The organism is Thermodesulfobacteriota bacterium (assembly GCA_040756475.1).
Taxonomy (GTDB): domain Bacteria; phylum Desulfobacterota; class Deferrisomatia; order Deferrisomatales; family JACRMM01; genus JBFLZB01.
Genome location: JBFLZB010000017.1, coordinates 1 through 42,255 on the forward strand (window position 1 = coordinate 1; position 42,255 = coordinate 42,255).

Below are 42,255 nucleotides of genomic sequence, written 5' to 3' on the forward strand. Positions count from 1 at the left end.
CGATGAACTTCATGTCACGTCCCTCGTGGGGAGGAAAACCCCACGCTCAAACGAATCCTGCGGCGGGGTACCGGGCGGGGGTAGCGGAGTGGAGCGCGGCGACCGCCAGCAGCCGCAATTTCGCATCGCGCGGAGCGCAGTCGCCCCCGCCCGGTGCCCCGCCGCACCACGGACGCCACGGGCCGCCGCTTCCGCCCTGACGCACGACGGCCCGGAGGGCTTCGCGCCGCGTCCGGGCCGGGTCGTGTGGGGGGAACCGGGGAGCTGCGCGTCCTAGGCCGCACCCTCCGGAGCAGGAACCACGCTGGCCACCTTCTTGAGCCGCTTGCCCCCGCGCCCCTGGGTCTCGTACTTCACCACCCCGTCCACCAGGGCAAACAGGGTGAAATCCTTGCCGAGCCCCACGTTGGCGCCGGGATGGATCTTGGTTCCGAGCTGCCGCACCAGGATGTTGCCGGCCCGAACCACCTGTCCGCCGAACCGCTTCACGCCCCGGCGCTGGCCGCGGCTGTCGCGCCCGTTCCGGGAACTGCCCCCTGCCTTCTTGTGTGCCATGGGTCCTTCTCCTCCGAATCCGGAACGGCCGGATCCTCAAGCCTCGATGGCGCTCACCTTGACGCCGGTGTACCACTGCCGGTGCCCCTGCTTGCGGCGGTACCCCTTGCGGCGCTTCATCTTGAAGACGATGATCTTCTTCTCGCGGCCCTGCTCCACGATCGTGCCCTTGACCCGGGCGCCTTCCACCACGGGCCTGCCCAGGGTCAGCTCCCCGTCCTTCGAGACGAGCAGCACCTGGTCGAAGACGATCTCCTCGCCCACGGCCCCGGGGCACTTCTCCACCTTGAAGAAGGTGCCCTCGCCGACCGTGTACTGCTTTCCTCCGGTCTTCACCACTGCGTACATGGGTCCTCCAGAAAAGCCCCCGGGGGGGCCGCCGGGATACGGGGAAAACGGGAGGATAGTGAACCGGGGGGGCGGGTGTCAACCGGAAAACGGCGCCAGGAACCACCACCTGGGTAGCAAGCTGGGTCCGGGAGCCCTTGCGCTCCGCCCCGCAATCCGCGATGTCCTGAGGCCGCGGATCCGAGGGAGCCGGTGCGCCGAGCCTCACTGATTTCGGCCGAGCTGCCGCCGTTCGGTCGAGGGGGCACGGGGCTGCGCTCCAGGACTCCCGGACCCCGCCCCAAGAATTTGGTGGTGGATACTGGAGCGGCGGCAGCGGGCATCGCCCCCTGCGCCCCCTATCTCCCCAGGAGCCTTCGCAACCCCTCCTGGAGCTGCCCCTTCTCCTCCTCTCCCACGGGCAGCTTGTCCAGCACCTTCTCCTCCAGGACCCTTTCGACCTTTCCCCCCACAGCCCGGGCCGCCGCCTCCCTGAGCCCCTCGGCGTCGAGGCCGTAGGAAGGCGCGTCCACAGTGCCCCGCAGGCGCAGGGGGAGCCGCGACCAACCCTGGGCGTCCGTCACGGCCGCCAGGGTATTGGGCTCCCGCACCAGCCGGGCCGCGAGCTCCCGGGGCAGGGCCACGGCCAGGCGCAGATCCAGGGCCCGGTCGGTCAGCCCCACGGTGCCGGTGGCCGTGGCCTGGAGGTTGGGGCCGCTCAACACGAGGGACTTCACCTGCCCCACCCCCTCCGCGGTCTCCACGTCCGCCCGGAGGCTGTAGAAGTTCAAGGTCTCCAGCTCCTTCACCTGGAAGAGGGCCGCCAGGTTCTGGGCGAGGGGGTGGTTGAGGATCTTCCCGTCCTTGGCCTCGGCCTGGGTCTGGGAGCGCAGCGTGGCGAGATCGCCCCCCAGGCCCTGTGCCCGCAGGGCGAGCCCCAGAGTGCCGGTCAGGGTATCCTTGAAGGCCGGCGCAAACGCGGTCAGGAGTGGGGTGAGTTGGGTGCCGGCGAGGTCCACCCCCGCAGCGAAGGGGGGCCCCGGGTTCTCCAACTCGGCCCGGGCGGTGAGTCGCAGGGTTCCGCCGTAGAGCTGCGCGCCGGCGGGCTCCACCACGAGGACGCCCTTCTCCAGGGCGACCCGGGCCTCCAGGGCCTCGATCGCGGCTCCGCCGACGAGCACCCTTCCGATCCGCACGTCGCCGAAGGCGTCCACCGGAACCGGCGCCGGTTCGGCGGCCCCGGGGGCGGACGCCCCTTGCGCCCCCTGAGTTGCCCCGGGGGAGGCTGGATCGGCCGGGGGAAGCAGAGCCAGGAGCGGGTCCACCCGAAGCTCCTCGGAGGCAAGCACGAAGTCGACCCGCGGGCGCGTGTGGAGGCCCTGGACCTTGGCCTGGGCGCGAACCGTCTGATCCCCAGCCTGCAGATCCAGGCGCCGGACCTCCGCGGTCCCCCCTGCCAGGTCCGCTGCGGCGTCCAGATCGAGCACCACGTCGGTCGCCGGCCCCGCCTCCGCGCCGGAAGACAGCGCCAACCTCGCCACCCGGGCAGATCCCTGTACCGCTGCGTGAGCCCCGCCCGAGAGGGTCACGTCCAGGTCGAGTCCGAAGGTCCCCCCCGCAAACCGCATCCCGTCTCCCATCAGGGGGTTGAGCCCCGGAAGGTCGAACGCCGTCACCGCCACCTTGGCCGCGGTGTCGCCGGTGGCGGGATGGACCGTACCCGCCAGGGAGAAGCGTCCGGCCTCGGCCAGGGGCAGGCGGGCCGAGAGCTCGAAACGCGTCGGCCGGTCCAGGGCGAAGTCGAAGAGGCGCGAGTCGATGGCGTCCAGGACGTACACGCCCGCCGGTTCCCGCTTCTGGTCCTCGAAGGTGATCCGGCCGTTCTCCAGGGAGAAGAGCGCCACCGCGAGCCCCACGGCGCTGCCCTGTGGCGTGGGCTGTCTACCCGGCTCCGCGGCCGGCTCGGCGGGGACCTCCTGGAGCCTGTCCTCACCGCGGGTCAGGAGGTCGTCGATGTCCAGGGTTCCGTCGGCGAGGCGCACCACCCGGATGCGGGGCTCCACCAGGCGCACCTCGTCGATCTGCACCGTCCCCCGCAGCAGCGCCCACAGATTCCAGCGCACTCGGATCAAACCGGCGGAGACCAGGGGCTCGACCGCCCCTTCGGAACGCACGTCGAGCCCCGCGAGCCGGATGCCCGTGAAGCCGGCCCCCGCGTCCGCAATCACGACCCTTCGCCCGAGTTGCGCCTCCAGGGGCGGAACGACCCACGCCAGGATGCGGTCCTTTGTCAGGTAGAGCTTGAGCCCCACCAGCGCCAGGGCCAGAACCAGAACCAGGCAGCCTACCCCCCAGACGAGGATCCTTGCGGGTCGATTCATCGCTATGCTCCTATCTACTTGTTCGCGGACGCGCTTGGCTGCTTGGCGGCCCAGCCGCCTCGCTGCATAGCTGTCCGGCGGCCTGGCTGGCTGGCCGCCAGAATCCACCACCAAAATCTTTGGAGCGGGGTCCGGGAGCCCCGGAGCGCAGCCCCGTGCCACCTCGACCGATCCGCGGCAGCCCGACCGAAACCGGTGCGGCTCGGCGCACCGTCTCCCTTGGAGATGCTCGTTTCGAACGCCGCGGATTGCGGGGCGGAGCGCAGGGGCTCCCGGACCCCGCTTGCCACTCAGGCGGTGGATCGCGGGCCGCCTGGCAGCTTGCATTCCTCGAAGCCCTGTGCTTTACTGGCGCGCCTATTCGGGCGAGTAGCTCAGCTGGATAGAGCGCAGGTCTCCGGAACCTGAGGCCGTGGGTTCGAATCCCGCCTCGCCCACCATTTACCCATCCGGGGCAGTACAGCGAAGGCCGGCGACCCGCTGGAGTAGGGGGTCTTCGGCCTTTTCTGCGTCTGACCGGTTCCGCCCTGCCGCCCGCCCCGCGGCGTTGCCGGAGCCAGGGTGACGCGGGGCAAGGATACAGCCCCGAGGACTTCCCGCAAGCAGGACGAGAGGACGGACCGGACCCCGTGGGCACACGGTCCGAATCGAAATCGACCCCGACGCCGACCGCGATTTCGACTCCGATTTCGATCTTGTCGCGGATCGCGCGGCGCAGCGTAGGGGTTCTCCGAACCCGCTCTCCGCCCAGGCGGTACATCCTGGCCGGCCAACCCCCTGGACCTCTCGACCCGAGTTGAGGGAGACTCGGGCCCGCGGACTCGCAGGGACCTGCCGGCTCCGCCCCCTCCCACACCGCGCCGGAGAACGACCCCCATGCCCGACCGCCCCGCTCCGCAGAAGACCATCCAGGAGATCAACGAGAAGATCCGCTCCGGCAAGGCGGTGGTCGTCACCGCCGAAGAGATGGTGGGCGTGGTGCAAAGCGAGGGGGCCAAAGCCGCCGCGAAGCGGGTGGACGTGGTGACCACCGGGACCTTCGGCACCATGTGCTCGTCCGGGGCATTCCTGAACTTTGGACACACCAGACCCAAGATGAAGGCGTCGAAGGTCTGGCTGAACGAGGTCGAGGCGTACGCCGGCGTGGCGGCCGTGGACTGTTACGTGGGCGCGACCCAGGTGCGGGAGGACGACCCCCTGAACCGGGTGCACCCGGGCCGTTTCGCCTATGGGGGGGGACACGTGATCGAGGATCTGGTGGCGGGGCACAAGGTCACTTTGCGGGCGAGCTCCTACGGCACCGACTGCTACCCCCTGCGGGAGCACCGGGCAGAGATGCGCCTGGCGGACTTTTGGGATGCCCTCCTGGTCAATCCCCGCAACGCCTACCAGAATTACAACTGCGCCGTGAACCTCTCGGACCGCACCATCTACACGTACATGGGAGTGCTCCGGCCCCGCATGGCCAACGCCACCTTCTCTTCGGCCGGAGAGCTCTCGCCCCTGCTCAACGACCCCTACTACTGGACCCTGGGAACGGGCACGCGGATCTTCCTCGGGGGGGCGCCCGGGGTCGTCTCCTGGGCCGGCACCCAGCACGCGCCGGCTGCTCCCCGCAACGCCCGGGGCCTCCCCCGGGGCGGCGCCGGGACCCTCATGGTGACCGGCGACCTCAAGCAGATGGACCCCCGGTTCCTCCGGGGGGCTAGCCTCGTGGGCTACGGCACGAGCCTCATGGTGGGTCTCGGGGTCCCCATCCCCGTGCTCCACGAGGAGCTCGCCTGGCTCACCGGGGTCTCGAATCGGGACATCACCTGCCCCGTGGTCGACTACGGCCGCGACTACCCCCAGGGGGAGGGAGAGCCTCTGGGGGAGGTGACCTACGCGGCCCTCCAGGCCGGCACGATCTCGTTGCGCGGCAGGGACGTGCCGTCCTCGCCCCTGTCGAGCATCCCCATGGCTCGAGAGATCGCAGGAGCCCTGAAGGACTGGATCGCCTCGGGGCACTTTACCCTGGGCGAACCCCAGGTGCCCCTGCCCAGCGTCCCGTGGGGGGGCTTGGGGCATAGGGCATAGGGCGTGGGACATAGGGCAAGCTTGGGTGTCATGGGTCCCATGCCCCCGCCTCCCCGCGCCCTCGGCAACACCGAACGAACCTATCGGCGTTTCGCCGCTGACGGCGTCACCCGGATCCCCTTCCAGGCCCGGGTCGGCACCACAGACCTGTACCTGCTTGCCGATCGGGACCTCACCCGGGCGGCCCGGGAGGCTGCACGCCGATTTCGGACGGAGGTGGAGGTTCACATCGCGGCAGAGCCCGCCTTTGCCACCGCCTTGAAGCCCCTGGAGCCCCCCACCGGGCCCCTGCCGCCCGTCGTAGCTTCCATGTACGCGGCGGCCCGGTCGGCGGGGGTAGGCCCCATGGCCGCCGTGGCCGGGGCCATCGCGGGCGCCGTGGGTCGGGAACTGCGGCTGCATTCCCGGGAGGTGCTGGTGGAAAACGGCGGAGACCTGTTCCTCGATCTGGCGCAGGACGCCGTGGTCGGGATCTTTGCCGGAGGCTCGCCCTTCACCGGGCAGATCGCCCTGCGGGTGCGGGCCCAGAACTCGCCCCTGGGGATCTGCACCTCCTCGGGCACCGTGGGACCGAGCCTGAGCTACGGCCGAGCCGACGCGGCCACGGCGATGGCCCCCGATCCGGCCCTGGCGGACGCCGTCGCCACGGCCCTGGGAAACCGAATCCACGGGCCGGAGGACTTGCAGGCTGCCGTGGAGTGGGCTCGATCCGTTCCCGGAGTCCGGGGAGCCCTGGCCATCCTCGGCGACCGCCTCGCCGCGGCGGGCGAGGTGGAGCTCGTGGAATTGGCTGTTGGCGATTCGCTGTTGGCAGTTGGAAGCCGGGGGGGGTCGTTCCTTACCCAATGGCCAACAGCGAACGGCCAATAGCCCCTTTTCAAGGAGTTTCCATGGAGATCTCGAAAAACGTGCTGCTGGTCTTTCGGCCAGAGGTGATGTACCAGCCGGTGATCTACCGGCTCGCCCGGGAGTTCGACCTCCTCTTCAATATTTTGGAGGCCAAGATCTTTCCTCGGCTGGAAGGACGCCTGATCCTGGAGCTCCGGGGGGATCCCGAGGGAGTGGCCCGGGGCGTGGCCTACCTGGAAGAGGCGGGGGTGGAGGTCACGTCCATCGCGGAGAACATCAGCCGCGACGATGACCGGTGCGTTCACTGCGGCGCCTGCACCGGCGTGTGCCGCACCGGCGCCCTGGCGGTGGAGCGGGGTTCCATGCAGGTGCGTTTTTCTCCGGAGAAGTGCGCCGCCTGCGGCCAGTGCGAGCTCGCCTGCCCCGTCCGGGCCCTGGCCGGCATCAACATCGAGCGCCTGGGGGGAACGGGCATAGAGCAGAGGACGTAGACCAGAGGGCATGGGGCATGGGGCATGGGGCATGGGGCACGGGGCATGGGACTCGACCCACGGCTGCGGGTTCCGGCTGGATCACCCGTTACCCGCAACCCGTCACGCGCCACCCGCAGCCCGCCACGGCATGTTCCGGAGAACACCTCATGAAGCGACGCCACACCGGCATCTTCCTTCTTCTCCTCCTGGCCATTCTCACTGCCAAGCCGACCGCCGCACAGGACGAGGGCGGGCTGACCTTGGACCAGGCGGTTTCCCTGGCATTGGCGGGAAACCACGAGGTGCTCCGGGCCCGGGAGCGCTTGTTCCGCCAGGAGGGACAGATCCAGGAGGTGAAGAGCCAGATCTATCCGCAGGTCGGCCTGGAAGGCAGCTACCGCCGAAGCTACGACGAGAGCTTGCGGGACAGCGGTATCGGCGCCTTCGTGGACCCCGAGGTCGCGGACAGCTGGGTCGCCAGGACGACCCTGCGCCAGCTCCTCTTCAGCTGGGGAAAGGCCTCCACGGCCGTGGAGATCGCCGAAGCCCTCCTGCGGCAGGCGGGCCAGGACGTGGCCAGCTCCGAGCGCGCCGTGGTGCTCCGGGTGCACGAAGCCTTTTACGACCTCCTCCTCACCCAGCGCTTGGTGGAGGTGGCCGAGGAGCGCCTGGCCCAGCGCGAGCGCGTGCTCGACGTGGCGCAGAAGCGGTTCTCGGCGGGGGTCGTCAATGAGTTCGAGGTGATTCGCGCCCGGGTGGACGTGGCCAACGCCCGAACCCCGGTGATCCAGGCCCGCAACCGGGTGCGCCAGGCCAAGGCCGCCCTCAACAACCTGCTGGCGAGAGAGCAGACCGAGCCCGTGGAGGCCCGGGGCGAGCTCACCCATGTTCCCCTCGAGCCCCTGACCCTCGAACAGGTCGTGGAGCGGGCCGTGGCCCGGCGCCCCGAGCTCGCCTCGCTGCGGGTCGCCCGGGAGATCGCCGAGAAGAACCTCGCCATCGCCCGGGCCGAGGACAAGCCCCAGGTGAATCTGGACGCGGAGTACGGCTTCGCGACCCAGCACTTCGAGCACCTGGGCCCCAACCGGGAACGCTGGGGCGCAGGGGTGAGCCTGAGCTTCCCCCTCTTCGACGGCTGGCGCACCCGCGGCTTGGTGGCCCAGGCCCGCAGCCAGGCCCGCGACGCGGACCTGGCTGCCGCCCAACTGCGCCAGGTCATCACCCTGGAGGCGAAGGTGGCCCTCGACGACCTGGGGGAGGCCGAGGAGATCATCCGGGCGTCCAGCCTCAACATCGAGCAGGCCCAAAAGGCCCTCGAGCTCGCGGAGACCTCGTACCGCTACGGAGTGGCCATCCTGCTCGACGTCTCCGACGCCCAGCTCGCCCTGACGGCAGCCCGGACCGACCACGCCCGGGCGCTTCGGGACTACATGCTGGCCAAGGCACGGGTGCTCTCGGTCATGTACCAGCTCTGACGCGCCGGGGGGGCGCAGGTGGGCAGGGGCCCCGGGCACCGGCCGCGCGGCGAGAGTTCCCTCTTTACACCCCGGAAACCCGCTGCTATAGTTCCGCCCTTCGCCCGGGTCCGCAGCAGAAAGTGGGTAGCACGCCCACTTTTTTCATTTGGTGTCCGAGCAACGAGCGGTCTGTGGGCGCCCCGCCCGGGGGGATTCCCGGCACCCGGTTCGCCATGGAACGAGAAAAGACCGTCGAGGCGATCGAAGAGCTCCTGCGCCCTCCCGTGGAGGGCCTCGGGTACGAGCTCGTGGCCGTGCAGCTGCGGCCCGAGCAGGGGCGCCTGGTGCTGCGGCTCCTGGTGGACCGGCCCGGGGGCATTACCCTGGGGGAGTGCGTGGGGATCAGCCGCGAAGTGGGCCCCCACCTGGACGTGGCCGATCTGATCCGGTCGCGCTACGCCCTCGAGGTCTCCTCGCCCGGCATCCTGCGCCCGCTCCGGCGGGCGCAGGACTACGAGCGGTTTCGGGGAGAGCGGGTGGTCGTACGAACCCGGGCGGCCGTGGACGGCCGCAAGACCTTTCGCGGCATCAACCGGGGCCTGGACGAGGAAGGGCTCCTGATGGTGGACGACCGGGACACCGGGCGCCGGCACGCGATTCCTTTGGGCGAGGTGCGGGAGGCGCACCTGGACCCTGACCTCCCGTTCTGAGACACGCAAACCCGGGGGTCTTCCCCCGACGGTGACGGACAGCGAATCATGAAAGACCTCAACCGAGTCATCGAGCAAGTCGTACGCGAAAAGGGCATCGACAGGGAAATTCTGATCGACGCCCTCGAGCAGGCCATGGCCACGGCCGCCCGCAAGAAGCTGGGCAACCGAAACCTCGAGGCCCAATACGACGAAGAAGCGGGTCGGATCAATGTGTTCGAGTACATGACGGTGGTGGAGGAGGTCGAGGACTCCTACACCCAGATCGGCATCGAGGAGGCGCGAGAGAAGTACGATCCCGCCTGTGAGATCGGCGACGAGCTCGGCATTCCCGTGGAGCTCGGGGATCTGAGCCGGATCATCGCCCAGGTGGCCAAGCAGGTGATCATCCAGAAGGTGCGGGAAGCGGAGCGGGACATCACCTACAGCGAGTTCATCGATCGCCGCGGCGAGGTCATCAACGGCATCGTCCAGCGCATGGAGAAGGGCGACCTGATCGTGAACCTGGGGCGCACCGACGCCGTGCTGCCCCACGGCGAGCAGATCCGCAGCGAGCACTACCGCCAGGGCGACCGCATTCGCGCGCTGCTCCTGAAGGTGCAAAAGGAGACCCGAGGGCCCCAGCTCATCCTCTCGCGCACCCACCCGGACTTCGTCAAGAAGCTCTTCGAGCTGGAGGTGCCAGAGGTGCGGGAAGGCGTGGTGGAGATCAAGGCCTGCGCCCGAGAGCCCGGGGAGCGGGCCAAGATCGCGGTCGTCTCCCACGACTCGGACGTGGACCCGGTGGGCGCCTGCATCGGCATGCGCGGGAGCCGGGTCCGGGGGGTGGTGCAGGAGCTCCGGGGCGAGCGGGTCGACATCGTGGTCTGGCACGAAGACCCGGCCATGTACGCGGTCAACGCCCTCTCGCCGGCCCAGATCTCCCGGGTTCTGATGGACGAGGCGCAGCACGCCATGAGCGTGATCGTTCCCGAAGAGCAGCTGAGCCTCGCCATCGGGCGCCGCGGCCAGAACGTGAAGCTCGGCGCCAAGCTGATGGGGTGGAAGCTCGACATCATCAGCGAGGAGGAGAGCCGGCGCCGCGAGGAGGAGAAGGGCAAGCTCCTGCGCCTCCCGGGCATGGATCCCCTCAAGGTCTCTCGCCTGGCCCGGGTCGACGTCCACTCCCTGGAGGGGCTGACCAACGCCTCTCCTGCGCAGATCGCAGAGGTGCTCGGTACCGAGCCAGAAGAGGCCGAACGGCTGCAGGCGGCGGCTCGGGCCGCGTTCGAGGCCGAGGTGATGGCCGCCACCGGCGGGGAAGACCTGGGAGACCTCAAGGAAACGCCGGAGGAAGCGCCGGTCGAGGTTTCCGCGGAGAACGGGGAAGTCGCAGACTCGAGCGAACCGACCTCGGGGGACGCCGACCCGGAAGAACCGGCGGCGACCAGTGAGAAGGCGTAGGGAACCCGTGCAGGCCGCAGGGTAGCGGCCGCGGCCGACGGGTCCCACCGGGCGGGCTCGCGGGACATCGAGAGACATCATCCAGGAAGAAGGGCATGTCAAAGGTTCGCGTATTCGAAGCAGCCAAGGAAAGCGGCCACGAGGTCCAGGATCTCCTGGCCGCGCTCACCAAGCTGGGCGTCAAGGTACGGAGCCACCTGAGCCCCGTCGACGAAGTTGACATCCAGAAGGCGGTCGAGAGCCTGGGCGGAGCCGCGAAGGCTGCCCGCAGGGCCGCCGAACCCACCCAACCTGCCGAGGCGGCGGCCAAGCCCAAGCCCGTGGTCCGGCGCCGCCGCAAGGCCGCCGAGGCGGAAGAAGGGGCGGTGGAGCCGGAGGCTGTCGCCGAGCTCGCGGCGCCCGCGGAGTTCGAAGGACCGCCGGCCCCCGCGGTTCCCGTGGAAGAAACGGCTCCAGAGGGCGAGAAGCCCGTCGCCGAGGCAGCCCCCGGGGAAGCCGAGCCCGTCGCCGAGGCAGCGCCCGAGGAGGCCAAGGAGCCGACCGAGCCCGCCAAGGACGAGTTCGGTCTCAAGGTGGTGCGCTTCATACACCCGCCCCCGGAAGACAAAGCGGCCGCGGCTGCGCCCGTCTACCACATGAACAAGCAGGAGCGCGAAGCCTCGCGGGCTGCGCGAAAGTCCAAGAAGAAGAAGGGCCGGCGGGAAGCGCCCACCGCCAGGCCCGAGCTCCTTCGGGCTCCCCAGCGCACCCAGATCACAGTGCCCAAGGCCAGCAAGCGCCGCATCCGCATCACCGAGGTGATCGGGCTCTCCGACCTCTCCCAGCGGATGGGGGTCAAGGCTACCGAGCTCATCAAGAAGCTCATGTCGCTCGGAGTCCTGGCCACCATCAACCAGACCGTGGACTCCGACACCGCCGCGTTGGTCGCCGCGGAGTTCGGATACGAAGTGGAAAACGTCGCGGTGGCCGAGGAGGAGTTCCTGACCCGGAAGGAGGACCTCCCGGAGGATCTCGAGCACCGGCCCCCGGTGGTCACGGTCATGGGACACGTGGACCACGGAAAGACCTCACTGCTCGATGCCATTCGCAAGACGCGCGTCGCCTCGGGCGAGGCCGGCGGCATTACCCAGCACATCGGGGCCTATGCGGTGGAGACCTCCCGCGGTCCCCTGGTCTTCCTCGACACGCCGGGCCACGAGGCCTTTACCGCGCTGCGGGCCCGGGGCGCCAAGCTCACCGACATCACGGTGCTGGTGGTGGCGGCCGACGACGGCATCATGCCCCAGACCGTGGAGGCCATCGACCACTCCAAGGCCGCCAAGGTGCCCATCATCGTAGCCGTGAACAAGATGGACAAGCCCGAGGCCGATCCGGATCGGGTGAAGCGGGGGCTCACCGAGCACGGCCTGGTGCCGGAGGACTGGGGCGGAGACATCATCTGCGTGCCCGTCTCGGCCAAGAAGGGCACGGGCTTGGACCAGCTCCTGGAGATGATCGCCCTCCAGGCCGAGATCATGGAGCTCACCGCCAATCCCAAGCGTCCGGCGCGTGGAACGGTGATCGAGGCCCGCATCGACCGGGGCCGCGGGCCCGTGGCCACGGTGCTCGTGCAGGAGGGAACCCTGAAGCTGGGCGACATCCTCCTGGCCGGTGCCAACTCCGGGCGCATCCGCTCCCTCACCAACGACCAGGGCAAGCGGGTGAAGGAAGCCGGGCCGAGCATGCCCGTGGAGGTGACGGGGCTCGACGGGGTGCCGACGGCCGGAGAGGCCTTCCTGGTGGTGGACAGCGAGCGCGCCGCCCGCGAAGTGGCCGGGAGGCGGGCCGAGAAGAGCCGGGACGAGGAGATGGCCAAGGCCCGCAAGGTCACCCTGGCCGACCTGCACACCCGCATTGCCGAGGGAGAGATCAAGGAGCTCCCGGTCATCGTCAAGGCCGACGTGCAGGGCTCGGTGGAGGCGCTCACCCAGGCGCTGGAGAAGATCGCCACTTCCGAGGTCAAGATCCGCGTCATCCACGGCGCCGTCGGCGGCATCACCGAAAACGACGTGAACCTCGCCAGCGCCTCCGACGCCATCATCGTGGGCTTCAACGTGCGGCCCGAGGCCAAGGCCGCGGGCCTGGCGGACCAGTCCAACGTGGACGTGCGGCTCTACAACGTCATCTACGACGCCACCGACGACCTGCGCAAGGCGCTGGCGGGGCTGCTGGCCCCCACCCAGCAGGAGCGCGTGCTGGGGCGCGCCGAGGTGCGGCAGACCTTCAAGATCCCCAAGGCAGGCACCGTGGCGGGGTGCTACGTCACCCAGGGCCTGGTCCAGCGCAATGCGAGGCTGCGCCTCCTGCGGGACAACGTGGTGATCTACACGGGCGAGTTGGCGAGCCTCAAACGCTTCAAGGACGACGTGCGCGAGGTGCGCGAGGGGTTCGAGTGCGGCCTCTCCGTCCAGAACTACAACGACGTAAAGGAAGGCGACGTGCTGGAGTTCTTCGTGGTGGAGGAGATCGAGCGAACCCTGTAACCCGGATTCGGAAAGCGGAACCATGGTCGTAGGCCTCGCCACCATCGACCTCTACCTCGCGGGGGTCCAGGGCCTCAAGGAAAAGAGGGGCGTGGTGCGGCGGGTGCTCGAGCGCACCCGGAACCGCTTCCCGGTGAGCGCGGCCGAGGTGGACAACCTCGACCTGCACCAGAAGGCCACCATCGGCTTCGCCGTGGTGAGCAACGACGCGCGGGTGGCGGACTCCATCCTGAATCAGGTGATGGACTACGTGGAGGAGCTCCACCTCGCCGAGGTCACCCGGGCCGACCTGGAGATCCTCCACGTGTAGGGGGAGGGCGCGTTGCATGTTGCGGGATGCGCGTTGGAAGCGAGTCCATCGGGCACGCCGGGACCCGCCTCGACCCCCGACGCGCCACGCGCGACATGCAAGCACCGGCAAAAGGAGCACCACAGGCCATGCAAACCAGGCGCGCGCAGCGGGTCGCCGACAGCTTGCTCCACGAGGTAGCCCAGATCCTGCAAAAAGACGTCAAGGATCCTCGGATCGGCTTCGTCACGCTGACCGGCGCGAAGGTCTCACCCGACCTGCGGGTGGCCACGGTGTACTACACCGTTCTCGGGGAAGAGGAAAACCGGAAGGCCAGCGCCCAGGGCCTCGCCAGCGCCCAGGCGTTCATCCGCCGCGAGGTGGGCCAGCGCCTCAAGCTGCGGCTCGTACCCGACGTGCGGTTCCTGTATGACGACACCATGGCGCAGACCCTGCATGTGCAGGAGCTGCTCGAGGGCCTCTCCCATGCCCCGGAAGAACCCGATCGCTGAGGTCCGGCACGCCCTGCTCTCGGGCAGCCGCTTCCTGATCGTCTCCCATCACAATCCCGACGGCGACGCCATCGGCTCGAGCCTGGCCCTGGCGGCAGGCCTCGGCGCGCTGGGCAAGCACTGCGACCTCCTCAACGCCGACGGCGTCCCGGCCAACCTCTCGTGGCTGCCCCTGGCCGAGAGGGTGCACCTGATGCCGGATCCGGGGGAAATCTACGACCGGGTGGTCCTTCTGGACTGCGGCAGCCCCGACCGGACCGGTTTCGGCGACGAGGTCTTCGGGCACGGCCGGCTCGTGGTCAACATCGACCACCACCCGGGCAACGGGCACTTCGGCGCCGCCAACCTGGTGGACCCGGAGGCCTGCGCCACCACCGAGCTCGTGTACGACGTCTTGCAGGCCCTGCCTGCCCCCATCGGATACGGCGCCGCCACCGCGATCTACACCGGCATCCTCACCGACACGGGGTGTTTCCGGTTCTCCAACACCAACGCCCGGGCCTTCGAGATCGCCTCCCACATGGTAGCCAAAGGGGTAGACGCCGCCGCGGTCTCCCAACTGGTCTTCGACCAGCAGCCCGTGGCCCGTCTGCGCCTCCTGAGCCGGGTCCTGGAGACCCTCACCCTCTCCCCCCGAGACAAGGCGGCGTGCGTCGTGGCCACGCGGAGCATGATGCGGGAGACCCACACCGGGGTGGAGGACGTGGAGGGGTTCGTCAACTACCCCCGCTCCATCTGCGGGGTGGAGGTGGGCCTGCTCTTTCGCGAAGAGGCGCCGGGGCGCTACCGGCTGGCCCTGCGATCCAAGGGGCGGGTGGACGTGTCCGTCATTGCCCGAGAGCTGGGCGGCGGCGGGCACCGAAACGCGTCCGGGGCCACGGTGGAGGGGAGCCTCGACGAGCTCAAGCGGCGGCTCTTCGAGCGCATCGAGCAGGCGCTCGACGAGGAGCTCCTCTGCTGGCGCCGGACCGGTTGACGAGCGGTGTACCCCGAGCCCTGGGGCCTCCTGGTCCTGGACAAGCCGGAGGGCCTCACCTCGCACACGGCGGTGCAGCGCGTGCGTCGCTCCCTGGGGGCTTCCCGGGCCGGACACGCCGGGACCCTCGACCCCCTCGCCACCGGGGTCCTCCTGGTGGGCCTGGGGCGTGCCACGAGGCTCCTGGAGTACCTGGTGGGGCACGACAAGGAGTACCGCGCCCGCATCCGGCTCGGAGAGCGCAGAGACACCCTCGACCGGGAAGGAAGGCTCTTGGAGACCCTGCCGGTCCCCTCCCTGAGCCCCCGCCTGATCGAGGAGGCCCTGGCACGGTTTCGGGGGGCCTTCGTCCAGATTCCCCCCGTATACAGCGCCGTCAAGGTGCAGGGGGTGTCCCTCCACCGAAGGGCCCGGCGGGGAGAGGCCGTGGAGCCCCCCCCCCGCACCGTGGAGATCCACGAGCTCGAGCTCGTGGGCATCGAAGGGCCCGACGTCCTCTTGCGGATCGCGTGCTCCTCGGGAACCTACGTGCGCTCCCTGGCCCGGGACCTGGGGTCGGCCCTGGGGACCGCCGCGGCCCTCTGGGAGCTGACCCGCATCCGCTCGGGCCCCTTTGGGCTGGGGGACGCCCGGTCCCTGGCGGAGGTCGTGGCGGCCGGCCCGGAGGCCTGGCCCTGGGTGCTCCCTGCCGAGCGGATGGCCGACGGTCTCCCCGCGTGCGCGATTTCTGCCGAAGAAGCCCGTGAGATCGCCCAGGGCAGAGCGCTGCACCGCGTCCCGGAGGGCGAAGGGGGGCCCATCGCCCTGTTCGGCCCGGGAGGCACCCTGGTGGCAGTCGCCCGACCCCAGGGGGGCTGCCTCCAGCCGGTGAAGGTGTTTGACGGCGCGGGTTAGAGACCTCCGCGGACCCAAGAGCTGGCGAGGCTGTGCCCCAAACCGCTGAGGCGTGACAGCACCTTTGCCCTTGCCCGATCGAAATCGAAGTCGCGATCGGGGTCGAAATCGATATCGATATCGATGTGGACGGTGCGACGGGTCGATCCCCCCTGCTCTCGGCACATCGCTCGAACCGTCCTTCGCTCCTTTACGGCAGACCCCTGCCTGTGTTAGAAAAGCCGATCATTTGGCGGTTCGCGGGCTGTGCGACGCCGCCTCGACAAACGGAAGAGAGAAGCGAGGAGGATAGAGGACATGGTGATGACCCCGGAAAAGAAGCAGGAAGTGATCGACCAGTACCGGATCCACGAGAACGACACCGGTTCTCCGGAGGTCCAGATCGCGCTCCTGAGCGAGCGGATCAGCTACCTGACCGAGCACTTCAAGCTCCACAAGAAGGACCACTCCTCCCGCCGAGGTCTGCTGAAACTGGTCGGCCAGCGCCGCCGCCTGCTCGACTACCTGAAGAGCAGCGACGTCGAGCGCTACCGCAACGTGATCGACCGGCTCGGCATCCGCAAGTAGACGAACTCCATCCGGCCCGAAAACCCATTCCACAACCCGAGACGGGAGAGTGCTGCATTGTTCGATGTGAAGACCGCCACACTGGAAGTGGGGGGTAGAACCCTCACGATCGAGACCGGCCGACTGGCGCGACAGGCCCACGGCGCCGTGCTGGTAACCTACGGCGAGACCGCCGTCCTCGTAACGGCCGTGGCCGAGGCCGAAGGCCGCGAGGGGATCGACTTCTTCCCCCTCACCGTGAACTTTCAGACCAAGACCTTCGCCGCGGGCAAGATCCCCGGCGGGTTCTTCAAGCGGGAGGGGCGTCCGCCCGACTCCGACACCCTCACCTCCCGGCTCATCGACCGGCCGATCCGGCCCCTGTTCCCCAAGGGCTTCACGAGCGAGACCCAGGTCATCGCCACGGTGCTCTCCCACGACACGGAGAACAACCCCGACATCGTGGGCCTCATCGGGGCGTCGGCGGCCCTGGCCATCTCCGACATCCCCTTCCAGGGGCCCATTGCCGGGGTGCGCATCGGCCACGTCGACGGGAAGCTCGTGGTCAACCCCACCCTGCAGCAGCTCGAGACGAGCCGCCTGAACCTCATCATCGCAGGCACCAAGGACGCCGTGACCATGGTGGAGAGCGGCTCCAAGATGCTCAGCGAAGAGGAGATGCTCGCCGCCATCGAGCTCGGGCACGCCGAGATCCAGCGGCTGGTCGCCCTCCAGGAAGAGCTCGCCCGGGCCGTCGGCAAGCCCAAGCGCACGCTCCCGCCGGCACCCCAAGCAGACCCGGCCGTGGCCGAGAAGGCCGCCGCGTGCTTCGCCGAGCTGGGTGTCGCCGCCTACCAGGAGCGGGACAAGAAGGCCCGCTCCGCCGCCGTACGGGCCGCCAAGGCCGCCCTCGTGGCGTCCCTGGGAGAGGCGGAGAAGCTCAAGGAGAAGGAGTTCAAGGCCGCCTTCGAGGAGGTCGCCAAGAAGCACGTGCGCCGCATGATCCTGGAAAACGGCCGCCGCATCGACGGCCGCGGGCTCGAGGACATCCGGCCCATCGACTGCCAGGTGGGAATCCTGCCCCGCACCCACGGCTCGGCCCTCTTCACCCGGGGCGAGACCCAGGCGCTGGTCGTCCCCACGCTGGGCACCTCCAGCGACGAGCAGCTCATCGACGCCATCGAGGGGTCCTACTACAAGAAGTTCCTCCTCCACTACAACTTCCCGCCCTTCTCCGTGGGCGAGGCCCGTTTCCTGCGGGGCCCCGGCCGCCGGGAGATCGGGCACGGGGCGCTCGCCGAGCGCGCCCTGGAGGCGGTGCTGCCCGCCCACGAGGATTTCCCCTACACCATCCGCCTGGTCTCCGAGGTTCTGGAGAGCAACGGCTCCTCCTCCATGGCCACGATCTGCGGTGGGAGCCTGGCCCTCATGGACGCGGGCGTCCCCGTCTCCGCTCCGGTGGCGGGCATCGCCATGGGCCTCATCCTCGAGGGCGCCCGCTTCGCGGTGCTCTCCGACATCCTGGGAGACGAAGACCACCTGGGCGACATGGACTTCAAGGTGGGCGGCACCCGGGAGGGCATCACGGCCCTCCAGATGGACATCAAGGTCCAGGGCATCACGGTGGAGATCATGCGCACCGCCCTGGAGCAGGCCCGCCGGGGGCGCCTCCACATCCTGGACTGCATGGACAAGGCGCTCACCTCGGCTCGGCCGAGCCTCTCGCCGCTCGCCCCGCGCATCACCGTGATCCACGTGAGCACGGAGAAGATCAAGGACGTCATCGGCCCCGGCGGAAAGAACATCCGCAACATCATCGCCGTGACCCAGACCAGCGTCGACATCGAGGACGACGGGTCGATCCGGATCGCGAGCACCAACGAGGCCCAGACCCAGCAGGCGATCAAGATGATCCGCGACCTCACCCAGGAGGCGGAGGTCGGCAAGGTCTACGACGGGATTGTCCGCAAGATCATGGACTTCGGAGCCTTCGTAGAGATCTTCCCCGGCACCGACGGCCTGCTGCACATCAGCGAGATCGACAAGGAGCGGGTCGCCAACGTGACCGACTTCCTCAAGGAAGGCGACACCGTACCGGTGAAGGTCATCAACGTGGAGGCCAACGGCCGCATCAAGCTCTCCCGCCGGGCAGCCCTCTACCCGGACGAGCCGGGAAGCGCCCCCCGCGAGGGCCGCAGCCCGCCCCCCCAGCGCCGGGGAGACCGGGACCGGCGCCGGAGCTGAGCCAAGAAGCCAGCCGGCAATGCGCAAAGGGCGCGGCGAGAGCCGCGCCCTTTCTCTTTTTGCGCAACCGGGGCCGTGGACGGGATGACAGGATGGGCAGGATGGCGACCGGGCCTTCGGCAACGGCGTCGTCACGGCGCCGCGAGCGCAAACGCGGCTGCGCCTCTGACCGACCGGTCATGTCAGCCCCGATTGCCTTGCCCGATCGGTATCGGTATCGGCATCGGCATGGAGGTCGGGATCGGAATCGGTATCGGGATCGGGGGCGGGATCGATTTCGATTTCGATCTGGACTCTACATCCTGCCCATCCTGTCGTCCTGTCCAGGAGCTACTCGGCACCCGCCTCATGGGCCGAACCCGCGCAGCGGGTGCACCCGTCGCCCACCTCCAGGGGCTGCTCCGGGAGGGAGCCGTAGCGGTAGAGGGTCACGCCCTTGAGCCCCAGGGCGTGGGCCTGGCGAAAGATCCCGGCCACGGTCTCCCGGGGGCTCTCCGCCGGGAGGTTGATGGTCTTGGAGACCGCGTTGTGGGTGTGGGCCTGGAAGGCGGCCTGCATCGCCAGGTGGTCTCCCGGGGCGAGCTCGAAGGCCGTGACGAAGACGCGCCGCACGGCCTCCGGGACCGCCGGGAGGTGACCTACCCTGCCCTCGGCGCGCACCCGGGCTTCCACCCGCTCCAGGGGAGCCCCGCAGGCCGCCAGCGCCGGCCCGAGCAGGGGGTGGAGCCCAAAACTCACGGGACGCCCCTGGATGCGCCGGGTATACGCCAGGCTGAAGAAGGGCTCGATGGAACCGGAGACCCCCGCCAGCACCGCGATGGAGCCCGTGGGCGCCACGGTCGTCACCGTGGCGTTGCGCATGGCCCGAAACCCCCGCTGCTCCCAGCGGCTTCCCGGGAACGCCTCGAAGCTTCCCCGGCGCTCCCCCAGGGCTCGGGACGCCGCGACCCCGGCGGCCTCGATGCGGGCCATGACCTCCCGCCCCAGGGCCCGGGCCTCCGGGGAGGCGTAGGGGATGCCCAGGGCCGCCAGGAGGTCGGCAAACCCCATGACGCCAAGGCCCACCTTGCGGGTGCGCCGGTTGGCCCGCCGGATGGCTTCCACCGGGGGTACCGAGACCTCGATGCAGTCGTCCAGGAACTCCACGGCCAGGCCCGCCGCCGCCTCCAGGGCTCCCCAGTCCAGGGTGCCGCTGCGCAGGAACCGGGGGAGCACCAGCGACCCCAAGGTGCAGGACTCGTAAGGCAGGAGCGGCTGCTCGCCGCAGGGGTTGGTGGCCTCCATGGGCCCGAGGCGCGGAACCGGGTTTTCGCGGTTGACCGCGTCCAGGAAGACCGCCCCCGGGTCCCCGGTGGCCCAGGCCCCCTCCACCAGGGCGTCGAAGATCTCCGCCGCCGGCACGCGACCCCAGACGGCTCCGCCCCGTGGATTGACCAGCTCCACGTCGCCCCCCCGGGCCTGGGCCTGGAAGAACGCATCCGTAACCCCCGCCGAGAGGTTGAAGTTGGCGAACCGCCCCGAGAGCTTGGCCCGGCAGAAGGCCAGGATGTCGGGGTGGTCGATGCGCAGCACCGCCATGTTCGCGCCCCGGCGCCGGCCTCCCTGGCGGATGACCCGGGTCGAGGTGTCGAAGAGCTCCAGGAACGAGAGCGGGCCCGACGCCTGCCCGCCCGTGCTCGCCACGACGTCGCCCTCGGGGCGCAGGCGCGAGAAGGCAAATCCGGTGCCCCCGCCGCTCTTGTGGATGAGGGCCATGTGCTTGAGGGAATCGTAGATGGACTCGATGGAGTCCTCCAGGGGCAGCACGAAACACGCGGCGAGCTGTCCCGAAGGCAGCCCCGCGTTCATGAGGGCCGGGGAGTTGGGGAGGAAGCGCAGGCTGCGCAGCAGGTCGTGGTACTGGTCGGCCCTGGGCTCGGGGCACCCCCCGAACCGCGCCTGGGCTGCCGCCACTCCCGCGGCCACCCTGCGGAAGAAGCCCTCCTCGTCCTCGCAGAGGTCGCCGTCTGGCCCCCGCCTCAGATAGCGAAGGGCCAGGAGCTCCTTTGCCTGGGGAGTCAGCACGGGATAGGTCAAGTCATCCCTCCCGGGCGAGAAGACACGCTGTCTCGATGGGCGGTGCCCACCCTACGGCTCGACCCACCGGCCGCCGCACAACGCTTGGGGGGAGCGGGCCGGGGGTCTCCCCGGAGGCGGCGCAGGCGGCTTTGGGGATGCCCTTGCGGACACGAGATGCCCTTCCCCTCCCGCGCTGGAAGGCCTCGGACCATCCAAGAGCTCACGGGATCCTGCGCCGCCGCAGGGGAGGCCCCCGGCCCGCCCATGGCTCGACGGTCCGAGGCGGGGCCTCGTTAGAACTCGATCCCCTTCTGGGCCTTCACTCCCTTGCGGAAGGCGTGTTTGACCTCCCGCATCTCGGTGACCAGATCGGCGGCCTCGATCACCTCGGGCCGGGCGTCGCGACCGGTGAGCACCAGGTGCACCTGGGGCGGCTTTTCGCGGATGAGCCCGAGCACGCTCTCCACGTCCAGGAGCCCGTAGGCCACCGCGTAGTTCGCCTCGTCGAGGATCACCATGTCGTAGGCGCCGGAGAGCACCTTCTCCCGCGCCGCGGCGAAGGTCTCCCGGGCCAGGGCAACGTCTTCGGGATGGGGCTCCTTCCCCCCCAGGGCCACGAAGCCCCTGCCCATGGGGCGAATCTCGAAGCCCGGGAGGAACTCGGGAGCACGAAGCTCCCCGTACTTCCACGACCCCTTGATGAACTGGACCATGGAAACCTTCAGGCCCTGCCCCACGGCCCGCAGGGCCAGACCCAGGGCCGCCGTCGTCTTTCCCTTGCCGTTGCCCGTGTGAACGATCACCAACCCCTGTCGCGCCATGGCCGCTCCCTCGGTTCTTCCCGAATCAAGCCCATCCGGCGGATCCGACCGATCCGACGAAGCCACCGTCACCCGTCACCGGCCTCCCTCAGAACAGCCCCGGAAGGTTGAGCCCCATGCCGCCAGCGATCTTGCCCATCTCCGAGGCCACCATTTCCTGGCTCTTCTTCACCCCTTCGTTCACGGCGGCCAGGACCAGGTCCTGAAGCATCTCCACGTCTTCCGGATCCACGACCTCCCGGTCGATGGTGAGGGAGAGCAGCTCCTGCTTGCCGCTCACCACGCAGCGCACCATTCCCCCCCCGGCGCTGGCCTCCACGCTGCGGGAGGCCAGCTCCTCCTGGATCTGCGCCATCTTCTTTTGCATCTGCTGCGCCTGGCGCATCATGTTTCCGAGTCCCTTCACGGCCGCACCTCCTCTGGCTGGTTTCTGTGCCGCGCAGGTCAGGGCTTGAGCACCCGGACCTCCTCCACGTCTGCCTCGAAGATCTCCATGGCTTCGCGCACCAACGGGTGCTCGAGGGTCTCCCGCTTGGCGCTCCGCGCCCAATCCGTCTCCCGCCCCCCGTCGCGCCCCCGGGCCGGTCGCTGGTCGAACCGCAGCTCGAGTCGGGCCCCCGGGCCTGCCGCCTCGGTGAGCACCCGGGTCAGGAGGTCCGCCTTGGACCGCACGAAGAACTCGTGACCCGGGTCGTCCAGGGCCACCGCAGCCACCCGGGTTTCTGGGTCCCAGGAGGCCAGGCTGCCGTGGGCCTTGAGCACGTTCCAGAAGGGGCGGTTTCCGGTCTCCGCACCCCGGAGCAGCGCCTCCCACACCGCTGCCCCGTCCCGGGGCCCGGTCTCCGGCCCGAAAGGCGCCGCAGGTGCCGCCGGCTCGGGGGAACCCGCCGCCGCCCCAACCTCGGCGGCCCCCTGCTCCGCGTGGGCCCGAACGACCGCTCCCGGGGCCACCGGGCCCTGGGAGCTCTCCGTCGGGCGAGCCCCCCCAGCTTCGGGCCCCGGAGCGCGTGACGGAGCCCCAGGGGAACCCGGGGCGAGCCGGCCTGGGCGTCCCTCGGGCCCACGGGAAGGGGGCGACACGGCCCCCTCCCCTTCCCCCATGCGCTCCCGCACCCGCGAGAGTACCTCGGCCAGGGGAAGAACCGGGGGGAGCTTCGCCATCTTGAGCAGCGTCATCTCCAGGAGGGGTCCCGGCCGAGAGGCGCTGCGCAGGCCGTCGAGACCCCGCCCCAGCATGTCGAAGAGGGCGTGGAGCTCCTCCCAGGAGGCTTCGCCCAGGAACTCGCCCGCGCAGGCCGTCTCCTCGGGGGAGAGGTCCACCAGGTCGGCTCCGTCCGGCAGCGCCCGCAGCACCGCCAGATCCCGAAACACGTCCAGGAGGTCGTAGCCGAACCGGCGCACGTCGTAGCCGAACCGCTCGGCCTCGGACAGGGACTCCACCACCCTGCGGGGATCCCGCTCCACCACTGCCTGGGCCACCCCCAAAAGGAGGTCTCGGTCCACCACCCCCAGCACGTCGCGCACGTCCTCGTAGGTCACGGTCTGGCCGCAGTAGGAGATGACCTGGTCGAGCAGGCTCTGGCCGTCGCGCACGCTGCCCTCGGCCTCCCGCGCCAGGGCGCCCAGGCTCTTGTCGTCGATGGCGATCCCCTCCGCCGCCGCCACGTCGCGCAGGAGGGACGTCATCTCCCGCAGGGAGAGCCTCTTGAAGTCGAACTGCTGGCACCTGCTGAGGATCGTGACGGGGATCTTGTGGGGATCGGTGGTGGCCAGCACGAACACCACGTGGGCGGGAGGCTCCTCCAGGGTCTTCAACAGGGCGTTGAAGGCCGCCGTGGAGAGCATGTGGACCTCGTCCACGATGTACACGCGGTAGGGTCCGCGCACCGCCGGGTAGCGCACCGCCTCCCGGAGCCGGCGCACGTCGTCCACCCCCGTGTTGGAAGCCCCGTCGATCTCCAGGACGTCGCCGGAGCGTCCGTCGGTGATCTCCACGCAGGAGGCACACGTGTTGCAGGGAGTAGGAGTGGGACCGTCGACGCAGTTGAGCGCCTTGGCCAGCACCCGGGCCGCGGAGGTCTTCCCGACCCCCCGGATCCCCGTGAAGAGGTAGGCGTGGGCGATGCGGCCCGAAGTGATGGCGTTTCGCAGGGCGCGCACGATGTGGTCCTGGCCCCGGATCTGCTCGAAGCTCTGGGGGCGCCACTTGCGTGCCAGGACGAGGTAGGACATGGCCGGACTCGCGGGAGGGCGGTGGGAGGCGGGTTCGAGGGATGGCTAGGCTGCCTGCGGCGCCCACAGGACATGGCTGCCGCTGCTTCCTTCCGGACCTGACGGGGTTCACCGCGCCTGCGTCGCGCAGGGCCCAGCCATCCCTACAACCCACCTCTTCTCAGGTTCTCAAGGAGCTCTGGCAAGCCCGGGGGCCGGGCGTGAAACCCGGCCCCCGGGAAACCGTGCACCAGCCCGGCGCCGACCGGCCTTCCGGTTCAAAGGATGGCGGAGAGGGAGGGATTCGAACCCCCGGTACCCGTAAAGGTACAACAGATTTCGAGTCTGCCGCCTTCGACCACTCGGCCACCTCTCCGCAAACGATCAGTCTTCGGGCCCCTCGACACCCCGCCTCCCCCGGAAGAAGCGGCGCAGGAGCTCGGCCGCCTCCTCCTCCCGCACCCCGCGCACCACCTGGATCCTGTGGTTGAGCCTCGGGTCGTCCGAGAGGTCGTAGAGGGTACCCGCCGCCCCCGCCTTGGGGTCCGGCGCCCCGTATACCAGGCGCGGGATGCGCGCCTGGAGCAGGGCACCCATGCACATGGGGCAGGGTTCCAGGGTCACCACCAGGGTGGCCTCGGACAGCCGCCACCGCCCGAGGCGCCGCGCGGCCTCGGCGATGACCAGGCACTCGGCGTGGGCCAGGGGGTCTGCGCGGGTCTCCCGGAGGTTGTGAGCCCGGGCCAACACCCGGTCGCCCCAGAACAGCACCGCCCCCACCGGCACTTCCCCCCGCACGAGGGCTTCCTCGGCCTCGGCTAAGGCAAACCCCATCCCCTCGCCGATAAGAGGGGCGCGAAGATAGCACGGGGTTTCCTCGGTTGCAACGGCGCGGGTCATCACCGACCCACTCTAGCACCGGGCCCCGACCGCGGACAACCGCGCCGCCTCGCGGACGCGGCGCGAACCGCCCCTGGCCCCCAGCCCCGGGAGGAGCAGCGATGCACCCCATGTCTACCCCGCCCGCAGCCCCCGACCTCTCGGCCCTCCTGGCCGACGGCGCCTCCCCCGGGAGAACCGTCCCCCTCGACCTCCAACGCCGGTTCGAGGCCCGCTGGAGCGCCCTGTGCGACCTGGGGTTCGACCTGGAGGTGCGCCGGGACTCCCTGCGCGTATCCCACCGGGACAAGAGGTTCGAGACGGTCATCGAGCTCTCGGGCGACGACGACCTGGGGGAAAAGCGCGAGCTCTTCCGCGCCCTGCGCGCGACCTTCGGAAACACCGCGGAGCGGTGGTTCCCCACGCTCGTCCAGTGCAGCCCTGCGGTCACGGCTCCCTACCTGGCCCTCAAAGAGGTGCTCGACGTGTGCCAGGCCCTGAGACGGAGCCGCCGCGGGCGGGCAGCCTGAAGCCGGCCGGGGGGTCGGCACGGCCGGGCGAGGCCAGGAGAGGCTTTCCCCGGGGCGGACCCGTGGAGTAGACTTCCGTTCTCCTCCTGCCGGCGGCTCCCATGAAGAGCACCACCGAACGCAGACTCCTCTTCGCGCTCCTCATGTCGTCCCTCGTCCCCGTCGTGACCCTGGGGTTCCTCGCCGCGGCGGCGGTACATCGCCTGGGCGAGGCCGTGGAACGGGAGGCTGAGGAAGCGGGCCACGCCCGCGACCGGGAGGCCCTGGGCACCCTGTGCCGGGAGGCAGCGGACCGGGTGGGGGTCTTTCTGCGGCGCCGGGAGGCAGACCTGCGCGCCCTCACCCTCATCCCACGAACGCCTTCGGCCTATGACGCGTTTCGGCGCACGAGCCTCGGCCCCCTGCGCATCGAGTCGGACACCGGCGAGAAGACCCAGGCCTGGTTGCCGCTCTACACCCTGGTGTCCTTCACGCCCGCCTCCGGGGGCGACCCCGTGGAGGCCTCGGAGCGAAGAGGACCTCCGGCGTCCGACGCCGACGCCCCCCCGGAGGCAGACTTCCTCCCCAAGACCCTCTCCCTGGCGCCGGACGAAGTCTCCCTCACGCCCGCGCCGCAACACGGCAGGGGGGCGATGCGGCTCGCCCTGGCGGTGCGCTCGCCGGGCGGCGAAGCGCAGGGCGTCGCCAGCCTGGTGCTCGACCCCCTACAACTGGCGGGCCAACTGCCGCCGCCCGGGGGGAACGTCTTTTCGCACCCGGAAGTCCGGGATGCCCAGCTCCTGTTCTTCTTCCACAACCGCGCCGCTACCGTCATCGGCCCCCCCGGCCCCCTGCCTGCGCCCCTGGAACAGTGCCTGGCCGAGTCCCTGCCGGAGGCCGCCGCCGCCGTGCGGGCCGGTGAGACCGCGGTGCTCGCTCCTTCCGCCTCGGTCGAGCACTGGCGAGCCTTTGCGCCCTTGCGCCGCGACGGCAGCGGCGACGACCCGGCGCCGGAGATCGTGGGGGGCGTTCTCACGTGCTCGCAGCGGTTCTCAGGATCTCCGGCAGCAGCGCGCACGCTGGCCAACCGGGCCGAGACCCGGATCGGGGTCCTGACGCTGGCGGCGACCTTCGGGGTGGCCCTGGCGGCGCTGCTGGTCGCCCGGCGGATGTCCGGACCCTGGGTTCGCCTACGGGAGAAGGCCCGATCCGTGAGCACCGGCGCCGGGGAAGAGGAGGATCGGGACGAGCTCGACGAGATCTCCCGCTCCTTCGACTCCCTGGCTTCCCGCGTGGCGGCAAGCGACGGCCTGGTGCGCGCCAGCGAGGCGCGGCTGCGAGAGTTTGTCGAGATGAGCCCCGACGGCATCGCCGTGGTCGACCCCCACGGCCGCTTTCTCCACTTCAACCGGGCCCTGTGCCAGATCCTGCGCCGGGCGCCGTCCCAGCTCGCCCGGTTGGACAGCGCCGAGCTCTGGGCCCGCCCGGGGGACCGGGAAAGGATGCTCAGGCAACTCCGAGAGAACGGACGGCTGCGCAACTACGAAGTGGAGCTCGTCCGGGGAGACGGCAGGGCGTTCGCGGCGCTCCTGAGCGTGCGCCTCGGGAGCTCGGGCGACGGCGAGTGCCTGGACGTGATCCTCCGGGACGTCTCGGACTGGAAGGAGGCCCAGCGCCGGGACCGGGAGCAGACCGAGGCCCTCGTCCGGGTACACGGCGAGCTCAACCAGGCCCATCGGGCCCTGCGTCGCGCGTACGCGGAGGTGGAAGAGCAGGTGCGCCGCCAGACCTCGGAGCTGCGCACCGCCTACGAGGCCCTCCAGACCTCGGACCGGGTCAAGACCGAGTTCCTCATGAAGATGAGTCACGAGCTGCGCACCCCGCTCAACTGCATCATCGGGTACTCGGAGGCCATGGGCGACGGCCTGGACGGCCCGGTGACGCCCGACCAGAACCGCAGCCTGGAGCGGATCGCCCAGAGCGGGCGCCGACTGCTGCGGATGATCGAGGATCTCCTGGACCTCTCGCGGCTGGAGGCAGGCCGGCTCGACATCGCCTGTGCGGAGCTGCGGTTGGAGGACGTCCTGGAGGATCTGCTCCACCAGGCGCGCAGTCTCGTGGGAGACAGGCCGCTGCGGCTGGAGCTCGCCGTGGAGGAGCCCCTTCCCCCGGTGTGGGCCGACGCCGATCGAGTGCGTCAGGTGCTCTTCAACCTCCTGGGCAATGCCCTGAAGTTCACGACCGAAGGGTGGGTGCGCATCGAAGCGCGGCGCCGGGACGCAGCGTCGGTCGAGGTGTGCGTGCGCGACACCGGGCGCGGAATCCCCCCCGAGTTCCTCGACAGCGTGTTCGAGAAGTTCACCCAGATCCCCGGAGCCGACCGCACCGGCGCCGGCCTGGGGCTCGCCATCAGCCGCGAAATCGTGGAGGGGATGGGCGGACGCATCTGGGTCGAGAGCGACCTGCACCGCGGGAGCTGCTTCGGGTTCACGCTGCCCGTGCGCAGCGGCGCGGGGCAACTGGCGCTGCCGCTGGAAGGCGTCGGGCCCCCCGCCTTCCCTACCCCAGCAGGGCCAGCCCCGACTGCACCCCCCCCACCAGCGCCCCGAGCACGCCGCCCCACCAGGTGATGCTGCGCAGCTCCCGGCGGGCCACTGAGAGGATCACGGCTTCCACCTCTTCCGGGGAAAACCCCAGAATCTCCCGCTCGATGAGCCCCTGCACGTCCACGATGGCGAGGATGGCGGGCACCTGAGCCGAGATGACCGGCATCAGATGGTCCAGGGCGAGGTCCGTCACCTCCGCCACCAAAGGGCCGGGCAGGTACCGCGCGGGACAGCCCACGGGTGCCCGCAAGAGCAAGCCGATCAGCCCGGGAGCCTCTCGGCCGGCCAGTGCCCCCAGCCCCCCCCCGGACGCCCGTTCCGCGAGCTGCACCGCCCAGCGGCGGGACACTCCTTCGGGAGCGCCCGCCGCCCGCACCAGATCCACCAGGGGGGTCCGGCACAAGGACTCGAACTCCCGCTCGACGACGTCGGTGAGGGCGGCGGCCACCGGCGCCCGCCGAAGCTGCGCGCACGCCCAGGATGCGGCCTGGTCGTGCAGGCGGTCCAGGGTCTCCGGCGGAAGCGAGGCGAGCAACTGGGCGGGGGTGTGGGCCAGCACCTGGTCCAGGGCCTCCGCCACGCCGTCTTCGAGCCGCGCCCGGTTCTCCTCCTGGTACACCAGCTCCCCGAGGCGATGGAGGTTCGCGTCCACGAGCTCGTCGGCCTCCCGGAAGATCCGATTCCTCCCGACCAGGGCCGCCTGACGGACGACGTTCCTGACGAAGCCCCCCTCGGTCTCCAGGAGGTAGGCCTCGATGCCCGAGCGCACCGCGGCCTTGATCTTCTCCACGTTGGAGGCGGAGAGGAGGGCCTCCTCGAAGCGCCGCAGCAGGGCCGGCACCGCCGACCGCACGGCCGCCATCCCCGCCGACCGCACCCCCTCCGGCAGCAGATCCCCCAACGGGGCCGGGGAGCTGGCCAGGGCAACCAGGGCCCGCGCCACCGCCGGCCGCACCTTGGCCTCCAGGTCCGGATCGGCCAGGAACTGCGCCACCTTCCCCACGGCCACCTGGATCGCCAACCGTTCCTCTCCCCGCAGCAGATCCGCGGGGCTGCGCTCCAGGGCGGTCCCCAGGAGGTGCTCCAGAAACCCCACGCCCTCCGGGGTCTGGAGCCACCGCTCCGCCGCGTCCCCCACCCGGCACGCCAGGTGGACGAGCTCCCTCTCCACGGCCCGCGCCCGCTCCGGCCCCAGTACGTGGAGCAGGCTTCCGTACTCCCGGCCCAGGTAGCGCTCCAGGAGCTCCAGGACCAGCCGCCGCAGGGCGCTGCGAACCTCCGGTCCTCCCAGCCGGCGGGCCACGCTCTGCTCCTTGAGCAGCTCCGAGACCACGGTGCGGGAGACCGTGGCCGCGATGTCCGCTTTCCGGCGGGGAATCATGCCGTGGAAGCGAAGTCCCAGGACCCGGACCTCTCGATAGGGCCGAAAGAGCATCCGGATGGCCAGGGCATTGGTGGCAAAACCGATGAGAAAACCGAAAGCGGGGGGAAGCGCGAGGCGCACGAAGTCCATGGTCGGCTCCCGAAAACAGACGCGCCGAGGCGGGCGCCAGAAACGGACGCTCCCCCGGCCGCGGCCGGGGGAGCCTCGATTCTGCGGTAGTGCCGTTACGGGCCGTTTACCGTCGTGCCCAGGACCTTCGAGGGCACCCCTCGCTGCAGTGGGCGACCCGGGGGATCATGAAGCGCTTCATCAGGGCTCACCTCCTCTCCGAGAAATTCGGTTTTCACCACGACGCTCAGGTTAAGCAGCCCCCCCTACCCTGTCAAGCCGACCCGTGCCGACGGTAGCCCCGCGATCGGTTCGATTGCGGCTTGATGCTCCGGGGGGTCCAGGGTATATAGGCTGCTTGCCGCGTGCTGCCCGCGCCCGACTCGGGCCCGCAGCAGCCCCAGCAGAGGAGGTGGTCATGGCAGGCCAACCGAGCGCCTTCGAAAGGCTCCCGAGCGACGACACCCTGGCCCGTTGGGTGCGCGAGCAGCAGGTTCTCCTCCAGGCCGAGCTCCTCCGGGCGGGGGCCCAGTGGGAGGAGAGCCTGTCTCTGCTGCGAGAGATGGTCGGCCACCGGCGGCCGTTTCCCGCCGCAACCGAGGCACTGGCGTGGTACCGAAATCCGTACCACCCCCCGACCTGAGCCCTTCCCGCCGGCCCGAGCCCCGAGCGCTCTCCGAGGCGGGAGCCGCGGCACGAGGGGGACAATCCGGCCCGTTTTAGCGAAACTAAACTTCTTTATTATTGCTAAAGAAGGGGCCGGGTGCTAAAAGCCGGTACCCTGTCCCGGTGCGCCGCCCTCCCGGGTGCCGCCGCGCGAACGCCGTCCGCCAGACCGATCTTCCCACACCCCACGTCTCGAACGAGGAGGAGCACGATGTCCACCCGCCGCCAGATCACCATCGAAGGCAATGAGGCCGTAGCCTCTGTGGCCCACCGCTTGAGCGAGGTGATCGCCATCTACCCCATCACGCCGTCGTCGGGCATGGGGGAGTTCTCAGACGAGTGGTCTGCGAAGGGCTCGAAAAACGTCTGGGGTACCGTGCCCCAGGTGACCGAGATGCAGTCCGAGGGGGGCGCCGCCGGGGCGGTGCACGGCGCGCTCCAGGCCGGCGCGCTCACCACGACCTTCACGGCCAGCCAGGGGCTGCTCCTGAAGATTCCCAACATGTTCAAGATCGCGGGCGAGCTGACCTCGTTCACCATGCACGTCTCGGCCCGGACCCTGGCCAGCCAGGCGCTCTCCATCTTCGGCGATCACTCCGACGTGATGGCCGCCCGCCAGGCCGGGTTCGCCATGCTCGCTTCCGGTTCGGTGCAGGAGGCCCATGATCTGGCGTGCGTCGCCCACAGCGCCACCCTCCAGGCCCGGGTGCCGTTCCTCCATTTCTTCGACGGCTTCCGCACTTCCCACGAGGTGGCGAAGATCGAGGAGCTCACCGACGCCGACCTCCTGGCCATGATGGACGAGGAGCTCATCGGCGCCCACCGGGAGCGGGCGCTCTCCCCGGACCGGCCCAAGATCCGCGGCACGGCCCAAAATCCCGACACGTTCTTCCAATCTCGAGAGGCCTGCAACCCCTTCTACGCAGCCTGTCCCGGCGTGGTCCAGGAGACCATGGACCGGTTCGCGAAGCTCACGGGCCGCAGGTACAAGCTCTTCGATTACGTTGGAGACCCCAAGGCCGAGCGGGTGGTCGTGATGATGGGCTCGGGGGCCGACGTGGCCCATGAGACCGTGGAGTACCTCGCGGGCAAGGGCGAGAAGGTGGGGTTGTTGAAGGTGCGCCTCTTCCGGCCGTTCTCGGTCAAGCACCTGAGCGCGGCACTCCCGAAGTCGGCGCGGGCGATCGCCGTGCTCGACCGCACCAAGGAGCCCGGCGCCACCGGCGAGCCCCTGTACCAGGACGTGGTGACGGCGCTCGTGGAGGCCGGTAGGGCCGGCGACCTGCGGATCATCGGCGGCCGCTATGGCCTCTCCTCCAAGGACTTCAGCCCCGCCATGGTCAAGGCTGTGTTCGACGAGCTCAAGAAGAAGAAGGCCAAGAACCACTTCACCGTGGGCATCACCGACGACGTTTCGAACACCAGCCTCTCCTTCGATCCCGACTTCGCCATCGAGCCCAAGGACGTGGTGCGTTGCGTCTTCTGGGGACTCGGGGCCGACGGCACCGTCGGCGCGAACAAGAACTCGATCAAGATCATCGGCGAGGAGACCGACAACTTCGCCCAGGGCTACTTCGTCTACGACTCCAAGAAGTCCGGCGGCGTCACCGTGTCGCACCTGCGCTTCGGGCCCCGCCAGATCCGCTCGAGCTACCTTGTCAAGCAGGCGAGCTTCGTCGCCTGCCACGCCTACAGCTTCCTCGAGAAGTACGACGTGCTGGGCTTCGCCGCGCCGGGCGCGACCTTCCTTCTCAACGCCCCCATGGGCGCCGAGGCCGCCTGGGACCACCTGCCCTGCGAGGTGCAGGAACAGATCATCGCCAAGAAGCTCAATCTGTACGTGATCGACGCCTACGACGTAGCCAAGAAGACCGGCATGGGCACCCGCATCAACACGATCATGCAGACCTGCTTCTTTGCCATCTCGGGCGTACTGCCCCGGGGCGAGGCGATCGCCAAGATCAAGGAGTCGATCGAGAAGACTTACGGCAAGAAGGGCGAGGCCGTGGTTCAGAAGAACTTCGAGGCGGTGGACGAGACCTTGGCGAACCTCCACGAGATCAAGGTCCCCAAGAAGACCACCTCCACCTGCTACCGGCCGCCGATCATCTCGGCCAAGGCCCCGGAGTTCGTGCGCAAGGTCGAAGGCGCCATGATGGCGCTCAAGGCCGACGACCTGCCGGTGAGCGCCTTCCCGGTGGACGGCACCTGGCCGGTGGGCACCACCCGGTGGGAGAAGCGCAACATCGCGCTCGACATCCCGGTGTGGGAGCCGGGGATCTGCATCCAGTGCGGCAAGTGCTCCTTCGTCTGCCCGAGCGGCACCATCCGGCCCAAGGTGTACGACGCGGCGCTGCTGGCCGAGGCCCCGGCGACCTTCAAGAGCGCCGACGCCAAGGCCAAGGACCACAAGGGCCTGAAGTGGACGATCCAGGTGGCCCCCGAGGACTGCACCGGGTGCAGGGTATGCGTCATGACCTGTCCGGCCAAGGACAAGGCCAACCCCAGCCGCAAGGCCATCAACATGGAACCCCAGCTCCCGCTGCGGGAGACGGAGAGGGAGAACTGGGCGTTCTTCCTGACCCTGCCCCACGTGGACCGGACTACGGTCAAGACCGACGTCAAGGGCACGCAACTGCTGGAACCGCTCTTTGAGTTCTCGGGCTGCTGCGCGGGCTGCGGGGAGACGCCCTACATCAAGCTCATGACGCAGCTCTTCGGCGACCGGATGATGATCGCCAACGCCACGGGCTGCTCGTCGATCTACGGCGGCAACCTGCCCACCACCCCTTACACGTCCAACGCCGAAGGCCGTGGGCCCACCTGGTCGAACTCGCTCTTCGAGGACAACGCCGAGTTCGGCTTTGGCATGCGCCTGGCGGTGGACAAGCACCACGAGCAGGCGGCGGAGCTCCTTCGGGCCCTGGCCCGCAAGGTCGGCGACGAGCTGGTGCAGGCGCTTCTCACCGCCGACCAGACCGACGAGGCCGGCATCGCGGCCCAGCGGGCGCGGGTGGCCGAGCTCCAGGCCAAGCTCAAGAAGCTCCGGTCGGCCGAGGCCAAGCGGCTGCTGGACCTCTCCGAATACCTGGTGAAGAAGAGCGTCTGGGTGCTCGGGGGCGACGGCTGGGCCTACGACATCGGGTACGGGGGCCTCGACCACGTGCTGGCCATGGGACGGGACGTGAACATCCTGGTCATGGACACCGAGGTGTACTCCAACACCGGCGGACAGATGTCCAAGTCGACCCCCATGGGCGCGGCGGCCAAGTTCGCGGCTGCCGGCAAGGGGATGTACAAGAAGGACCTGGGCCTCATGGCCATGACCTACGGCCACGTCTACGTGGCGAAGGTGGCCTTCGGCGCCAAGGATCAGCAGACGGTGAAGGCCTTCGCCGAGGCCGAGAGTTACCCCGGCACCTCTCTCATCATCGCCTACAGCCCGTGCATCGCCCACGGCTATGACCTGGCCCAGGGGCCCGAGCAGCAGAAGCTCGCGGTGGACTCGGGGCACTGGCCGCTCTACCGTTTCGACCCGCGGCTGCGGCTCCAGGGCAAGAATCCCTTGCAGCTCGACTCGGGGGCCCCAAAGATCGACCTCGAGGACTACATCTACAACGAAACCCGCTACCGGATGCTGCGGGACCTGGATCCGGAGCGGGCCAAGGCGCTGCTGGGCTGCGCCCAGGCGGGGGTGACGAGCCAGTGGAACCTGTACGAACAGCTCGCCAAGCTCCACGTGGGCCAAAGCACCGGGGGAGCGTAGCCCCCCTTGCCTTCCCTTCGCCGGGTCCCGATCGACAAAGGAGTGCGCCGATGGATCTGTCCACCACCTATCTGGGGCTGAAGCTCTCCAACCCGCTCATCCCCGGGGCCTCGCCCCTGACCGACGATCTGGGCACCGCCAAGCGCCTCGAAGATGCCGGAGCACCGGCGCTTGTGCTCCCCAGCCTCTTCGAGGAGCAGATCGAGAACGAGCAGTTTCGGGAAGTGCAGGACGTTGAGGCCGCGGAGGGCACCTTTGCAGAGGCCCTCACCTACTTCCCCCGGCGCGACGAGTACCGTGTGATCGGTCCCGACCGGTACCTGGAAATCGTCCGCAAGGTGAAGGAGGCGGCGGGAGTACCCGTGATCGCTTCCCTCAACGGCGTCTCCGACGGCACATGGGTCGACTACGCACGCCTGTGCCAGGAGGCCGGGGCGGACGCCCTGGAGCTCAACGTCTACCTCGTCGCAGCCGATCCCGACGTCGCGGGATCAACGGTGGAGGACCGGATCGTCCGGGCGGCCAGGGCCGTGAAGACCGCGGTGCGCATCCCGGTGGCCGTGAAGCTCTCACCCTACTTCTCGTCACTGCCCCACATGGCGAAGCGGCTCGAAGAGACGGGCGCCGACGGCCTGGTGCTCTTCAACCGCTTCTATCAACCCGAGATCGACCCGGAAGCCCTCGAAGTGGTTCCGAAGCTTCGGCTCTCCGACTCATCGGAGCTCCTCCTGAGGCTTCGGTGGCTCGCGATCCTCTCGGGCCGCGTGAATCTGAGCCTGGGGGCCACCGGCGGGGCTCACACCGCCGCCGACGCGGTCAAGGCCATCATGGCGGGCGCCCACGGGGTCCAGATGGTCTCGGCCCTACTCAGGAACGGCCCCGCCCACCTGACGAAGGTCCGCGACGAGCTCTCCGCGTGGATGGAGGCCCACGGGTACGAGTCCGTGGCCCAGATGCGGGGTTGCATGAACCTCTCCAGGAGCCCCAACCCCGCCGCCTTCGAGCGGGCGAACTACATCAAGGTGCTGCAAGGGGGGGTGAAGCGGGTGTAGGGGCCCCCATGCAGGGGTGTCATGGGACCGATGGGACGCATGGGTAGAGAGAGCACCGTCGGAGCTCCTTCGGTGCCTCTTCCACCCTTTCGTCCCTTGGGTCCTTTGGGTCCTTTGAGGACCAGGGTCGCCCTCCTGGTCCTCCTCGCCCTCCTCCTCGCTCCGGCCGCCTCCGCAGCCTCCCCGACCCTTCTCGTGGACGACTTCGAGGAGGGCCTGCGGCGGGGGTGGAAGGAGCGGTCCTTCCACGGCCACACCCGCTACGAGGTGGTGCCGGACAACGGCAACCGGGTCCTCCGGGCCGAGAGCGAGGGAACCGCCTCGGGGCTCGTCTACGAGGTGGCTTTCGACCCCCGGGAGTACCCGGTCCTCGCCTGGCGCTGGAAGGTCGAAGGCCTCGTCGCGGCCAGCGACCCCACCCGCAGGAGCGGCGACGACTACCCCGCCCGGGTCTACGTGGTCTTCCCCCACTGGTTCTTCCCCCGCACCCGGAGCCTGGTCTACATCTGGGCCACGGACGTTCCCCTGGATGAGCCCGTGGCCAATCCCTTCACGGGCAACGCCGTGATGATCGCGGTCCGGTCCGGCCCCGAGGACGTGGGCCGATGGGTGGAGGAGCGCCGCAACCTGGTGGAGGACTTCCGCGCCGCCTTCGGCGAGGACCCGCCCCGGGCCGGGGCCGTGGCCCTCATGACCGACACCGACCAGACGGGGGAACGGGCCGTGGCCTACTACGACGACCTGCGGCTCCTGGGGCAGTGAGGGCCCGGCTCCCGGCCCTTCCGTCGGATCGCGGGCGGCGGTTCGGCGGGGCATCCTCACCCGATCGTGCTTATGTTTCCATCGTGATGATCGGGAAAGGAGGCGGCGATGAGACATGCAACGATGCGGATTTGGAAGACCGTTGGGGTCCTTCTCTTCCTTTGGGGCGCAGCGTCGGCCGGGGCGGAAGGCCGGACGGGCCCGGCGGGCATCGAGGCATTGCGCCAGGCAGCCGAGGCCGGAGGGGCGCAGGAGCAGTGCGACTACGCCGTTGCCTGTGAGCTGGAGGGCGACTCCACGGAGGCCTTCCGGTGGTTTCTCCGGGCCGCGGACCAGGGGCTCGCCGAGGCACAGTACCAGGTGGGTCTGGCCTACTCCGAGGGGCTCGGGGTGGAGGCGGATCCGCGCAAGGCGGTGATCTGGCTCGCCCGGGCAGCCGCGCAGGGGTACGCCGCGGCACACTTCGACCTGGGGGTGGCCTACGCGACCGGCAGCGGCGTGGAAGCCGACCCACGCAAGGCCGTGGAGTGGTTCCAGCGAGGGGCCGCCCAGGGCCATGCCCTCTCCGAGTGCGGGCTGGGGTGGATGTACCTGGACGGTACCGGGGTCCCCCAGAACTTCGAGGAGGCCTACTTCTGGCTCAACCTGGGCGCCTCGGTTCTCCAGGACGACGAGGCGGACCTGTGCCTGGACAAGCGCGAGGAGGCCCTCGAGCGCATCACCCCCGAACAGCTCACGGCGGCACAGCGCCGGGCCCTGAGCCACCGGCGAGGCGACCCCCAGGCCGCCCTCGGGGCAACAGAGCCCCACCGGCTGGCGTCCTCGGCCGAAGACCCGGAGGAAGCCGAGCACCGGCGCGAGATGGAGCTGGAGCAGATGCGCTTCCAGAACCAGATGCGACTCCAGGCCCACCAACTGCGCCAGCTCCGCAAGATCGAGGACGCGCGCACCCGCGCCATCCGCCGCCGCCTGCGGCATCGATAGCCCCAGCAGCAGCCGTCCCCCGGGGGGGGGGCCCTCCTCGAGGGGTCCATCTCGCCCTGCCTCCCTCGCGGCCCCGCCTCGACGTATCGTGCGTTTCTTCCCACAATCCCCGTTAAGTTGCGGCTCGTTGTGCCGATCTATTCCCGTGCCCTCCGGGCAACGGCGGCCGCGAGACCTCCCGGTGCCGGGCTGGGTGGACAGGGGAGAGGGGAATGGGAAGGCAACGCGTGCCGGCGGCAGAGCCCGGGGCGACATGAAGCTCAGCGGGACCATCGCGCCGGCCTTGTCGGGACACGTCTCGGGGTTCGACCTGTTCGACGTGACCCAGCTGCTGTGCCTGAGCGGCCGGAGCCGCATCCTGCGGGTGAGCTTCGGCGACCGCCGGGGCACCCTGGTCTTCGAGCAGGGCGCCCTCACCCACGCCTCGACCCCGAGCGCGGGGGGGCAGGATGCGTTCTTCGAAATCGCCCAGTGGACGGGGGGAAGCTTCGAGAGCGTGGACGCGGCGGAGGCAGGAACGTTCCCGCCCAACATTCACGTGCCCACCATGCACCTGCTCATGGAGTCGGCCCGCCGGAAGGACGAGGGCGAGGGCGCCCCTCCCGCGTTGCCGCCGGAGGAGGCGGAGGAGCCCGCGGAAGTGCCGGCCGAGGGAGCCCTCGCCTGGGACAGCCCCGCACACGACCGGCTGTGGGACGAGCTGGCCACGATCCAGCAGGAAGTGGCCGAGGAGCTCGCTGCCGGCGTCGCGGCACCGGTTCCGGCGCGGGAGGTGCCTTCGGGAACCTCCGAGCAGGCCCCTGCGCCGGCAGCGGCGGAGCCCGTGCCGGATGGGGGTCCGCCCGGGGAGGAGCCCTGGTGGCGTCAGGTCACCGCCCGCTGGGGCGAGGCCGTGCAGGTCGTAGTGGCCTGGCCCCCCGAGGCAGGCTGGGACCAGGCCGCCGCCGAGGTACGACGCCTCGCGAAGGTGGCGGGGGCCAAGCCGCCTGCCGACCTCCTTTCGGCCACCGGCCCCTCCTTTGTGCGCATCTACCCCGAGGCGGGGGGCATCCTCTCCCTGGTCTTCCTGGGCATCTCCAAGCGGCACCGCTTTCTCTTCGAGACGCTGGTGCGCTCCGCCCACGCGGCCCTGGTTCCCCGGGAGTGCGCCGGCAGCGAGACCCAGCACTGGATGGGCGCCCTCCCGGCCACGCTCGACTGGTGTGTCGTGGCTCCCGATTCCGACGGCTGCTGGGGCTTTTCCGATCGGCTCCGGGAGCTCGCAGGGAATGCGTCGTGACCTACGCGAAGAACCCACCCCGCGTGAGGGCTCTGATCGAGACCCCGTAACCCGTTCCACCCGCACGACCAAAGGAGCAGACCCATGGCGACCCGAGCCGAACAAATGCAGCAGGTGATGCGCACCCTGGTGACCAACACCCCCGACCTGGAAGGGGCGGCCATGGTGAGCACCGACGGCCTGGTCCTGTCTTCCGTGCTCCCGGCCGGAACCGACGAGGACCGGGTCTCCGCCATGGCGGCGGCCCTCCTCTCCCTGGGGGAGCGCACCGCCCAGGAGCTCCAGCGGGGAACCCTGGAGCAGGTGTACGTGAAGGGGAACGCCGGCTACATCATCCTGATGCAGGCGGGTCCCGAGGCGGTGCTCGAAGCCATCGCCGGGGCCAACGCCAAGCTGGGCATGGTGCTGCTCGACATGAAGCGCGCCGCCCAAGAGCTCACGAGGCTCGTCTAGCCATGTTCGCCCAGCGGGCCCGACAACTCCACGAGGTCCTCATGGCGGTCCTGGTCCGGGTCCGCGACATCCGCGGCCTCGTCCTGGTGGACCCCGACGGCCTGGTCCTGGTCTCCACCCTCGACTCCCGGGCGCTGGAGGAGTCCCTCGGCGCCTTCGCGGCCGCGGTGCTCCCCGCGCTGCACCGGGCGCGGCAGGACTTCGAGATGGGGCCCTTGCAGCTGGGCCACGTGGCCGCCCGGGACCGGCAGATCTTCATCACCCCCGTGACGGAGGACGTAGCCCTCCTGGCCGTCGCCGACTCCGGGGCCACCTCGGCGACCATCGCCCTGCACCTGCTCTCCCTGACCCGGGAGATCCTGGGCGTGGTGACGCGCCCGGCCGAAGGCCCCGAAGCCTGACCCGCTGGAACGAGAGGAGGCATACGCCGTGGATCGACAACTGGAGACCCTCCACAAGGCATCCTACTTCCTGGGGGCCCTGGCCCACGGGGCCGAGCAGAACCTGGGCCGGGGAAGCCTCTCCTTCGGCCTCCTGGCCGGGAAGAAGTTCGGGATCGAGGCCGTAGAGGGAGCCGAGACCACCAGCGATCCCTACCGGGCCCTGGAGATTCTGCGGGCGGCCCTGGCCGCCAAGGGCATCCGGTGGGACTTCGAGCCCTTTGCCGGGGCACGAGAGAGCGCACTGCAGCAGGAAGGCTCCACCCGGCGCCTGCGGCTGGTCTTTCACACCTGCATGGTCCGAAACGCCCTGTTTCGCTACGCCCACGAGCAGAAGCAACTGCTCTGCTACATGGCCCACGGGGTCTTCGCCGGGGCGATGGAGCGGGTGATGCCGGGGACCACGGTGAAGCTCGAAATCGCGCACGCCGGGCCCAACGCGTGCCTCAAGGACATGATCTGGGAGGTGAAGCCATGAAGGCGCGCATCTCCACCGAGTGGCTCTCGGGGTGCTCCGGCTGCCACGTGGCGGTGGTGGACCTGCACGAGAAGCTCGTCAACCTGGCCGAGCACGCCCAGTTCGTGCGGCTGCCGGTGCTCGCCGACGAGAAGGGCTATCCCGAGGCCGACATCGGCATCGTGGAGGGGGCGGTGCGCAGCGATCACGACCGGGAGTGCCTGCTGCGCATGCGCGAGAGCGTAAAGACGCTGGTGGCCTTCGGGAGCTGCGCCGTCTACGGGGGACCTTCGGGGCTGGGATGGCTCTACGGCAAAGACGCGGTGATGGAAACCGTGTACCGGGAGGGTCCCACCAACGCCGGCGGACCCGGCCCGGATGCCGCCGCGGTGCCCCTGGAAGAGAGCGTGGTACCCATCGACGAAGTGGTCCCCGTGGACTTCTACCTCCCCGGGTGCGCACCCCATCCCTACTTCATCGCCGCGGGGCTCGGCGCCCTCCTGGGCGGCAAGGGCACCCCCTTGACCGAGAAGACCGTCTGCTCCGAGTGCACGCGAAAGATGCGCAAGCGCCCGGGAGTGGCGCTGCGCAAGGGCGCCGTCACGGCCGAGGAGCCCGACGTGTGTTTCCTCAGCCAGGGGGTGGTCTGCCTGGGATCGGTCACCCTCAACCGGTGCAAGGCGCCCTGTCCGGCGGCCGGCACGGCCTGCGCCGGGTGCGCGGGTCCCTCGCTGGACGTGATTACCGAGCCCCACCTGGACCTGCGAAACCTCGTGGCCACGCGGATGCACAAGCTCACCGGGCTCGAGCCGTCCGCGGTCAAGGCCTATTTCGAGGAGAACGCCGCCACGTTCTACGCCTACGCCCTGGCCTCCCCGGTGCTCTACAAGAAGCCCACGGTGGAGCTGCGCGAATGGATCGGGGGGCGATGACCGCCCGGCGCGCGCCCGAGCACGGCCCATGGGGGGCACCGCAACCGCCAGCTCGAACCGGATGAGAAGAGGAAACGCCATGGGACAGACCATCGTCGTCAGCCCGGTGACCCGCATCGAGGGCCACGCCCGCATCGCCCTGGACCTGGACGACCAGGGCGCGGTGACCAAGGGCCACCTCCAAGTCCTCGAGATCCGGGGCTTCGAGAAACTGCTCCTGGGGATGGAGCTCTCCAAGATGCCCCTCATGACGGCGCGCCTGTGCGGCGTCTGCCCCGCTGCCCACCACCTGGCCTCGGTAACCGCCATCGAGGGGGGGTTGGGGGTCGCCCCTCCCGCCGACGCGGCGCTCCTTAGGGAGCTGCTGTACGCCGGGCACATCCTCCACTCCCACGCCCTGAGCAACTTCGTGCTCTCGGGCCCGGACCTCTTCCTGGGGATCGGAGCCCCGCCCGAGACGCGAAACGTCTTCCACCTGCTCGTCGCAGACCCCGACCTCGCCAAGAAGATCCTGCGGCTGCGAAGCCTGGGCCAGCGCACCGTGGAGGTCGTGGGAGGCCGGGGGATCCACCCGGTGACCGTGATCCCCGGGGGGATGAGCTTCCGACCCGCGCCCAAGGACCTGGAGACCATCGCCGGGTGGGGCGCCGAGGCCCTGGCGCTGCTCGCAGAGCTGGGAGCCGTCCTGCAAAAGGGGCTCGCCGCCCTGGCCGATCTGCGCGACCGGCTGGCGATTCCCTACCCGCCCCTGGCCTTTGCCCGGGACGGGCGGCACACCTTCCTGGGCGGCGAGATCGTGGTCCCCGCCGGCTCCCACGGGCCGGAGCGCCGGTTTGCCCCCGCCGCCTACGCCGAGCACCTGGTGGAGCACGCGGTGCCGGGCTCCTACATGAAGACCGTGCGCCTGCGGGGAACCCCCGAGGCAAGCTTCTTCGTGGGCCCGCTGGCCCGGCTGCGGGTGAGCGCGTCGCTCTCCACCCCGCTCGCCGACCAGAAGCTCCAGGCCTTTCGCGAGCGCCAGGGGCCGCAGGCGTGCGCCCTGGACAACGTGGAGGCCCGCTGGATCGAGATGCTCCACTGCGCCGAGCGCATGGCCCGCATCCCCGTCGAGCTCCAGGGCGGGCCCCTGGCCATCCCCGTGGAGATCCGGGCGGGTCGCTACGCCGGCGCCATCGAGGCACCCCGGGGTCTCCTGGTGCACGACTACACCGCCGACGCCCAGGGCAAGCTGACGGCCGTGAACCTGATCGTCGCCACCCAGAACAACTACGACGCCATGGACCACGCCGTGACCTCCGTAGGGGGCCACTTCGCGGGCCGCGGCGACGACAACCTGCTCCTGAACGGGATGGAGTTCGCCCTGCGCTGCTACGACCCCTGCCTGGCCTGCGCCACCCACCTGGCTGGGCGGATGCCCCTGGAGGTGGAGGTGCGCCGGGGGGGCCGAACCCTTCGGACCATCTCGAGGAGGACCGCGCCATGATCACCGTCTCGATAGACGAGAAGGCCTGCGTGGGATGCAGCCTGTGCGCCGACGCCTGCCCCACCGGCGTCTTCACCTTCGACGCCGCGGCCGACCTGCCCCGGGTGAGCGAACCCCGGGAGTGCTTCGGGTGCCTGAGCTGCTCCGAGATCTGCCCGGCCACGGCGATCTCCCACGGGGAGCTCCCCCTCTCGGAGAGCTTCTACCACGATCCCTACGCCCTGCGCCTCGCGGGCCTGCTCACCGGGAACGGCGGACCGCGCGTCCACGTGCCCGAGGACCGGGCCGGAGGCCTGGCGGACCTGGGTGTTCGGCTGCTCTCCGTGGCCTGGGTGCTCAAGGACATCATGGGCAACGGCCTGCCCGTGGTGGGGACCATCGCCGGGCGCACCCTGGCGAACCAGCTGCCCCGGTACCAGCCGCCCCGCAACCTGCCGGAAGCCCTGGAGCTGGCCCGGCGCGAGTTCCATCCCGCGTGGGAGCTCTCCGCCCGCGCCGAAGGAGACAGCCTCAGCGTGGAGATCGGGGGCTGCGTGCTGCGCGACCTGTGCGCCCGGGAGAAGGTGGAGCTGGGAGGGGAGCTGTGCGTCCTCTTCTTCAACTATCTGGGGGGCTACCTCTCCCACATGGGGAAGACGCGCCTGAAACCCGTGGGGGCGACCCGGGGCGCCGAGCGCTGCGCGTACCAGTGGAAGCGCGTGGATTGAGCCAGGCCCGCCGGGCCCGGATCGCCGTCATCGGGATCGGAAACCCCATCGCCGGCGACGACGGAGCCGGTATCCACGTGGCCCGCCGGCTCGCCCGGGCGTTCGCCGCCGAACCCCGGGTGTACGTGGCCGAGTGGGAGGGGGACCTCTTCGGCCTCGCCGACGTGCTGCCCCGGGCCGAGCGGTTCGTCCTGGTGGACGCCGCGGTGGGCGACCGTCCCGGGGAGGTGCGCCGGTTCGACCGGGGCTCGACATGGTTTGCCCCTTCGTTCCACCAGCTCGACGCCGGCACCGTGCTGCGGGCCCTGGAAGCCCTGGGCACGGTGGCTCCCTTTCCCCCCTGGGAGCTCTGGGGCATCACCGCGCGGCTTCCCTGCCAGTTCGGCGAGGAGCTGAGCCCCGAGGTGGAAGAAGCGGTGACACAGGTGGCGGCGGCGCTCGAGC

The 42,255-nt window shown here is 69.9% G+C and carries 37 protein-coding genes, 2 tRNA genes and 1 other RNA gene; 29 read left to right on the forward strand and 11 right to left on the reverse strand.

Annotation, left to right across the window (positions count from 1 at the left end; all coding sequences use genetic code 11):
• Positions 1–273: 273 nt before the first annotated feature.
• The 3 genes from rpmA to AB1578_04085 form a co-directional block, all read right to left on the reverse strand.
• Positions 274–555, reverse strand: a complete 282-nt coding sequence (gene rpmA, locus AB1578_04075; GenBank protein MEW6487080.1) for a 50S ribosomal protein L27 — start codon at positions 553–555, stop codon at positions 274–276.
• Between the two features lie 36 nt (positions 556–591).
• A complete protein-coding gene (rplU, locus tag AB1578_04080; GenBank protein MEW6487081.1) occupies positions 592–903 on the reverse strand; it encodes a 50S ribosomal protein L21 in 312 nt (103 codons plus the stop codon).
• A 338-nt stretch (positions 904–1,241) separates the two neighbouring features.
• Complete coding sequence (locus AB1578_04085) at positions 1,242–3,263, reverse strand: AsmA family protein (GenBank protein MEW6487082.1); 2,022 nt, start codon at positions 3,261–3,263, stop codon at positions 1,242–1,244.
• 363 nt (positions 3,264–3,626) lie between these two features.
• On the opposite strand from AB1578_04085, the gene AB1578_04090 reads away from it, so the two are divergent.
• From AB1578_04090 to pnp, 14 genes are all read left to right on the forward strand, one after another.
• Positions 3,627–3,703, forward strand: a tRNA-Arg gene (locus AB1578_04090).
• 436 nt (positions 3,704–4,139) lie between these two features.
• Positions 4,140–5,339, forward strand: a complete 1,200-nt coding sequence (locus AB1578_04095) for a homocysteine biosynthesis protein (GenBank protein ID MEW6487083.1) — start codon at positions 4,140–4,142, stop codon at positions 5,337–5,339.
• A 39-nt stretch (positions 5,340–5,378) separates the two neighbouring features.
• A complete protein-coding gene (locus tag AB1578_04100) occupies positions 5,379–6,209 on the forward strand; it encodes a UPF0280 family protein (GenBank protein MEW6487084.1) in 831 nt (276 codons plus the stop codon).
• 20 nt (positions 6,210–6,229) lie between these two features.
• Positions 6,230–6,679: an NIL domain-containing protein gene (locus AB1578_04105; GenBank protein MEW6487085.1), complete on the forward strand. Its 450-nt coding sequence runs from the start codon at positions 6,230–6,232 to the stop codon at positions 6,677–6,679.
• Between the two features lie 149 nt (positions 6,680–6,828).
• Positions 6,829–8,136 carry a TolC family protein gene (locus AB1578_04110; protein MEW6487086.1) on the forward strand — a complete coding sequence of 436 codons (1,308 nt, stop codon included), beginning with the start codon at positions 6,829–6,831 and terminating at the stop codon, positions 8,134–8,136.
• Positions 8,137–8,309: 173 nt separating this feature from the next.
• Positions 8,310–8,828: a ribosome maturation factor RimP gene (rimP, locus tag AB1578_04115; protein ID MEW6487087.1), complete on the forward strand. Its 519-nt coding sequence runs from the start codon at positions 8,310–8,312 to the stop codon at positions 8,826–8,828.
• 48 nt (positions 8,829–8,876) lie between these two features.
• The gene (gene nusA / locus AB1578_04120) at positions 8,877–10,271 is read left to right on the forward strand and encodes a transcription termination factor NusA (protein ID MEW6487088.1); all 1,395 of its coding nucleotides are present in this window, start codon (positions 8,877–8,879) and stop codon (positions 10,269–10,271) included.
• A gap of 95 nt (positions 10,272–10,366) precedes the next feature.
• Positions 10,367–12,793 carry a translation initiation factor IF-2 gene (gene infB, locus AB1578_04125; GenBank protein MEW6487089.1) on the forward strand — a complete coding sequence of 809 codons (2,427 nt, stop codon included), beginning with the start codon at positions 10,367–10,369 and terminating at the stop codon, positions 12,791–12,793.
• A gap of 22 nt (positions 12,794–12,815) precedes the next feature.
• On the forward strand, positions 12,816–13,103 hold the full coding sequence (locus AB1578_04130) for a DUF503 domain-containing protein (GenBank protein MEW6487090.1): 288 nt from the start codon (positions 12,816–12,818) through the stop codon (positions 13,101–13,103).
• A gap of 128 nt (positions 13,104–13,231) precedes the next feature.
• Complete coding sequence (gene rbfA, locus AB1578_04135; protein MEW6487091.1) at positions 13,232–13,594, forward strand: 30S ribosome-binding factor RbfA; 363 nt, start codon at positions 13,232–13,234, stop codon at positions 13,592–13,594.
• Positions 13,569–14,570, forward strand: coding sequence for a bifunctional oligoribonuclease/PAP phosphatase NrnA (locus AB1578_04140; GenBank protein ID MEW6487092.1), 1,002 nt, complete (start codon positions 13,569–13,571; stop codon positions 14,568–14,570). The genes rbfA and AB1578_04140 overlap by 26 nt, the downstream gene beginning before the upstream one ends.
• 6 nt (positions 14,571–14,576) lie before the next feature.
• Positions 14,577–15,464 (forward strand): tRNA pseudouridine(55) synthase TruB, encoded by an 888-nt coding sequence (gene truB, locus AB1578_04145; protein ID MEW6487093.1) that lies wholly within the window; start codon positions 14,577–14,579, stop codon positions 15,462–15,464.
• 297 nt (positions 15,465–15,761) lie between these two features.
• Positions 15,762–16,031 carry a 30S ribosomal protein S15 gene (gene rpsO / locus AB1578_04150; protein ID MEW6487094.1) on the forward strand — a complete coding sequence of 90 codons (270 nt, stop codon included), beginning with the start codon at positions 15,762–15,764 and terminating at the stop codon, positions 16,029–16,031.
• 66 nt (positions 16,032–16,097) lie between these two features.
• Positions 16,098–18,254, forward strand: coding sequence for a polyribonucleotide nucleotidyltransferase (gene pnp, locus AB1578_04155; protein MEW6487095.1), 2,157 nt, complete (start codon positions 16,098–16,100; stop codon positions 18,252–18,254).
• A gap of 330 nt (positions 18,255–18,584) precedes the next feature.
• Here the strand turns inward: pnp and AB1578_04160 are convergent, their stop codons facing one another.
• From AB1578_04160 to AB1578_04190, 7 genes are all read right to left on the reverse strand, one after another.
• The gene (locus tag AB1578_04160; protein MEW6487096.1) at positions 18,585–20,330 is read right to left on the reverse strand and encodes an adenosylcobalamin-dependent ribonucleoside-diphosphate reductase; all 1,746 of its coding nucleotides are present in this window, start codon (positions 20,328–20,330) and stop codon (positions 18,585–18,587) included.
• 275 nt (positions 20,331–20,605) lie between these two features.
• Positions 20,606–21,133, reverse strand: coding sequence for a cob(I)yrinic acid a,c-diamide adenosyltransferase (gene cobO / locus AB1578_04165; GenBank protein ID MEW6487097.1), 528 nt, complete (start codon positions 21,131–21,133; stop codon positions 20,606–20,608).
• Between the two features lie 88 nt (positions 21,134–21,221).
• Positions 21,222–21,539, reverse strand: coding sequence for a YbaB/EbfC family nucleoid-associated protein (locus AB1578_04170; protein ID MEW6487098.1), 318 nt, complete (start codon positions 21,537–21,539; stop codon positions 21,222–21,224).
• Between the two features lie 38 nt (positions 21,540–21,577).
• Positions 21,578–23,365 carry a DNA polymerase III subunit gamma/tau gene (dnaX, locus tag AB1578_04175; protein ID MEW6487099.1) on the reverse strand — a complete coding sequence of 596 codons (1,788 nt, stop codon included), beginning with the start codon at positions 23,363–23,365 and terminating at the stop codon, positions 21,578–21,580.
• A gap of 40 nt (positions 23,366–23,405) precedes the next feature.
• Positions 23,406–23,504: signal recognition particle sRNA small type (ffs, locus tag AB1578_04180), an RNA gene on the reverse strand.
• Positions 23,505–23,630: 126 nt separating this feature from the next.
• Positions 23,631–23,720, reverse strand: a tRNA-Ser gene (locus AB1578_04185).
• An 8-nt stretch (positions 23,721–23,728) separates the two neighbouring features.
• The gene (locus AB1578_04190) at positions 23,729–24,178 is read right to left on the reverse strand and encodes a nucleoside deaminase (protein ID MEW6487100.1); all 450 of its coding nucleotides are present in this window, start codon (positions 24,176–24,178) and stop codon (positions 23,729–23,731) included.
• 176 nt (positions 24,179–24,354) lie between these two features.
• Here AB1578_04190 and AB1578_04195 point away from each other — a divergent pair, with 176 nt between their 5' ends.
• Together AB1578_04195 and AB1578_04200 are read left to right on the forward strand one after the other, a co-directional pair.
• Complete coding sequence (locus AB1578_04195) at positions 24,355–24,753, forward strand: hypothetical protein (GenBank protein MEW6487101.1); 399 nt, start codon at positions 24,355–24,357, stop codon at positions 24,751–24,753.
• A gap of 101 nt (positions 24,754–24,854) precedes the next feature.
• Positions 24,855–27,362 carry an ATP-binding protein gene (locus AB1578_04200; protein ID MEW6487102.1) on the forward strand — a complete coding sequence of 836 codons (2,508 nt, stop codon included), beginning with the start codon at positions 24,855–24,857 and terminating at the stop codon, positions 27,360–27,362.
• On the opposite strand, the gene AB1578_04205 is transcribed toward AB1578_04200, so the two are convergent.
• Positions 27,292–28,851, reverse strand: coding sequence for a DUF445 family protein (locus tag AB1578_04205; GenBank protein ID MEW6487103.1), 1,560 nt, complete (start codon positions 28,849–28,851; stop codon positions 27,292–27,294). The two genes, AB1578_04200 and AB1578_04205, sit on opposite strands and share 71 nt — an antisense overlap.
• Before the next feature lie 397 nt (positions 28,852–29,248).
• On the opposite strand from AB1578_04205, the gene AB1578_04210 reads away from it, so the two are divergent.
• The 13 genes from AB1578_04210 to AB1578_04270 form a co-directional block, all read left to right on the forward strand.
• The gene (locus AB1578_04210) at positions 29,249–29,473 is read left to right on the forward strand and encodes a hypothetical protein (protein MEW6487104.1); all 225 of its coding nucleotides are present in this window, start codon (positions 29,249–29,251) and stop codon (positions 29,471–29,473) included.
• 234 nt (positions 29,474–29,707) lie between these two features.
• Positions 29,708–33,262, forward strand: a complete 3,555-nt coding sequence (gene nifJ, locus AB1578_04215; protein MEW6487105.1) for a pyruvate:ferredoxin (flavodoxin) oxidoreductase — start codon at positions 29,708–29,710, stop codon at positions 33,260–33,262.
• 50 nt (positions 33,263–33,312) lie between these two features.
• Positions 33,313–34,314 (forward strand): dihydroorotate dehydrogenase-like protein, encoded by a 1,002-nt coding sequence (locus AB1578_04220; protein MEW6487106.1) that lies wholly within the window; start codon positions 33,313–33,315, stop codon positions 34,312–34,314.
• 195 nt (positions 34,315–34,509) lie between these two features.
• Positions 34,510–35,076: a DUF3047 domain-containing protein gene (locus AB1578_04225; protein MEW6487107.1), complete on the forward strand. Its 567-nt coding sequence runs from the start codon at positions 34,510–34,512 to the stop codon at positions 35,074–35,076.
• A 108-nt stretch (positions 35,077–35,184) separates the two neighbouring features.
• A complete protein-coding gene (locus tag AB1578_04230) occupies positions 35,185–36,060 on the forward strand; it encodes a tetratricopeptide repeat protein (GenBank protein MEW6487108.1) in 876 nt (291 codons plus the stop codon).
• A gap of 253 nt (positions 36,061–36,313) precedes the next feature.
• A complete protein-coding gene (locus AB1578_04235) occupies positions 36,314–37,339 on the forward strand; it encodes a DUF4388 domain-containing protein (protein MEW6487109.1) in 1,026 nt (341 codons plus the stop codon).
• Positions 37,340–37,423: 84 nt separating this feature from the next.
• Positions 37,424–37,792, forward strand: a complete 369-nt coding sequence (locus AB1578_04240; protein ID MEW6487110.1) for a roadblock/LC7 domain-containing protein — start codon at positions 37,424–37,426, stop codon at positions 37,790–37,792.
• Between the two features lie 2 nt (positions 37,793–37,794).
• Complete coding sequence (locus AB1578_04245) at positions 37,795–38,193, forward strand: roadblock/LC7 domain-containing protein (GenBank protein ID MEW6487111.1); 399 nt, start codon at positions 37,795–37,797, stop codon at positions 38,191–38,193.
• 28 nt (positions 38,194–38,221) lie between these two features.
• A complete protein-coding gene (locus AB1578_04250) occupies positions 38,222–38,710 on the forward strand; it encodes a hypothetical protein (GenBank protein ID MEW6487112.1) in 489 nt (162 codons plus the stop codon).
• Positions 38,707–39,621 (forward strand): methyl viologen-reducing hydrogenase, encoded by a 915-nt coding sequence (locus tag AB1578_04255; GenBank protein MEW6487113.1) that lies wholly within the window; start codon positions 38,707–38,709, stop codon positions 39,619–39,621. The genes AB1578_04250 and AB1578_04255 overlap by 4 nt, the downstream gene beginning before the upstream one ends.
• A 79-nt stretch (positions 39,622–39,700) precedes the next feature.
• Complete coding sequence (locus AB1578_04260; protein MEW6487114.1) at positions 39,701–41,104, forward strand: Ni/Fe hydrogenase subunit alpha; 1,404 nt, start codon at positions 39,701–39,703, stop codon at positions 41,102–41,104.
• Positions 41,101–41,811 (forward strand): 4Fe-4S binding protein, encoded by a 711-nt coding sequence (locus AB1578_04265; protein ID MEW6487115.1) that lies wholly within the window; start codon positions 41,101–41,103, stop codon positions 41,809–41,811. Before AB1578_04260 ends, AB1578_04265 begins: the two co-directional genes overlap by 4 nt.
• On the forward strand, positions 41,808–42,255 hold a 448-nt coding region (locus AB1578_04270), incomplete at its 3' end, for a hydrogenase maturation protease (GenBank protein MEW6487116.1). The genes AB1578_04265 and AB1578_04270, both read left to right, overlap by 4 nt.

Coding starts and splice junctions, on each gene's coding strand:
- AB1578_04220 (MEW6487106.1), top strand. CDS start 33,313: ATGGATCTGTCCACCACCTATCTGGGGCTGAAGCTCTCCAACCCGCTC.
- AB1578_04190 (MEW6487100.1), bottom strand. CDS start 24,178: ATGGGGTTTGCCTTAGCCGAGGCCGAGGAAGCCCTCGTGCGGGGGGAA.
- AB1578_04085 (MEW6487082.1), bottom strand. CDS start 3,263: ATGAATCGACCCGCAAGGATCCTCGTCTGGGGGGTAGGCTGCCTGGTT.
- rbfA (MEW6487091.1), top strand. CDS start 13,232: ATGCAAACCAGGCGCGCGCAGCGGGTCGCCGACAGCTTGCTCCACGAG.
- rpsO (MEW6487094.1), top strand. CDS start 15,762: ATGGTGATGACCCCGGAAAAGAAGCAGGAAGTGATCGACCAGTACCGG.
- AB1578_04100 (MEW6487084.1), top strand. CDS start 5,379: ATGCCCCCGCCTCCCCGCGCCCTCGGCAACACCGAACGAACCTATCGG.
- dnaX (MEW6487099.1), bottom strand. CDS start 23,365: ATGTCCTACCTCGTCCTGGCACGCAAGTGGCGCCCCCAGAGCTTCGAG.
- AB1578_04105 (MEW6487085.1), top strand. CDS start 6,230: ATGGAGATCTCGAAAAACGTGCTGCTGGTCTTTCGGCCAGAGGTGATG.
- AB1578_04195 (MEW6487101.1), top strand. CDS start 24,355: ATGTCTACCCCGCCCGCAGCCCCCGACCTCTCGGCCCTCCTGGCCGAC.
- rpmA (MEW6487080.1), bottom strand. CDS start 555: ATGGCACACAAGAAGGCAGGGGGCAGTTCCCGGAACGGGCGCGACAGC.
- AB1578_04095 (MEW6487083.1), top strand. CDS start 4,140: ATGCCCGACCGCCCCGCTCCGCAGAAGACCATCCAGGAGATCAACGAG.
- infB (MEW6487089.1), top strand. CDS start 10,367: ATGTCAAAGGTTCGCGTATTCGAAGCAGCCAAGGAAAGCGGCCACGAG.
- rplU (MEW6487081.1), bottom strand. CDS start 903: ATGTACGCAGTGGTGAAGACCGGAGGAAAGCAGTACACGGTCGGCGAG.
- AB1578_04130 (MEW6487090.1), top strand. CDS start 12,816: ATGGTCGTAGGCCTCGCCACCATCGACCTCTACCTCGCGGGGGTCCAG.
- AB1578_04255 (MEW6487113.1), top strand. CDS start 38,707: ATGAAGGCGCGCATCTCCACCGAGTGGCTCTCGGGGTGCTCCGGCTGC.
- AB1578_04140 (MEW6487092.1), top strand. CDS start 13,569: ATGCCCCGGAAGAACCCGATCGCTGAGGTCCGGCACGCCCTGCTCTCG.
- AB1578_04265 (MEW6487115.1), top strand. CDS start 41,101: ATGATCACCGTCTCGATAGACGAGAAGGCCTGCGTGGGATGCAGCCTG.
- AB1578_04240 (MEW6487110.1), top strand. CDS start 37,424: ATGGCGACCCGAGCCGAACAAATGCAGCAGGTGATGCGCACCCTGGTG.
- nusA (MEW6487088.1), top strand. CDS start 8,877: ATGAAAGACCTCAACCGAGTCATCGAGCAAGTCGTACGCGAAAAGGGC.
- AB1578_04230 (MEW6487108.1), top strand. CDS start 35,185: ATGAGACATGCAACGATGCGGATTTGGAAGACCGTTGGGGTCCTTCTC.
- cobO (MEW6487097.1), bottom strand. CDS start 21,133: ATGGCGCGACAGGGGTTGGTGATCGTTCACACGGGCAACGGCAAGGGA.
- AB1578_04110 (MEW6487086.1), top strand. CDS start 6,829: ATGAAGCGACGCCACACCGGCATCTTCCTTCTTCTCCTCCTGGCCATT.
- nifJ (MEW6487105.1), top strand. CDS start 29,708: ATGTCCACCCGCCGCCAGATCACCATCGAAGGCAATGAGGCCGTAGCC.
- AB1578_04200 (MEW6487102.1), top strand. CDS start 24,855: ATGAAGAGCACCACCGAACGCAGACTCCTCTTCGCGCTCCTCATGTCG.
- AB1578_04205 (MEW6487103.1), bottom strand. CDS start 28,851: ATGGACTTCGTGCGCCTCGCGCTTCCCCCCGCTTTCGGTTTTCTCATC.
- AB1578_04245 (MEW6487111.1), top strand. CDS start 37,795: ATGTTCGCCCAGCGGGCCCGACAACTCCACGAGGTCCTCATGGCGGTC.
- AB1578_04260 (MEW6487114.1), top strand. CDS start 39,701: ATGGGACAGACCATCGTCGTCAGCCCGGTGACCCGCATCGAGGGCCAC.
- AB1578_04235 (MEW6487109.1), top strand. CDS start 36,314: ATGAAGCTCAGCGGGACCATCGCGCCGGCCTTGTCGGGACACGTCTCG.
- AB1578_04210 (MEW6487104.1), top strand. CDS start 29,249: ATGGCAGGCCAACCGAGCGCCTTCGAAAGGCTCCCGAGCGACGACACC.